Below are 54,589 nucleotides of genomic sequence, written 5' to 3'. Positions count from 1 at the left end.
GTTGGCGAGCACGCCCACCGGGTAGCCGTGCAGCCGCGCCCACCCCGTCACCAGGCTCGGCCCGTAAAGCGGCTTGAACTCGTCGAAGTCCGAGCCGTCGACGACCCGGGCGATCACGTCCCGCGGGTCGAACGGCACCTTGAGGTCGGTGGGCACGACGCCGAGCAGCTCCTCCGCGTCGTACAGCGGCGGGACGGACGGCGCGGACGGGCCGGGGCCCGCCTTGCGGTGGTGGAGCCGTGCGACGGCGCGGCGTGCCTGCCGCAGCGCGTCGTACTCGTCCTCCGCGAGCCCGTCGGCCAGGCCCGAGCCCCCGGCGTGCATCGCGGCGCCGCCCAGCGACTCGTCGTCGCTCTCCTCGCCCGTGGCCATCCGCACCAGCGGCGGCCCGCCGAGGAACACCTTGGCCCGCCCCCGCACCATGATCACGTGGTCGGACATGCCGGGCACGTACGCGCCGCCCGCCGTGGCGTTGCCGAACACCACCGCCACCGTGGGGATGCCGGCCGCCGACAGCCGCGTCAGGTCGCGGAAGAGCGCGCCGCCGGGGACGAACACGTCCTTCTGGCCGGCCAGGTCGGCGCCGCCCGACTCCACGAGGGAGATCAGCGGCAGCCGGTTGGCGAGCGCGATCTCGTGGGCGCGCAGCGCCTTCCGCAGCGTCCACGGGTTGCTGGCGCCGCCGCGCACGGTGGGGTCGTTGGCGACGATCAGGCACTCGACGCCCTCGACGACGCCGATGCCCGTGACGATCGACGCGCCGACGGGATACTCGCTGCCCCAGGCGGCCAGCGGCGACAGCTCCAGGAACGGCGTGTCGGCGTCCACGAGCAGTTCGACGCGTTCGCGCGCCGGCAGCTTGCCGCGCGCCCGGTGCCGGGCGGTGTACTTCTCCCCGCCGCCCGCCACGGCCCGCGCGTGCTCGGCCTCGATCTCGCGGATCTTCTCCAGCATCGAGCGCCGGTTGGCGGCGTGGGCGACGGAACGCACATCGATGGCGGAACCGAGGACCGTCACGGAAGCAGCACCTCCGGTACGTTCACGTGGCGGGCCCGCAGCCACTCCCCCACCGCCTTCGCCTGCGGGTCGAAGCGGGCGTGCGACGCCACACCCTCGCCCAGCAGCCCGTGCACGACGAAGTTCAGCGCCCGCAGGTTCGGCAGCACGTGCCGCTCCACGGGGAACCGAGCCGTCTCCGGCAGCAGCGCACGGAAACGTTCCACCGTGAGCTCGTGCGCCAGCCACCGCCACGCCGTCTCGCTCCGCACCCACACCCCGACGTTGGCGGTCCCGCCCTTGTCGCCGCTGCGCGCCCCCGCGACCAGGCCGAGCGGCACCCGGCGCGTCGGCCCCGGCGGCAGCGGGTCCGGCAGCAGGACGCGCGGCCCGTCGTCCGCCGCCGCCCCTCCCTGCCCTCCGCGCGTACGGACCGGCGACGGCAGCACCGGCACGCGCGTGCCGTCGGGCAGCACCGCCACGTGCCGTACGGCGTCCGCGTCCACGTACACCGCCTCGAACACCCCGTACGGCGTGCCCTTGCCCGGTGGCGCGGTGAGGTGGAAGCCCGGGTAGCTGGCCAGCGCCAGTTCCACGCAGGCCGCGCCCACGGCCCGGCCCGTGCCGGGGTCCCGGTCGCGCACCACCAGCCGCAGCAGCGCGCTGGCCTCCTCCTCCGTCTCCGCGTCGGCCCGGTCCGTACGGGCCAGCGTCCAGCTGACCTCGGCGGGGTGCCGGCCCGCCAGGACGCTGTCGAGCTGGGCGCGCACCAGGGCCGCCTTGGCCTCGATGTCGAGGCCCGTCAGCACGAACACCACCTCGTGCCGCAGCCCGCCCACCCGCGTCAGGCCCGCCTTGAGGGTGGCGGGCGGCGGCTCGCCGCGCACCCCGCAGATCCGCACCCGGTCGGGACCGTCCGGCCGCAGCCGCACCGTGTCCAGGCGCGCGGTGACGTCCGGCCCCGGGTAGCGCGCGCCCGCCGTCTCGTACAGCAGCTGCGCGGTGACGGTCGAAACGGTGACGGCGCCGCCCGTGCCGGGGTGCTTGGTGATGACGGCCGAGCCGTCCGCGTGGATCTCGGCGAGGGGGAACCCGGGGCGGCGCGCGTCGAGCTCGCCGAAGAACGCGTAGTTGCCGCCCGTGGCCTGCGCCCCGCACTCCAGCACGTGCCCGGCGACCACGGCGCCCGCCAGCGCGTCGAGGTCGCCCGGCTCCCAGCCGAAGTGGGCCGCCGCCGGGCCGGTGACCAGCGCGGCGTCGGTGACGCGGCCCGTCACCACCACGTCTGCGCCCGCCCGCAGGCACGCGGCGATGCCGGCGCCGCCCAGGTAGGCGTTGGCCGTCAGCACGCCCTCGGCCCGCTCGCCCAGCAGCTGCGCGGCGGCCTGCGGCCCGTCGGCCAGCAGGTCGTCGCCGGTGACGTGCGCGACGCGGACGGGCACGCCGAGCCGGTCCGCGAGCCGCTCGATCCGCTCGGCGAGCCCGGCGGGGTTCAGTCCGCCGGCGTTGGCGACGATGCGTACGCCGCGGTCGACGGCGAGGCCGAGGCCCTCCTCCAGCTGGGCGAGGAACGTGCGGGCCCAGCCGCCCGAGGGGTCCTTGGCGCGGTCCCGGCCCAGGATGAGCATCGTGAGCTCGGCGAGGTAGTCGCCGGTGACGACGTCGAGCGGCCCGCCCGTGAGCATCTCGCGCAGGGCGTCGAACCGGTCGCCGTAGAAGCCGGAGGCGTTGCCGATCCGCAGCGGCGGGCGCGGGCGCGGGCGGGGCGGGAGCTGCTCGGACGCCGGAACGCGAGGCCCCGGGACGGACGCGGACATGGCACGGGAGGGTGGCAGCGGGATCAAGAACAAGCAAGCGTGCTGGATTTGTTTTCGGTCAGGTTCGGTCGAGTTCAGTCATATCTGATGCGGCGGCGATCCCCTCCGCCAGCAACTCGGCCAGATGCCGCCCCCGCACCCCCGCCAGCTGGGCGAGCTGCGTACGGCAGGAGAAGCCGTCGGCGAGCACGGCCGCCCCGGGCGGTGCCTGCCGGACGGACGGCAGGAGCTGCTCCTCGGCACAGGCGACGGACACCTCGTAGTGACCGCTGACGAAGCCGAAGTCGCCCGCCAGGCCGCAGCATCCGCCGCTCAACTCTCCGAGCAGCCCGGCTCGTTCCCGTAGCCGCCGCTCGGCCGCGTCACCGAGGACGGCGTGCTGGTGGCAGTGCGTCTGGCCGACGACGGGCCGGTCCAGGCGCGGCGGCCGCCACTGCGGCGCGCACTCCTCCAGGACCTCCGCGAAGGTCCGTACGGCGAGGGCCAGCCGGTGCGCCCGCTCGTCGCCGGGCAGCAGCGCGGGCAGTTCGGTGCGAAGGGCGGCGGTGCAGCTGGGTTCGAGGCCGGCGACGGGCAGGCCGGCGTCGAGCGCCGGCGCCATGACGTCGAGCGTGCGCCGCATGACGCGCCGGGCGACGCCCAACTGCCCGGTGGACACCCAGGTCAGGCCGCAGCACACCGGCTTCGGCGGGACGACGACGCGCAGCCCGGCGTCCTCCAGGACGGTGACGGCGGCGCGGGCGGCGGAGGGCGTGAAGTGGTTGGTGAACGTGTCGGGCCAGAGGACGACGGCGGGGGCACCCGGCCGGCCGTACGCCTGCCTTACCCGCCGCCGCGCCCGCGCCCGCCACCACCGCGTGAACGTTTCCGCAGGCAGCTCGGGGAGATCCCGCTCCGGCGCGACGCCCGCCAGCCGCTTGCCCACCGCGGTCAACGGCCCCGCGGCCGCAAGGCGGTTGATCACCGGCGCCACCGGAGCAGCAGCGCGCAGCCACAGCGGCAGCCACCCCATCGTGTAGTGGGCGGCGGGCCGCAGCCGCCCCTCGTAGTGGTGGTGCAGGAACTCCGCCTTGTACGTGGCCATGTCCACCCCCACCGGGCAGTCGCTGCGGCACCCCTTGCAGGCCAGGCACAGGTCCAGCGCCTCCCGCACCTCCGGCGACCGCCAGCCCTCCGTCACCACCTCCCCCGCCAGCATCTCGTGCAGCAGCCGCGCCCGGCCGCGCGTGGAGTGCCGCTCCTCCCCCGTCACACGGAACGAAGGGCACATCACCCCGGTGCCCACCGCCTTCTCCCGGCACCGCGCCACCCCCACGCACCGCCGTACCGCCGCCGAGAAGTCGCCACCGTCCTCCGGATAGGTGAACGTGACGTCGACGGGCCGGCGCGGCAGGACGGCGAACCGCAGGTTCTCGTCGAGACGATAGGGACGGACGAGCATCCCGGGGTTGAGGCCGCCCCACGGGTCCCACACGTCCTTGAACCGCTCGAACAGCCGGACCACGTCCGGCCCGTACAGGCGCGGCAGCAGCTCCGCGCGCGCCTGCCCGTCGCCGTGCTCGCCCGACAGCGAACCGCCGTGCGCCACGACCAGGTCCGCCATGTCGGTGGAGAACGCGCGGTAGCGGCGCACACCCTCCTCGCTCACCAGGTCCACGTCGAGCCGTACGTGCACGCACCCCTCGCCGAAGTGCCCGTACGGCGCGCCGCGCAGCCCGTACGCCGCCAGAAGGGCGCGGAAGTCGCGCAGGTAGGCGCCCAGCCGGGCGGGCGGCACCGCGCAGTCCTCCCAGCCGGGCCACGCCTCGCCGCCGTCGGGCAGCCGGGTCGCGGTGCCGGCGGCGTCCTCTCGTACGCGCCACAGGCGGCGCTGCGCCGCCGGGTCGGTGACGACGGCGTGCCCGGTGGCGCCGTCGGCGACGGCCGCCCGGCACAGGGCCCGGGCCCTGTCGGCGGCCTCGGCGGGCGTGGCGCCGCCGGTCTCCGCGAACAGCCATGCGGCGCCCCGGGGCAGGTCGCGCGCGGCGGCGCCCACGAGGTCGGCGGCCATGCCCTCGACGGTCAGGGGCCCGTACGCGACGACCGCCGGCGCCGCGTCGGCCGCCGCGCCCTCGTCCGCGTACCCGAGCACCGCCAGCGCCCGTGCCGCCGGTGCCTCGACCAGGGCGACGGTCGCCTCGGTGAGCACGCCGAGGGTGCCCTCGCTGCCGGTGAACGCGCGGGCGTGGCCGGTGCCGCGTTCGGGCAGCAGGGCGTCGAGGGCGTAACCGGAGTTGCGGCGCGGCAGCTCGGGGAAGCCGGTGCGCAGGAGCGCGAGTTCGGCGCGTACGAGCGCCCGTACGCCGTCGGCGATGCGCTGCGGCACACCGTCGTCACCCTGCGCCAGACGGCAGCGCTCGCCGCCGTACGTCAGCACGTCCAGCGAGCGGACGTTGTCGGCGGTGGTGCCCCAGGCCACCGAGTGGGCGCCGCACGCGTTGTTGCCGATCATCCCGCCGAGGGTGCAGCGGCCGTGCGTCGACGGGTCGGGGCCGAAGGTCAGCCCGTACGGCGCGGCGGCGGCCCGCAGGACGTCGAGGACGGCGCCGGGCTGCACCCGGGCGGTACGGGCCGCCGGGTCGACGGCCAGGACGGCGTTCATGTGGCGGGTGAAGTCGAGCACCACGCCCTCGCCGGTGGCCTGCCCGCCGACGGACGTACCGCCGCCGCGCGGCACCACCGGCACACCGTGCTCGCGGCAGACGGCGAGGGCGAGGCGCACGTCGTCCGCGTCGCGCGGGGCGACGACGCCGAGGGGGACGCGCCGGTAGTTGGAGGCGTCCATGGTGGTGAGGGCGCGCGCCGAGGCGCCGAAGTCGACGTCCGTGCCGGCGCGCAGGACGGCGCGGAGGGCGTGTGCGAGCTCGCGGCGCCGGTCGTCGGACAGCCGGCCCGGCCGGTCGGGCCGGTCACCCCGTCGATCACCCCGTCGATCACCCCATTGATCACCCATGGGCACACTCATGCCCACTGCCGCCGGCGGTCAAGAACACCGACCCGAAACAGTCGTCTCATCGGGTGGACGTTCACCCGTACGGGGCGGATCCACGGATTAGGCTGCCTCCGTGGCTGATATCCAGAACCCTGCCGACATCCGGATTCCCGCTGACATCAAGCCCGCCGACGGCCGTTTCGGCGCCGGCCCTTCCAAGGTGCGCCCCGAGGCCCTCGACGCCCTCGCCGCCACCGGCACCTCCCTCCTCGGCACGTCCCACCGCCAGGCCCCCGTGAAGAACCTGGTGGGCCGGGTGCGTGACGGCGTGCGCGCGCTGTTCTCCCTGCCCGACGGGTACGAGGTGATCCTCGGCAACGGCGGCTCCACCGCCTTCTGGGACGTCGCCACCCACGGTCTGATCGAGTCGCGGTCGCAGCACCTCAGCTTCGGCGAGTTCTCGTCGAAGTTCGCCACGGCGGCGCGCAAGGCGCCGTGGCTCCAGGACCCGAGCGTGATCTCCGCCGAGCCCGGCGACCACCCCGAGCCGCGCGCCGAGGCCGGCGTCGACGTCTACGCCCTCACCCACAACGAGACCTCGACGGGCGTCGCCGCGCCCGTGCGGCGTGTGACCGGTGCCGACGAGGGCGCGCTGGTCGTCGTGGACGCCACGTCCGGCGCGGGCGGCCTGCCCGTCGACATCGCCGAGACCGACGTCTACTACTTCGCACCGCAGAAGTCCTTCGCCGCGGACGGCGGCCTGTGGATCGCCGTCTTCTCCCCGGCGGCCCTGGAGCGCGCGGCGCGCGTGCACGCTTCCGGCCGGCACGTGCCCGAGTTCTTCTCGCTCCCGACCGCGATCGACAACTCGCTGAAGAACCAGACGTACAACACGCCCTCCCTCGCCACCCTCTTCCTCCTCGACCAGCAGCTGGAGTGGATGAACGGCCAGGGCGGTCTCGACTGGGCCGTGGCCCGCACCGCCGACTCCTCGTCGCGGCTGTACACGTGGGCGGAGAAGTCGGCGCACGCCACGCCGTTCGTCACCGACCCGGCCAAGCGGTCGCAGGTCATCGGCACGATCGACTTCGCCGAGGGCGTCGACGCGGCGGCGGTCGCCAAGGTGCTGCGCGCCAACGGCATCGTGGACACCGAGCCGTACCGCAAGCTGGGCCGCAACCAGCTGCGCGTGGCGATGTTCCCCGCGATCGAGCCGGCGGACGTCGAGGCGCTGACGGCGTGCGTGGACCACGTGATCGAGAAGCTGTAGGCCGGGACGGAGACGAACCGTGCTGCGCCTGGGAATTCTCGCCCACAGCGCGGAAGGCGCGGCCCTGTGCTTCCGCACCTTCTGCCACACCGGCTCCGCTGAGCTGGGGCCGTACGACCACCCCGACGTGACGCTGGACCTGGCCGCGATGGCCCGCAGCATGCCGGCGTGGGAGTCGGGCGACCACGCGGCGGTGCGTGCCGTGCTCTCCGAGAGCGCGGCACGGCTGGCCCGGGCGGGCGCGGACTTCTTCGTGTGCCCGGACAACACCGCCCACATGGCGCTGGAGCTGCCGGGTCCCGCGGGCCCCGGTGCCGATCTGCCGCTGCCGGGGCTGCACATCGCCGAGGTGGTCGCGGACCGGGCCCGGGCCGACGGCCGCCGGCGCGTGGGCGTGCTCGGCACCCGGTTCACGATGGAGGGCCCCGTCTACCCGCGGGCGCTGGCGGCCCGCGGCATCGCGGCCGAGGTGCCGGACGCGGCCGGCCGACGCGTCGTGCACGAGATCATCTTCGACGAGCTGGTGAACGGGGTCGTCAGCGACCGCGCCCGGCAGGAGTACGTGGAGGTCATCGGCCGCCTGGCGGCACGGGGCTGTGACGCCGTGGCGCTGGTGTGCACGGAGATCCCGCTGCTGGTGACGCCGGAGGTGTCCCCGCTGCCGACGCTCGACTCGACACGGCTGCTGGCCCGGGCGGCGTTCGACGTGTGCGTGGGGCGACGGCCGATGCCGCAGTGGCGCGGCGGGCCGGTGGGCTGAGGGGATCGCGCCCGGAACGACGACGGCCCTGTGCGTCACTTGTGGACGACGGTCCCGCCGCCGATGGCCCACAGGCTGGCCGGGACCGGAGTGCACTTGGTGGCCCGGTCGGGCAGGCTCGGGTCCCGCAGGTTGACGCCGGCCCAGCCGACCCGGCGCTCGCCGTGCTCGTCGGCCGGGTAGAAGGTGAGCCCCGTCTCGGGGCGCCAGCCGGCCGGCCCGGTGGTGGGCGGCCCGCCGTCGGCCGGCGTGGCGACGGCCGTGCCGGCCGGCCCGGTGACGGTGACGGCGCCGCTCCCGTCGGTGGTGAGGCAATCGACGTCGAACTCGGTCAGGACGGTGCCCTCCCCGTCGAACACATGCCGGACGACGGCGTGCCCGCGGGTGCGGCCGTCGACGGTCCGGGCGTCCACCCAGGCGGTGAGCCGCTCGCCGGGGTTGGGACCCGGACCGTGCTCGTTGAGCAGGGTCCAGCTGCGCAGGGTGAGGTGCCCGGCCGACGCCGGTGGCGGTGCCGACGCCGGCGCCTGGGCAGGTGCGGGTGCCGGTGAGGGTGCCGGTGCCGCCGCGGCGGTCCCGGATACGCCGGATATGAGGGCCACGGCCGCGGTGGCGAGAGCAACGGCGGTGGTGAGCTTGCGCATGGGGGGTCCTCCGCAGTGGGCAGCGATTCGGGCGTTCACCTGCTGCCTTCACGCTTCCAGCACGCCACCGTCCGCGACGTCCCCCGCACGGAGCGACCGGCTCCGCCGCGCGGGGGAGGCTGCCCTCCTCCGCCCGGCCCACCCGGAACGGCCTTGGACGGCCCAGGTCATCCCAGGACGGCCTAGGACGGGTCCTTGCTGCGCCGGAGGAGTCGCTTGAGCCCGAGTACGACCGCCGTGGCGAGGAGAAACGTACCGGCGCCCAGGACGAACGTACGGTTGCCGTCACCGTCGTCACCGCTCTCGCCGGAGGCCCCGGCCGCGCCCCCGCTCCCACCCCCTTCCTTGCTGTCCTGCTTCGCCACGCTGTCCGGCAGCAGCTCGCCCTCCAGAGCCACCGGTACGACGCTGCTGCGGGCGCCCTCGGACCCGTACATCAGCGTCCGGCCGTCGGGCGTGAACGTCACCGACTCGCCCTGCCGCTGCAACGGCACGACGGGCCGGGTGGTGATCTCGGTGGGCCGGCCGTCGCGCCAGCGGTAGGCGCGGGCCTCGAAGTAGCCGCGGACGACGAGCCGGGTGCCGTCCGGCGAGAACGCCGCGTCGGTGGCCCAGACGTTGATGTCGGCGACGCGCTTGAACGTGTTGACGCCGGACGCGGAGAGCGTGGCCGGCGCCTCGTAGAGCGCGCCCTTGCCGGACTTCTTCTTGCTGACGATGTAGACGCGCCCGGTCCTGGGGTGGACGACCAGCGACTCGGCGTCGCGCGGCCCGTCCTCGTAGCGCACGGTGAAGCGCGTCGCCTCGACGGTGGCGTCCTTGAGCTCCTTCGGCTCCGGGAAGCGGTAGATCCACACCTCGGGCCAGCTGCCGTCCAGGTTGTCGCCGGTGTCGCCGACGTAGAGGTTGCCGTCGGGCCCGAGGGAGATCGCCTCGACGTCCCGTGCCTTGACCCCGTCGAGCGTGATCTTGGCGACCGTCCGGCCGGTGCGGCTGTCGACGGCGAAGACGTACGGGCCGTCGCCGCTGTCGTTGTGCGTCCAGTAGATGCCGGGGTGCGCGCGGCTGGCCGCGAGGCCGCTGGACTCGGTGATGCGCGGGTCCTCGATGGTGAACGCGGGGGGCGTGCCGCGGTCGTCGGCGACGGCGGGCGCGGCCGGCGCGAGGGCGAGGGTGGCGAGGGTCGTGAGGACGGCGGCGGGGAGGGCTGGGCGGAGCGGACGCATGGCCCAAGCGTGCCACCGCGGGGACCGGAACGGGCCGGCGGCACGACGGAATCAGGGGTCGGTCAGGGGCGCATGAGGGTCGGGATTCGGACGCCAGAACGACGGAATCCGTTCTTCACAGTCGCCCTTGAGCCAAACATCCACCATGATCCGGCCAGAGCGGCCGACGGACGCCCCACACAAGTGCGCGTGCGGCGCAGCCTGATACCGGTGTAGCCACCACAACAGGGGGAAATCATGAGAAAGATCGCTTCTGGGTTACCAGGCGCGCTGACCGCGGCGGCCGCAGCCGCCGTCGTGGCGCTCGCCACCGCGGCACCGGCGTCCGCGGCAGCCGCCGCACCGGCGGACTCCGCCCAGCCGCTCGCCGCGACCGACGTCCGCGCCCTCACCACCGTCGCGCAGGGCTACCTGCAGCAGCGGGCGGACTCCGTCACCCTCGCCGGCGCCCGCCGCCTGGCACCGGCCGTGCCCGAGCAGGCCACGCCGACCCTGCGGAAGACCCTCGGCACGGAGTTCGCGCAGCTCGCCGAGCAGGGCCGGGCGTACGAGAAGGCCAGCGGTGGCTACTCCCGCGCCGAGGTGACGGTCACGCCGGGCAAGGCGGAGCGCAAGGGCGACAAGGCCACGCTCCGGCTGAACGAGAAGACGAGCCTGTTCTACCCGGATGTCCGGTCCGCGGACGAGCCGAAGGCCGAGGAGTACGCGCTCGACCACACGCTCACCTTCACGCGCGACGCCGCGAACGGGACGTGGGTGCTCGCGGAGGACCGCCCGGACATCGGCTCCGGCGACGTCACGACGTACAACACGCCGCCGAGGACCGAGGCCCCGGCGCAGGGCCTGGCGAAGGAGGACCGGCGTACGGGGACGTCCGGCACCGACCGCGCCGCGGCCGGGCAGAACACCGCGGGCAGCAAACCGTCCCTGGCCGCCGGGTACAACTACACGGCCATGGTCAACTACGCGAACAGGTACTGGCAGCACCCCAACAGCGCCTACCGCACGTACGGCAACGACTGCACCAACTTCGTGTCGCAGGCGATGAAGGCCGGTGGCTGGCAGCAGAAGGGCAGCGGGTTCTGGGACCGCAAGGACAAGGACAAGTGGTACTACGGCGGCCACACCTGGACCACCAGTTACACCTGGGCCGGTGCGGAGAACTGGTACTGGTTCGCGACGAAGTACTCCCACCGCACCCGCGCGCTGTCCAACGTCTGGCAGATGGGTCTCGGCGACGTGCTCCAGGCGGACTGGAACCGTGACAACACCATCGACCACACGATGATCGTGACGGGCTTCCACGGTACGGACGAGATCTACCTGACGTACCACACCACCAACACGCACAACAGGAAGCTCACCAACCTCCTCGCCAAGTACCCGCACACCTGGTGGTACGCGCACCGTACGTGAGCACCTGACCGCCGGGCCCCGTCAGCCCCTCCCTCCCCTGGAGCGACATGAAGAAGACACCCCTTCGCCTCGCCCGCGCGGCAGCGGCAACGGCAGCGGTCACGACCCTGGCCCTGTCCGTGGCCGCGTGCGACAGCGGGGGAAGCGGTGGCCAGGGGAAGGCGAGGGACGAGCGGGACACCGCCGTCGCGTACGTCGAGGCCCTCAACGACCGCGACGCCAAGGCCCTGGCCGAACTCGGCCCTCCCGGCAACGAGGGGGCCGAGCAGGCGGCCCGGGCCCTGGTCGGCACGCAGGGCGGCCGCGGGCTGCACGTGGACGACGTCAAGGTGAGCCACGAGTTCGGCCCCGACATGGCCCAGGCCGAGATCCGCGCCACGGACGCGAAGGGCCGGGCGGTGCGGGAGAACGTGACGCTGGAGCGGCACGAGAAGAAGTGGTACGTGGCGCTGGGCGCCGACCCGTCGGGGACCCCCAAGTCCCCGGCGGGCACGACGCCCCCGTCCCCGGCGACCGCTTCTTAAGCGAGGCGGTCCAGCACCGCACGCATCGCGCGGTGCACCGCCTCGCGCGACGCCTCGTCGTCCGCGTCGCGCGTCTCGAAACCGTGGTGGCCGTGCGGCACGTCGATCACCTCGACGTCCGCGCCGCACTTCCCGGCCGCGGCCAGGAACTCCTCCACCGTCGCGGCGATCTCCGCCATCTCCAGCCCTACGCGCGTCAGCACGATCGGCAGCCCGCCCGCCCCCGCCACGGCGGCCGTCGGCCGGAAACGACTCCCGGCGTCCCCGTCCCCGCCCCCCATCCCCCAGTTCGGCAGCGGCGCCAGGATCGGGTACGTCGCGGCGAGGCAGCGCAGCCACGCCGGGGGCGCGGCCAGCCAGTCCGCCGTCATGAGGCCGCTGCCGGAGAAGAACCACAGCGCCACGCGGTCCGCGTCGACCCGGGGGTGTTCGCGGACCAGCGCCACCGCCGCGGCGATGTCCTCGGCAGCCCGCCCGTAGTCGGTGACGTCGTGCAGACGGTGGTCGAAGGTGACGCCCACCACGCCCTCCCCGGCCGCGTACCGGGCGTACCCGGTCAGCGACGGCCACTCGCGCGGCGTGGGGCGCGCCGCGGCGGGCACGGGTCCGCCGTGGACGATGACGACGGCGGGGGCCGGATCCTCGTCGTCGGGACCGGCGGGCAGATAGAAGTCGACATTGCCGATCCGCTCCCGGGACACGTCGGACGCATCAGACACGTCGGGCACGTCCAGCAGGAAGGGCCGGAGGTGCTGCGGGCCGTCGTCCTGCGCCGTCTCCAGGCGACGCCCCTCACCCGCCGCCGCCCGCAGCAGGACGTCCGCGAGCTCGTCCGGGGCCGACAGCATCGGCCAGTGTCCGGTGGCGAGTTCGAAGAAGGTCATCTGCGGCCCGGCGAGCACCTGAAGGGCGGGGTCGCCCATGCGCACCATGGCCTCGACGAGTTCGATGCTCCTGCCGTTGCCGGTGCACAGCACCCCCGTGGCCGGGAGGGCAGCCGCCGCGCCGGTCAGCCGGAGCGGCTGGAGGAGCGTACCCAGGGGCTGCGGCACGGCGAGCGCGGTGAGCCGGTCGAGTGCCGCGCCGGGGACGCCGGCGGTGCTGCCCAGCCGCTCCCACTCGTCATGGGCGGGCGGGGCGAGCTCCCCTTCCCCCGATGCATTCTCCACCCGTCGGCGCAGTTCCTGGTCCGGCACGGCCGCGAGGGCCGGCACGCCGTCCTGCGGCAGGCCCGAGTCCAGGTACACGACGCGGGAGACGCGCCCGGCCCTCCGGTCGGCGGCGCCGATCACCGGGTGGATGCCGTAGTCGTGGCCGACGAGCACGACGTCCCGCCGGGCGGCGGTGTCGACGGAGTCGACGGAGTCGACGACTGCGAGGAGGTCCGCGATGTGCATCTCCAGATCGGCGTCAGGGCCGCTCGTCAGCGCCGGCGTGTGCACGACGGCGCCCGCGGCGGCCAGGCACGCCGCCACGCCCTCCCACACGTGCGGGCCGGTGAAAGCCCCTGCCACCAGGACGAATGTGGTCGTGGTCATGGTGATGGTTCCCTCCGTAGGTCGCTGAGCGGCGGCGTTACGGTAGGAACTCCCCTTGGTGGAGGTTCAAGTGTTCAGCATCGGTGAGCTCGCCGAGCGAGCGGGCGTCACGGTGAAGACCGTCCGCTTCTACTCCGACCGCGGCCTGCTCCCGGAGACGGCCCGCAGCGCCGGCGGCCACCGCCGCTACGGCCCGGAGGCGCTCGACCGGCTGCACCTGATCCGTTCCCTCCGCGCTCTGGACCTGCCGCTTCCGCAGGTGCGCCGCATCCTGGCCGAGGAGGAGGACGGGGACGAGGGCGGGGGCGCGACACTGGAGGAGGCCGTCGCGGGCCGGCTGACCGCGCTCGGCTCCGAACTCAGGGCGCTGCGCTGGCGGGAGGCGGGGCTACGGGTGGTGCAGGAGGCCCCACCGGAGGAACGGACCGACCGGCTCCGCCTGCTCGGCACGATGACGGCCCCGCCGAGCACGGAGGCGGTGGCCCGCTTCTGGCGCGCGTGGCTGCCGCCGCGGATGTCGGCCCGGGCCCGGTCGGCGTTCCTGGAACGCGCAGTTCCGCACCCGCCCGACGAGCCGGCGCCCGCCCAGGTCCTGGCGTTCGCGCGCCTGCACGCGTTCGTCACCCGCCCCTGCGGGAGGGACGAACGGGGCCAGCCGGAGGTGCACCGCGCGGCCGGTGCCCGTGGCGCGGCGGTGCTGTACGAGGGCCTGGCCGAGGCGTACGACCTGGCAGCCGCCCGCCTCCGCCACGACCGGCCCCCGGCGCCCGGTGAGGCGCTGGACTGCTTCGTAGCGACCTACGCGAGCGTGTACGGCACGCGCGACACGGCCGGCTTCCGCCGCGCACTGGCCGGGCAGCTGACGAATGACCCACGCATCGACCGCTATTGGGACCTGGTGTCGGAGGTCACCACCGCACCGGGCACCCGCCCGGAACCGACGCCGGGGACGGCACACGCGTGGCTGGTGGGGGCGCTGGCCGTCGGGGTGGCGTGAGGCGGGAGGGTCAGGAGCCGTCCTCCGGGCCCCTCTGCCTGATGAAGATTCCCCTGCTGGGCAGGGTGACCACCAGCCCACGCCGCCGAAGTTCCTTCATTGCTCGCCGGATGGTCAAAACGGCCACGCCGTACTGCTGGGCCATGTCCCGCTCACCGGGCAAGCGGGTTCCCAGCTCGCTGCTTCCTTTCGCGATCTCTCCGGCGATGTGGTCGACGACCTGGAGGTAGAGGTACTCGGGCTTGCCCGGATCGACACGCGCGGCTTTCTGCTCATCTGCCATGGCGGCAACGTAGAGAGCACGACGTCCACACCAACGGATGACTGGCGATTAACTGCTCTATAGAGCAGTTAATCGCGCTCATACCTCGGTGGCGTCGTTCACCGGCGGCTGTTGCGTGACGAAGGTGCCCTTCGCCGGAAGCGTCACCAACAGCCCGCGGTCGCGCAGCTCCTGTACGGCCCTCCGGATCGTGCCGATGGCCACGCGGTACTCCGCGGCCATCTCCCGCTCACCGGTAAGACGAGCACCCTTCGGGATCCGGCCGGTCGCGATCTCCTCGGCGATGTGATCGGCGACTTGCATGTAGACGTACACCGGCTTGCTCGGGTCGACAAGCGCACGCTTCGCCTCGTCCATGCGGTCAACATAGAGCATTCACGGGCTACACGTATGAGTGGAAGGCGTGTTACCGCTCCATACCGCGGCCGGTTTCGGGCATACAGTCGGGCAGCACAAAGCCCCGGCGGCTGCCGCAAACAGCCCCGGGGCGTGGCCAACGCTGCATCGGAGCGTCGACATGCGGAACCTTATCGCGCGTGCTGCCCGCCGGGCCCGCGCTCTCTTCAGCATGCCCGCCTCGCAGTGCGAGAGCGCCTCCACGCCGGCGCCCGCGCCCGCGCCCGTGGTGCGCGCCCCCGCCCCTGCCTACCCGTACCACGTGACGCTCGGCGCGCACGGCATCGACTTCGTGCCGCGCGAGAACGCACCGGCGGTCGGGGACGTCTACGTCGACGCCTTCTCCCAAGGCGTCGGGGCGCTCACCGAGGTCGTCTCCAAGGGGCTCGTACGCCTCCAGTACCCCAACGGCTACAGCTGGAAGGCGTACGCGTTCAACCTTCGTACCCCCACCCCCGCCGAACGGCGCCGTTACGACCTGGCCGCACAAGCCTGGTGGTGCCGACACCAGGCGTGACGCACGCCTTCCTTCCCCTGGGCGCCGCCGCCAGGCTGATCCGCATGAACGACAGCACCAACACCCCCGGCGGCTCCCCCACCGTCCTCGTCACCGGCGCGACGCAGGGCATGGGCCGCGGTCTCGCGCTCGATCTCGCGGCCCGTGGCTGCACTCTGCTGCTCCACGGGCGCGACCAAGGGCGACTCGACGCCGTCGTCGCCGACGTGCGGGCGGTCGCGCCGGACGTGACCGTCCGCACGTACCTCGCCGATCTCGCCGACCTGGACGCCGTGCACGCCATGGCCGCCCGCATCCGCGGCGCCGAGCCGCGGCTCGACGTGCTGATCCACAACGCCGTGGCGGGCGGCGGGGCCGAGCCGCTGAAGCGGGAGGTGAGCCGGCAGGGGCACGAGCTGCGGTTCGCCGTGAACCACCTCGCGCCGTACGCCCTGACCCGCGCCCTCCTCCCGCTGCTCACCGCCTCCGCGCCCGCCCGCGTGGTCAACGTGGCCTCGATCGGGCAGGAGACGATCGACTTCGACGACGTGATGTTCGAGCGCGACTACGAGGGCCTGCACGCCTACTGCCGCAGCAAGCTGGCCCTCATCATGGCCACGTTCGAGCTGGCCGCCGAGCTCGACGGCACCGGCGTCACCGTCAACGCCCTGCACCCGGCGCACCTCATGGACACGGAGGGCCTGCGGGCGTACGGGCTGGCGCCGGCCGTCGGCGTCGAGGAGGGCGTACGGCCGACCGTACGGCTGGCCCTCGATCCCGCCCTCGCGGCGACGACCGGCCGCTACTTCGACCGGTTCACCGACACGCGGGCGCACGAGCAGGCGTACGACCCCGACGCGCGCCGGCGCCTCATGGAGATCACCCGCGCGCTGGCCGGGTAGGCGGGCACAGGCCGGGTCTCACCAGGCGAACGCCTCCGGCGACGGGCCCGGGCCGGGGAAGATGCCGTCGAGAGCGGTCAACAGGTCGTCGTCCAGCGTCAGCTGCGACGCCCGCACGGCGCTCTCCAGCTGCGCGAGCGTGCGCGGGCCGACGATGGGGCCGGTGACGCCGGGGCGGGTGAGGAGCCAGGCCAGGGCCACCTCGCCCGGCTCCAGGCCGTGCTTCTCCAGCAGGTCCTCGTACGCCTGCACCTTCTCGCGCACGGCGGTGTTGGCGAGCGCCGTCGCCGAGCGCCCCTCCGTGCGGCGCGCGCCGTCGCGCTCCTTGCGCAGGACGCCGCCCAGCAGCCCGCCGTGCAGCGGCGACCAGGGGATCACGCCGAGCCCGTACTCGCGCGCGGCCGGGATGACCTCCATCTCGGCGCGCCGTTCGGCGAGGTTGTAGAGGCACTGCTCGCTGACCAGGCCCATCATGCCGCGGCGGGCGGCGGCCTCGTTGGCCTGGGCGATCTTGTAGCCGGGGTAGTTGGACGAGCCGGCGTAGAGGATCTTGCCCTGGGTGATCAGGACGTCGATGGCCTGCCAGATCTCGTCGGCCGGCGTACGGCGGTCGATGTGGTGGAACTGGTAGAGGTCGATGTGGTCGGTGCCCAGCCGCTTCAGCGAACCGTCGACCGCCCTGCGGATGTTGACGGCCGAGAGGCGGTCGTGGTTGGGCCAGGTCGGCGTCTCGTCCGGCGCCATGTCGCCGAAGACCTTGGTCGCGAGCACCACCTTGTCGCGGCGGCCGCCGCCCTTCGCCAGCCAGCTGCCGATGATCGACTCGGTGCGGCCCTTGTTCTCGCCCCAGCCGTAGACGTTGGCGGTGTCGAAGAAGTTCACGCCGGCGTCCAGCGCGGCGTCCATGATGGCGTGGCTGTCCGCCTCGTCCGTCTGCGGACCGAAGTTCATCGTGCCCAGCACGATCCGGCTGACCTTGAGCCCTGTGCGTCCCAGCTGCGTGTACTCCATGACGCCCAAGCCAACGCCTTGGAGTGCACTTGAAGCAAGACCGCGGCCGTACAGGGCGGTTCGGTCAGTCGTTCGTCATCCGTTCTGCGGCTGGGCGGGGGCCGGCGCCACGTGGATCACGGGCTCGTGGTGGACGGGGAAGTTCACCGAACGGGCGATGAAGCACAGCGCCGGTACGTCGGCGTGCAGGGCCCGCGCCTTGCCGGCCGTCGCCGCGTCCGCCACGGTCACCTGGGGCCGCAGCGTGACCTCGGTGATCTGCCCGCCCCCGCCGTGCGCGTCCATCGTCATCACACCGTGCGCCCGGTCCTCGTACGCGACGACGTTCACGCCGCCGGTCGCGCACAGGTGCAGATACCAGAGCATGTGGCACTGGGCCAGCGACGCGACGAGCAGCTCCTCGGGGTTCCAGCGTGCGGGGTCGCCGCGGAAGGCGGGGTCGGAGGAGGCGGCGATGGGCTGCTTGCCGGGGACGCCGGGGGCGTGGACGTCGTGGTCACGGGTGAAGGAACGGTACGTCGCAGTACCGGCGCCCTGGTTGCCGGTCCAGGTCACGGCAACGTCGTACGTATGTGTGGTGTCGTTCGCCATGCGGACAGCGTGTCACGGGCCGGGACGGGGGTCACGGGGCGGGCGGCGGGCCGCCGCCCATCGCGCGCAGCATCGCCGGGCCGCCCGTCCGCACGAACCGCCATACGAGCACAAGCGCCAGAAGGAGGAAGGCGATGTTGAGGAACGTCGTGTAGTTCCAGCTCGGCCCCTCCTCCGGTACGTGCGCCGCCGACTGCCCCGGCACCAGGCCCAGCACGCCGAAGAGGGCCTCGACGACGTACCCGGCCACGACCGTGGCCGCGTAGAACGTCCCCAGCAGGAACGCCGTCGTCCGCAGCCCGTAGTACTTCCGGTAGATGCTCAGGATCGGGACGATCAGCAGGTCGGCGAAGACGAAGGAGATCACGCCGCCGAAACTGATGCCGCCCTTCCACAGGACCACGGCCAGCGGCACGTTGCCGATCGAGCAGACGAACGACACGATCGCGACGAGCGGCCCGACCAGGGGCCCCCACAGCTTCGCGGCGAGCGGGTGCCCCTCGAAGAAGAACGCCTGCCAGAACGCCTCCGGCACCCACGCGCCGATCGCCCCGGCGATCAGCAGCCCGGCGACCAGGTCGCGCAGGATCGCCGCCCACTCCATGACGAAGACGTGCGACGTGGCCGTGAACCCGGCGCGTGAGAGCAGCCGCCGGGCGGCGGGTCCTTCGCCGCCCACCGACATGTCCATCGCGGCGTGCCCCTCCATCGCCCCCGCCACGCCCCGCCGCGCCTGCTCGCGGGCCCGCCGGACCAGGTCCTCGCGCAGGAACAGCCGGAAGAGCAGCGCCAGCACCGCGATCATCAGCGCCCCGCCCGCGTACTCCGCGACCGTGAACTGCCAGCCCAGCAGCAACGCCATGATCACCCCGAGCTCGACGACCAGGTTCGTGGACGCCACCTCGAACGCCATGGCCGCGGTGAAGTGCGCCCCTTTGACGAAGAGCGAGCGCGCGAGCGCCACGGCGGCGTAGGAGCAGGAGGACGAGGCCACGCCGAGGCCGGCCGCGACGGCCAGCGTCCGCGGCCGGTCGTCGCCGAGCAGCGAGACGACCGCCGACCTGCGCACGACGGCCTGGACGACGGCGGACAGCACGAAGCCGAGGACGAGGGCCCAGGTGATCTCCCAGGTCATCGACCAGGTGAGGGCGAGGGCGTGGAGGAGGGCGCGGCCGAGGGCGTGCAGCGGTTCGTCGGGCATCGCCCCCAGGATGGGGCGCGGGCGCGCGGGGGGCGCGGAAGCGGGGCGGCACGGCGCGCCGGGGGGCGGGTGGCCCGGGGCGCGGGTGGCCCGGGGCGCGCGCCGGGGCGCCGGGGGCGTGGGTGACCCGGGGCGCACCGGGGCGACCGGGGGGCGGCCGGGCGGGGCCCCTGGGGGGCTAGCGCACGGCCGACACCACGGCGACGACGACGAGCATCACGGCGAGAGCGCCGGTCATGATCCGGTTCCTGGTCTTCGGGTCCACCCCACGAGCGTAACCGGACGGGGACGGCTCCCTGGTCAGCGCCCCAGCTCCCAGGACCCGACGGTCTCGTACCGGGGCCGCTCCCCCGGCATGCCGGAGGCGGGCAGGTTGCTGCGGACGAGCTCCAGCCGGTCGGCAGGCCAGGTCACGCCGTGGAAGCCGGCGAGCGCCTCCGCGTAGGGGCGCAGGTGGACGCGCCCGGTCGCGCGGGCGAGCGTGAGGTGGGGGTGGAAGGCGCGGGTGGTGTCGAGCTCCGCGCCGGCGCGCCGGCACCCCGCCACCACGGACGCGGCCAGCGCCTGCAACGTCTCCACGTCTCCCCCTGCGCCCACCCACAGCACCCGGTCCCCGAACCGCCCGCCGCCGGCCAGGCACAACTCGTGCGCCGGGTGCCGGTGCGCCGCGCGGCCGAGCCGCTCGCCGAGCCCGGGCAGCAGCGCCTCGTCCGTCTCGCCGAGGAAGGCGAGGGTGAAGTGCCAGCTCGCCGGATCGGCCCAGCGCAGCCGGTCCGCGCCGGGCAGGCGGCGGACGTCCCGTACCGCCGCGGCGAGTTCGGCGACGGCGGCGGCCGTGGGGGTCACGGCGACGAAGAGACGCATACGACGAAAGTAGCTGAGAGTGAACAACTTTCGGTTCTACCGGCGTGCATGGCGGGCAGGTTACTGTGCGTAGCGCAGGCATCGGAGGGGTGTGCGAAGCGACCGCGGAGGGGGGCGGCCATGGGACTGCTGCGGGCGTGGGGGACGTACGAGAGACGTGCGTGGACGTCGCTGGGGCTGTGGCTCGCGCGACGCCGCGACGGAGTGAACACGGGCGCGGGTGCGGGCGCGGGCGCGGGCGTGCGCGAACTGGGGTACGCCAAGGCGCAGGCGTCCACGATGTACGGGCTCCTGTTCGTGTGCGTGGTGGAGACGGTCGGCCTGGCGTTCTTCACGGCCGGCTACCCCGCGGTGCACTGGCCGATGCTGGCCGTCGACGTCTATACGGTGCTGCTGGTCCTGGGCGCGCACGCCTCGGCCGTCACCCGTCCGCACACGGTGGGCCCGGACGGCCTGCGGCTGCGGCAGGGCGCGTCCCTCGACATCCGCATACCGGCCGGGCTGATCAGGACCGTACGCCGTGAGCTGCGCTCCCGCGGCGGCGAGCCGGGCGACGGCGAGCTCGATCTGGCGGTCGCCGCCCAGACCACGGTCACGGTGGAGTTGAGCGAACCGGTCACGGTGGTGCGCCTGACGGGCCGGGAGCAGCGGGTGCATACGCTCCGCTGGCACGCGGACGACCCGGCGGCGGCCGTCGCCGCGGTGAAGGCGCTGACGGAGACGCGCAAGGAGATACCCGGGGCGCCGGCTGCCTGATCGGCCGGGGCTCCCCCGCGGGGAAACCCCGGCCTCACCAGCGCTGTTCAGCAGCCGATCAGGCGGCCGGCGCCGCCACGCGCTCGGCGGACCCGCCCGGGGACCCGCCCGCCGCGTTGCCCGCGGAATCGCCGGCGGATTCGCCCGCGGACTCCTCCGTGGTCCGCCGGCGCGGCACGAAGACCACGTGCTGGTGACCGCGCCGCAGGTCCACGCGGAGGCGGACGCCGACCGCGCGGGTCAGGGCCAGGCCCACGCCGGCCGCGGCCAGCAGCGAGACCGCGCCGCCGGCGAGGAAGCCGACCCGGGGCCCGTACGCGTCGGTGATCCAGCCGACGAGGGGCGCGCCCAGGGGCGTACCTCCCATGAACACCATCATGAACAGGCTCATCACCCGGCCCCGGAGAGCGGGATCGGAGGCCAGCTGGATACCGGAGTTGGCGGTCACGTTGATCGTCAGACCGCACATCCCGATGGGCACGAGCAGCAGCGCGAAGAACCAGAAGGAGGGCGCGAGCGCGGCTGCGATCTCCAGCAGGCCGAACAGCAGCGCGGCGCCCACCAGCAGCCGGAAGCGGGAGCTGCCGCGCCGGGCGGCGAGCAGCGCACCGGCCAGGGAGCCGGCGGCCATCAGGGTGTTGAGCAGCCCGTACGTACTGGCGTCGGCGTGGAAGACGTCGTTGACGAAGGCGGTGAGCCAGATCGGGAAGTTGAAACCGAAGGTGCCGATGAATCCGACCAGCACGATCGGCCAGATCAGCTCGGGCCGTTCGGCCACGTGGCGCAGCCCCTCGCGCAACTGGCCCTTGCCGCGCGGTGCGGTGACGGCCGGGTGCAGCTCGGCGGTGCGCATCAGCAGCAGCGCGGCGATGGGTGCCGCGAAGGAGAGCCCGTTGAGCAGGAACGCCCAGCCGCTGCCCACGGCCGAGATCAGCACGCCGGCGACGGCGGGGCCGACGAGGCGCGCGGACTGGAAGTTGGCGGAGTTGAGGCTGACGGCGTTGCGCAGGTCGGCCTGGCCCACCATCTCCACCACGAACGCCTGGCGCACGGGGTTGTCGACCACGGTGACGAGACCGAGGAGGAGCGCGGTGACGTAGACGTGCCAGACCTGGACGTGCCCGCTCAGGGTGAGCGCGGCCAGCGCCAGGCCGGTGAGGCCCATGGCGGCCTGGGACATGAGCAGCAGCTGCCGCTTGGGGTAGCGGTCGGCTATGACGCCCCCGTAGAGCCCGAGCAGCAGCATCGGCAGGAACTGCAGGGCCGTGGTGATACCGACGGCGGCCGAGGAGCCGGTCAGGCTGAGGACCAGCCAGTCCTGGGCGATGCGCTGCATCCACGTGCCGGTGTTGGAGACCACTTGACCGGCGGCGAAGAGCCGGTAGTTACGGACCCGGAGGGAGCTGAACATGCCTCCCTTACGGCGAGGACGCGGCAGGGAGGTGGTGCGGTTGGTGTCGTCGTCGTGAGGGCGGTTCGGTGCGGGTGCGGAGTCTGCTCCGTGTCCCGAACTCAAGTAGGTTCGCCTCCTTGGTAGCGGTTCCCGCCGGGGTGCCGGCGGGGGCGTGCGGTGTGCGGCGCGCCGCGGGTGCGGCGGCCGCGGGGTGCCGCGGGGTGCTGCGGACGAGACGCGACGGGAGGGCTACGAAGGCGTCGGCACGGCTACACGCGGCTACAGCTGCGCGAGCTTCTCGAGTACGGGCGCGGCGGCGCGGAGCGTCGCCCACTCGTCCTCGTCCAGCTTTCCGGCCAGCTCCGTGAGCCAGGCGTTGCGCTTGCGGCGGCTCTCCTCGAGCATCGTCTCGGCCCGCTCGGTCGGCCGGACCACCTTCTGGCGGCGGTCCTCCGGGTGCGGCTCCAGCCGGACCAGGTCCTTGCCCTCCAGCAGCGCGACGATGCGGGTCATCGACGGCGGCTGCACGTGTTCCTTGCGCGCGAGCTCGCCGGGGGTGGCGGCGCCGCAGCGCGCGAGGGTGCCGAGTACGGACATCTCGGCGGGGCTCAGCGACTCGTCCACACGCTGGTGCTTGAGTCGCCGGGACAGCCGCATGACACCCGATCGCAGGTGGTTGACGGCTTCGTCGTTCTCTGGGGTGCTGGACAGCTCCGGCATGTTTATTAGATTACCTCATTACCTCCCCTAAAGAAAGCGAGCACCCTCACCACGAATGGTCTGGCGCACCGTGCCGGGCGCGGGGCGGGGCGGGGCCCGGGCCCAGTGATGCGCAGCTGCCGGGCGCGGCGGGCGCGCTTGTCCTGCCGGTACCCCAGCAGCTCGGCGGCCGACGCGCGCGGATGCGGCGGCGACGGCGGCAACGACAGCGGCACCGGCACCGGTGTCGGTGCCGGTGCCGGTGCCGGCGGTGAGGACGGCGGGAGTCGCGCTGCTGTGGGGCGAACAGGAGCGGCCCACGCGGGGCCCGAGGCCGAGCCTCGGCCCGGGCCGCATCGCGGAGACGGCTGTGGTGTTCGCCGAGGCCGAGGGCCTGGACGCCGTCTCGATGTCGAAGATCGCGGCGGAGCTCGGGGTCTCGGGGTCTCGGCGATGGCGCTCTAGCGCTCTAGCGCTCTACCGCTACGTGCCCGGCAGGACCGGGATGATCGAGTTGATGACCGAGGCGGTGCTCGCCGAGGGGCCCGGCCTGACGGCGGCGGGCGACGGCCGGCGGCCCCGGCTGGAGGAGTGGGCCCGCCGGTACTGGGCGGTGTACCACGCCCACCCTCTGGCTCCTCGCGGCCACCGCGATGCGCCGCAGAACTCCTCACCCGCCACGCCGCCCGTTTTCCGGCGCTGACGAGGGTGATCGCGGAATGGGCGTTCGACGAGGAGACCCCCGTCCCCCTGGTCTCCGGCCTCGCCCGCGTCCTCGACAGCGTCGGGACGCTCGTCGCCACCACCACACCGAGTGATGGAGTACCGCCGGGGGTCTGCAGCCCCCCGGCAGGACGAGTACGGGGTCGAACCCCCGTGATCAGGCGAGACGGGCGTCGGCGTAGACGTTCATCGCCTCGCGCTGGTACTCGGCCAGCCCCTCAGCGATCTTGTCGAAGTTCGCGCGGTACGCCGGCTCCTCGACGTACGTCCGGCCCAGGCCCTTGTACGCCTCCGCGTTCGGGGTCCAGAAGGCGCAGACGCCCTGGTAGTGCGCCTCCACCTCGGCCTGCACCGCCGGGTCGTCGGCCGGGGTGCCGGCCACCATGAACTCCGCCATGCGGATCATCTGCGCGGTGACCTCGCGCTGCCACTGCTCGGTGGTCTCGGGCGTCATGCCCTCGACCGCCTGCCGCGACTGCTCCCACGCCTCGGGCCAGCGCTCCTGCACCTCGGCGTCCATCTCGCTGCTGTGCTCGAAGCCCTCGAAGAGGTTCTCCGGGCGGTTGATCGTCGTCATTCCGTTGTCGTCCTTTCGGTCGTCGAGTTCGGCGATGGTGCGGCCGATGGTGCGGACGAGCGTGTCCAGCCGGTCCCGCTCCCCCATCAGGCGCCGCTGGTGCTCGCGGAGCACGGTCACCCGGTCGGCCTGGCTGTCCAGGACCGCCTGGATCTCCCGCAGCCCCACCCCCAGCTCCCGCATCAGAAGGATCTGCTGCAACCGCAGCAACTCGGCCTCGCCGTAGTAGCGGTGCCCGTTGCTGCCGATGCCCGCGGGCGGCAGCAGGCCGATGTCGTCGTAGTGCCGCAGCGTCCGGGACGTCACCCCCGACATCCGCACCACGTCCGCAATCGACCAGGCCATGGCCGTGTCCTCCCATCGCCGGGCCGGTGTTTCCCGGCCACACGAAAGACCGTAGAAGTTGACGTTACGTAAAGCGCAAGCCGAGCGCCTCCGAGCCGGGGCACCCGGACCACGCCATTGACTCGGAAAGCTCTGGCCGCCGGTGAACGGGTGCTGGACGCTCTCTGGTGCTGCTTGGACTTCTGAGGCAGCTCTACTGGGCTGGAGGGCTCATGGAGAGACAGCAGGTGTCCAGGCGCACGGTGCTGATGGCTGCGGGCTCGACGGTGCTGGCCGCCGGCGTGGCCGGGCCGGCCGCGCCTACGGCGAGGGCAGCCGGCCGGGCAGGACCGGCGGTGGCGAGCAGTACGTGGCGGGTAGGGGCGGCGTTCGTGGTCGCGGTGGGCAACGACGGCGGGCTGTCCATGAACTATGCGCTGGACAGTCCTCCCCGCGTCCTCCCCTGCACGCAGGCATTGCCGATCGGCGACCCGGGCGTTGCCCCGCCTGGGGCAGGGGTGGCGGGCACCGTCCAGTCCGAGCGTCAGATCGACGCGTTCGTGGTCGACAATGACGGCAGGCTGTGGGTCACCTGGTGGCACTACACGAACCCGAGTTCCGCACAGCGCGCGCCGCTGACATCGGCGGGCTTCGCCCCTCCGGGAGCCGGTCTGGTCACGGGGGCGCAGGCCAATGACCAGCGCGACGTATTCGTCGTGGGTAATGACGGGGTGCTGTACGTGCTCTGGGAAGCCAACAACAGCGCCTGGTCCCAGCCCATACCCCTCACCCCCACACGCTTCGCCCCACCCGGCGCCGCCCTCACCACCGGACGCCAGGCGAACGACCAACTCGACGTATTCGTCGTAGGAAACGACGGAGTGCTCTACGTACTCTGGGAAGCCAACAACGGCCCCTGGTCCCAGCCCGTACCCCTCACCCCACACGCTTCGCCCCACCCGGCGGCGGTGTCACCAGCGCCGCGCAGCCGGCCGATGACGGCTTCCATCAGCTCGATGCATTCGTCGTGGGCAACGATGGTGCGCTGTATGTCACCTGGGAGCAGAACAACAGCCGCTGGGCGGACCCGGCACGGATCTCCGGTGCCGGGTTCGCCGCTCCGGGCGCCCCGGTCTCGGCCGTGACGTACGACAACGGCTATACGCCGGTGATCGTGCCGCGTATGGACAAGAGCCTGTGCGAGTTCCGCGTGACGGAGAAGTTCGGTGCCTGGACCGGCCCGAAGGTGCTTGCCGACCCGGGGACCGTGGCGCCCACGGCACGCAGCACCGTCATCCATTACTCGGTGGAAGTGAAGGAGAACAAGCTCTCCGACGGGTTCATGGCGCTGCTGAACATCGCCGGAACGTTTGCCGCGAAGAAGAAGCCGTATGCAGCCGCCCAGGCGACCGCGGACGCAACCCAGGCACTGCGCTTCCTCGCGGCCGGAACTCCGCGCCAAGGCGACCGACCATGCCGTCAACGGCACGAACAACCTCCGTAGCCTGGCCGCCCGCAACCCCACCTACCGCAAAACACACGCCGAATGGGCCGCCTCACCCACCACCACCTTCCTCGCCAACACCGGCCAATACGACAAAGCACAAACCCTCGGCGAAGAAGCCATCGACCTCTACAAAAAACTCGCAGCCGAGAACCCGGCCGACGACGAACTCGCCTTCCGCATCTCGTGGGCCTCGATGGTTCTCGCCAACAGTCTCTGGGGCAAACCGGAACTCCGCGCCAGAGCGACCGAATACGCCGTCAACGGCGTGAACGACCTCCGCAGCCTGGCCGCCCGGAATGCCTCCTACCGTCCACAACTTGCCGAGTGGATCATGTGGCCCACCATTCCGTTCCTCGTCGAGACCGGCCAGAAGGCACGCGCACTACCGCTCGCCCAGGAAGACGTCGACCTGTACACCCGGCTCAACGCCCAGGACCCCGCCGCCTATGGGGCCAAACTCGCCGCAGCGAAAAAGACCCTGGCGGATCTGTAGGGGTGAGGGATCGTGAGGGTGTCGGGAGCTCCCGTCGTCAGGGCGCCAGCAGCCGGGCCCTGATCGTCTGGAGCACATCCGTGCGGCTGCGCGGGCCGTGGTCGGCGGCGACCAGGTGGTTGCCGATCCACACCGAGAACGTGACCATGCAGCGGGCCTCGACGTCCGCCTCGTCCGCGCAGAACTCGCCGTAGAGCGACCGCAGGTACGCCATCCGGCGGTTGTCCGCGCGCCGCAGTCGTTCCGCGACCGCGGGGTCACGGCGGGCCCAGTCGCGGATGGCGAGGTCGGTCGTGACGTCGGTCAGCAGCCCGGCGCCCGACGAGGCCAGCACCGTCAGCCGCGCCAGCCGTTCCCGCGCGTCGCCGCCCTCCGCCTCGACGCGGCCGATGGTCTCGTCGGTGACCTCGCGTTCCCAGGTCTCCAGCATCTCGGTGAGCAGCGCGTCGCGGTTGGCGAAGTACCCGTAGAACCCGCCCTTGCTGACCCCGAGCGCCTGCGCCAGCGCCTCGACCCGGACCGCGTCCGGCCCGCCGGCCGACAGGGCCCGCAGCCCCGCCTCGATCCACTTGCCGCGCGGCGTGCGGATGGCGCCCATGTGTGTCTCCCCTCACGGCCGCCCCGCAGCTCTATACGGGGCCGTATAGAAGTCCTACGCTTCCTCTATACGGCATCGTATAGATCATAGGGACAGGGGTTCACTCATGAGACTCCCCAGCACCGCCCACACCTCACGCCCCTGGCGCATCCACGAGATCGCGCCCGACTTCCACGTGGAGGACGTCTGGGTCCTGCCGACGCCGGGCGGCCCCGACGAGCTCCCGCTCCTGGCCCGGCAGTTCGCCGAGGGCCCGGTGGTGCGGCCGGGCTCCTCCCCCGTCGTACGGTTCCTCTTCGCCGTCCGCTGGAAGCTCGGCGCCGCCCTCGGCTGGGACCGCCCCGAAACCGGACTCGGCGCGCGCGTCCCCACCCTCCTGGACCGCCTGCCGGCCGACCTTCGCGAGGGCCCGCGGGGCCCCTCGTTCCCCGACGGCCGCTTCACGTCCCTCTACCTCACGCAGGACGAGTGGGCGGCCGAGATGGCCAACAAGACGGTCCACGGAATCCTCCACCTGGGCTGGGTCCCGGACGGCCCGGCCGGCTCCGGCCGCCACCGCGCCCACATGACCGTCCTCGTCAAGCCCAACGGCCTTGGTGGCGCGGCGTACATGGCCGCGATCAAGCCCTTCCGGTACCTGGGCGTGTACCCGGCGCTGCTGCGCTCGGTCGGCCGCGCGTGGGCGACGAACCCGGCCCGTACGTCGCCGGTCAGCTGACCAGCCGGAACCACACCGCCTTGCCGGGCCCCTGCCCCGGGCCCCGGCACACCCCCCAGTCGGCGGCGCACGCCCGCACGAGCAGCAACCCGCGCCCACGCTCCTCCTCGGCGCGGGCGCGCGCGTCGTACGCCTCGGGCACGCCCGGCGCGCCGTCGTACACCAGGACGAGCAGCGCCCCTCCGGACATCCACGAGACGGTCACCGTCACGGGCACGGAACACCGGTGCCGGCGGCAGGCGTTGACGGCGTTCGTCACGACCTCCGAGGTCAGCAGCATCGCCATCGGCACGAGCTCCTCGCGCCGCGCGATGAGGAGCGCCGTCCGCACGGCTTCCCGCGCGCCCCTGACCCACGCGGGTGCGGGCGGGAAGACGAGCGAGAAGTCACTGCGCGGCGGAAACGCGGCACCGCCGGTGCGGGTGGTGGGGACGGTGGTGACAGGGCTCATGATGCGGCTCCTGGAGTCCGGGGGCCCGCGCGGTGGCTGGGCGCATGCGGTGGCGTTGCCGTTGCGCTGCCGCTGCCGGACGGGGCTTTGAGGGCGCGCGCGGGTGCACTTCCGGCTTACGGCGCCGGGTGGGCGGGCGGTTCGTCTTCGACGGTAGGGATAGCGGTTGCGGATCAGCAACCCGCTTGGCGGTTTTGCCTCTAACGAGTGCCTCGACGGCGCGACGAACCGGCAGACTGGGCCCGAGCAAAGGAGGAACGGGAGTGGGTCTCCGCACCAACCCGACGCAGCGGCAGCGGCGTTTGGGCATCGAGCTGCGCAGGCTGCGGCTGGCCGCGGGCATGTCGGTCGGCGCGGCGGCGGCAGCCGCCGACCTCGGTCCGGCACACCTGGGCCACATCGAGGCGGCTCGAACGGCCATTCCAGAGGTGAAGCTGCGGGCGCTTGCGGCCGCCTACGGTTGCCGATCTGAGCCGCTGATTGACGCGCTGGTGGCGATGGCGCAGGCGTCGGGGAAGGGGTGGTGGTCGGAGTACAAGACGCTTCTCCCCGCCCAGGCCCTGGACTTGGCTGAGCTGGAGTACTCGGCGATCGGCTGCCGGTCGTTTCAGTGGCTGTACATGCCGGGGCTGCTCCAGAGCCCTGCCTACATGGAAGCGTTGTTCCGAGGGGGCGAACCGGACGCAGATCCAGCAACGCGTGCGAGATACGTAGAGTTCCGGCTACGCCGACAGCAAGCGTTGCAAGAAGGCACACTGCAGTTCCACACCGTGATCCACGAGACAGCACTGCGCATGCAATTCGTACCGGCCGAGGTCATGCGAGGGCAGATCGAGCACCTGGTGAACATGGCCCGGCTACCGAACGTGCGCGTGCAGGTCCTGCCACTTCGGTCCGGCGTCTACCCCGTGCAGTTCAGCACACCGTTCGTGATCTATGAGGCCACCGCTACAGAGCTGAACACCGTCTATGTGGAGCAGCCGATCTCGTCACCATTCGTCAGCGACCAGGAGCATCTCCGCAACTTCTCCACCGCATTCGACAGCCTCAGCGCCGTGGCGCTGGAGCCGATTGACGCGCCGATCGAACCCGAGTTCCATGCGAGGAGAGATTCGTTCGCCCTGGTCCAGCACTTGCTGTACGAACTTTGAAAGGTACGCCGTGTCCCGCTTCACATGGCAGAAGTCGACTTACAGCGGTAGCGCGGGAGGCGGCGAATGCATAGAAGTCGCTCGCTGGCAGAAGTCGAGCTTCAGCTCTGGTGGAACAGACGACGAATGCATAGAGCTAGCCGACACCCCCGGCACCGTAGGTCGGGTCCACCTCCGCGAGAGCGACGCCCCCCACAACATCCTCACCATCCCACCCGCCGCACTGCGCGCACTCATCCGCCGCACCCCCACGCGCACCGGCTGACGCGCCGCACCGGTGGGGGACCTGTCGTGCGGCAGCCCGCGCGCTGCGGGCACACCCGGCGCCGCCGCACGGCACCACATCGCAGACCACGACCCCACACACACGACAGGCCGGCCCACGCTGCCCGCCGGCCCGCAGCTGCCGCACCACCCCAACCCGGCGCCGCCCTACGCCCTACAAGGCACGCCCGACGCCGTCGCAATCGCCACCCCACCGCCAAGGCGCACCACCACACGCCCGACGGGGCAACCCACACTCTGGGCCGCAGTTGCTGCGCCACCAAACCCCCCACAGGCCGAACCACGCTCTCCGCGCCGCAGCTGCCGAGCCACCCCCGCGCCCCCACCACCCGCGCGGCAGCGCACCGCCCCGCCGGCCGAGTTGTTGCACAACGCGTAGGCCCCCCAAGGGTGGTGACAGGGCCGACCGGGCAGGGATGTCAGTGCGGCCTGGCATAGTCGCGGGCATGTTGCAGGTATGCCTGAACGGGGCGCGGACGCGCGCCGAGTGGCCTTCGCTGCCCGTGGCGCCGGGGGTGCTGGCCGCCGAGGCCGCACGGGCCGTGGAGGCCGGGGCGGAGGACGTCCACCTCCACCCGAAGGACGCCGAGGGGTACGACTCACTGGCGCCCGACGCGGTCGCGCAGGCCGTCACGGCGGTGCGCCGGGCCGTGCCGGCCGGTATACGTGTCGGGGTCACGACCGGGGCGTGGGCGGTGCCGGACCCCGAGCGGCGGGTGGCCCTCGTGCGGTCCTGGACCGTGCTGCCCGACCACGCCTCGGTCAACTGGCACGAGGAGGGTGCCGAGGAGGTGGCCCGGGCGCTGCTCGACCGGGGGGTCGGCGTGGAGGCGGGCGTCTGGTCGGGTACGGGGGCGGCGCGCCGGTTCCTGGCCTCGCCGCTGGCCGGCCGCGTCCTGCGGGTGCTGGCGGAGGTCACCGACACCGAACCGGCGACGGCCGCCGGGACGGCCACCGCCCTGCTGAAGGAGCTGGACCCCGCCGTACAGCGCCTGCCCGTGCTGCTGCACGGCGAGGAGGGCGGGGCCTGGCCGGTGCTGCGCCTGGCGGGGCGGCTGGGGCTGGACGCGCGGACCGGGCTGGAGGACGTGCTCGTCCTGCCCGACGGGTCCACCGCACGGGACAACGCGGCGCTGGTCCAGGCGGCGCGCACGCTCCTGGACGGTGCGAGGCTTGACCTCGCCGACGACGGCGGTGATCGTGGATCTTCGCCGGACGGGCCGGTACGACCCGGCCGGCCAGAACGGAAGGAAGATCCGCCATTCCCGCCAAGACGTTACTGATCCCCACCGCAGACGGCCGGGCCGACGCCTTCGCCGCCTACCCCGAAACCGGCACCGGCGAGCAGCACCCGGCGGTGCTGCTGTACATGGACGCCTTCGGCCTGCGGCCCGAGCTGGAGAAGAAGGCCCTCGAACTGGCCGGGCACGGCTACTACGTGCTCGTACCCAACCTGTACTACCGGCACCGGCCCGCACCGGTCCTCGAACTGCCCGAGCACATCGGGGAGGACGAGCGGCCCGCGGTCATCTCCCAGCTGATGCCCCTGATCCAGGAATTCACCGTCGACGGGATCCTGCGCGACGCCGACGCCTACCTCGGCTTCCTCGCCGCACAGCCCGAGGTCGCCGACGGACCGGTCGGCGTGATCGGCTACTGCATGGGCGCGCCCCTGGCGCTGCGCACGGCCGCGGCCCACCCCGGCAAGGTGGCCGCCATGGCCGGCTTCCACCCGGGTTTCCTGGTGACGGACGCGCCGAACAGCCCGCACCGCGTCCTCGACACGCTCACCGCCGAGGTCCACATCGGCCTCGCCGAGGGCGACATGACGCCCGAGGCACTGGGCGAGCTCGACAAGGCGCTGGACGCCGCCGGCGTCACCTACACCACCGAGACGTACCCCGGCACCGTCCACGGCTTCACCATGTCGGACACCGACGCCTTCAACCCGGACGCACTCCAGCACCACTGGGACCGCCTGCTGCCCCTCCTCGACCGCACCCTGCGCAAGGGCTGAGGCAACAGCGCCACCGCCGGCGCACGCGCCGTGGCCGCTGTCAGCCCTGACAACGCCGACAGCGGGCACGGCAGCCCCTCACCGGCGACGCAGCAACAACCGTCCCTGCCCGAACCGTTCGCCCTCGGCCGGTTGCCGCAGGGTGCGGGCGACCTCCTCCAAGCCGACCGTGGTCGCCATGGCCGCCAGGTCGTCCACCGGCCAGCGGTAGGCCGTCGTGACCTTGTGGTCGAAGGGCGTCACCGGGTGGCCGGTCTCCGGTGCGAAGAAGCCCAGCAGCAGGTGGCCGCCCGGGGCCAGGAGCCGGGCGCACTCCGCTACGTACGACGGGACGTCGTCCGGCGTTGCGTGGATGAACGAGTACCACGCCAGGATGCCGCTCAGCGAACCGTCCGGCAGGGGCAGCGCCGTCATGTCGCCTACGTCGAAGCGGAGGTCCGGGTACGCCTCGCGGGCCAGGTCGATCATTGCCGGGGAGAGGTCGACACCGAAGGCGTCGAGGCCCAGGTCGCGGAGGTGCGCGGTCAGGTGGCCCGGCCCGCACCCCAGATCCGCGACCGGACCGGCACCGGCGGCCCCGGCGGCACCCGCGTCCCGTACCGAGTCGGCGAACGCGGCGATCGTCGCGCGGTCCACGGGGCTGCCGGCGAGGCTGTCGCGGAACAGCGCGGCGTAGCGCGTGGCCACGGCGTCGTACGCGTCCGCCGTCGCCCGCAGCTGCCGGGTCACGGGCCGGGTCACGGCTGCGCCTCCGCCGCCGTGAGGAGCGCGACCACGTCGCGGATGCGGTCCCGTACGGCCGGGTCCGTGACCGTGCCGTCCGCCCCCACCGACTGGGGGTGCACGGGGATCTGCGCGCAGGCGGGCTCGACGATGTGGGCGCCGGTGTAGCCCAGTACGGTCCGCAGCGTGGCCTCGGCGCCCTGGCCGCGGCCGGGGGCGGCCACGTTGAGCCAGGCCACCGGCTTGTCGCAGATCTCGGTGCCGCCGACGGTCCAGTCGAGCAGGTTCTTGAACGAGCCGGGCAGCGTGCCCGCGTACTCCGGCGTGCACACGAGAACGGCCGCCGCCTCGGCGATGGCCGCGCGCAGGGCGGCGACGGGGGCCGGCAGCGGCTCGGTGTCGTGGTCGGGGTTGAAGTGCGGGAGGCCGGCGAGGCCGGCGTAGAGGACCGGGCGTACGTGCGCGGGGGCGACGGCCTGCGCGGTGCGCAGCGCGGCCTCGTTGGACGAGCCGGACCGCAGGCTTCCGGACAGCAGGAGGAGCACGGGGTGCGAGGACATCCGCTCAACCTACTGACCGGCCGCCGCGGTCCGGCGCCGGGGTCAGGTGATGACCAGCGTCGTCGGGCCGTTGATGGTGTCGACGCCCTGCGGCGACGCGCAGTCGAGGGGCCGGAGGGTGAGTTGCGCGCCGGGGGACGCCACCGTGCGGCCCTTGTACTTGCCCTCGACGACCCTGCCGTCGACGGCGGCTACGGTCTCCCCGGACACCGGCTGGACCAGGTTGTGGCGCTCGTAGAGGACCTTGCTGTGTTCACCCGTGTTCCAGGTGATCTCCTCCACGGCGGTGCTCGCGATGCCCAGGCAACTGGTCTCGCCGGCGCCCTTGATGATTGACCGGGCGGAGGTCGGGTGGGAGCGGGGGTCGATGCCGGTGCAGGTGTAGGTGGCGGTGCCGGTGATGCGGGAGTGCTGGGTGTGCAGGGTGAGTCCTGGCGAGAAGTGGACGTCCGCGCCACCCACGCAGCTGATCACCGCGCGGGATGCGTCTCCTCTTCCGTGGTTTCCGTCGGCCTGCGCCGTCGCCGGCAGGACCGGCGTGAGAGGGAGTACGACGCAGGCCGCGATTCCGCGCCAGGAACGCTTCATGTGCACCTCTTCCGAGGGGACGGGGTGGAGCCATGGCCGCGGGAACCTACCCCCGCCGCCACACCCCGTCACACGTCACACGTCACCCGTTGGGGGGACCGTCGCCGCCTCACGGACGGACGTACGGGCGCGTCATGATCTCCATGTTGTGACCGTCCGGGTCGGCGAAGTACGCACCTCGGCCACCGAAGAGGTTGTTGGTGCGGCCGGGGTCGGTGTGGTTGGGGTTGGCGTAGTACGTGACGCCGAGCTCCTCCAGCCGCGCGATCATGCCGTCGAACGCGTCGTCCGGCACGAGGAACGCGTAGTGCTGCGACTGGATCGGCTCGTAACGGCTGTCGTAGAAGTCGAGCGTCACGCCGTTCCCGAGGTCGACGGGGAGGAACGGGCCGAAGGGCGCGCCGACCTCCAGGCCGAGGACGCCGGCGAGGAACTCGGCGGACCGCTGCCGGTTCGTGGCGTGGACCACGGTGTGGTTCAGCTGAACAGTGGGGGAGGAAGTCATGGGTGTGTCTCCTGTGTCGTCGAATCCGCGGAAAGGGATGCGGAAGGGAATGCAGAACGACACGGAAACGGCGGGCCCCGGGCCCGCCCCGGGCTCACGCGGAGGCCGGGTGCCCTACTCGTGAATGGCTTATGGCCGACCCGGCAGTCACGTCCCCGACCTTAGAGCGCAATCGATTGATGATCAAGGCGGTTGGGGCGCGGGCCGACGCACCGAGGCGCCGCCCCCGGAGCCGGGGACGGCGCCTCGCCGCATGAGTGCGTACCGCGCGGGCGCTACTTCACGCCCAGCGCCTGCTCGATCGGGTCGAGCAGGAAGTAGACCAGGAAGCACAGGCCGACCACGTTGAGCAGCCACGGGACCTCGCGGGCCCGCTTGTCGGCGATGCGCAGCAGGATGAAGGCCAGTACGCCGATGCCGATGCCGTTGGTGATCGAGTACGTGAACGGCATGGAGACGACCGTCAGGAACGCGGGGATCGCGATCGTGAAGTCGCTCCAGTCGATCTCCCGGACGTTGGCCGCCATGATGAGGAAGCCGACGACGAGCAGCGCCGGGGTGGCGGCCTGCGAGGGGACCACCGTGGCGAGCGGGGTGAAGACCAGGGCGAGCAGGAAGAGGCCGCCGGTCATGAGGTTGGCGAGGCCCGTGCGGGCGCCCTCGCCGACGCCGGCGGTGGACTCGACGAAGCAGGTGTTGGCGGAGGCCGAGCCGGCGCCGCCGGCGGCGACGGCCACGCCGTCGATCATCAGGATGCGGCCCATGTTGGGCAGCTGGCCCTTCTCGTCGGTCAGGCCCGCCTCCTCGCCGACGCCGATGATCGTGCCCATCGCGTCGAAGAACCCGGACAGCAGCACGGTGAAGACGAACAGGCAGCCGGTGAGCAGGCCCACCTCGCGGAAGCCGCCGAAGAGGCTGATGTGACCGACGAGGCCGAAGTCGGGTGCACCCACGATGTGGTCCGGCATCTTCGGGACGCTCAGGCCCCACTTCGCGTCGGGGATCTTCGCGGTCGCGTTGATGACGACGGCGAGGACCGTCATGGTCACGATGCCGATGAGGATGGCGCCGCGCGTCTTGCGGACGACGAGGACGAAGGTCAGCGCGAGGCCGAGCACGAAGACCAGCACCGGCCAGCCCTGCAGCTGGCCGCCCTGGCCGAGGCCGAGCGGGACGGTGGTGTGGGCGGCGTCCGGGTTGCGGGTGACGAAGCCGGAGTCGACCAGGCCGATCAGGGAGATGAACAGGCCGATGCCGATCGCGATGGCGCGCCGGAGGCCGCCGGGTATCGCGTCCATGACGCGCTGCCGCAGGCCGGAGGCGACCAGGACCATCAGCACGAGGCCGGCCAGGACCACCATGCCCATGGCGTCGGGCCAGCTCATCTTGGGCGCGAGCTGGAGCGAGACGACGGCGTTGATGCCGAGGCCGGCCGCGCAGGCGATGGGGACGTTGCCGATGGCGCCCATGAGGATCGTGGTCAGGCCGGCCATCAGGGCGGTGGCCGTGACCAGCTGGGCGTTGTCCAGCTGGTGACCGTACTTGTCCTGGCCCGCGCCCAGAATGATCGGGTTCAGCACGATGATGTACGCCATCGCAAAGAACGTCGCCAGTCCGCCGCGGAGCTCACGCGCCACGGTCGAGCCGCGCTCCGAGATCCGGAAATAGCGGTCGAGCGCGTTGCGGCTGGGCTCGGGGCTGGAGGGGGTGGGAGTCTTCGCGGCCGCGGGGGCGGGTGTGGCCGAGGTGGTCATCAAGGGACCTCAGTCATTCGGGCCCGGTGGGGCCGGGGACAAACAAAAAGATCAACTTCTGACCGGCTTTGATCACCTTTGGCTAAGCCTTGGATGATCAAACAAAACCAGTCGAGCAAATCCAGTTCGATTCAGTATGAATAAACAACACCCATTTGGCTATCTCCGCGCGTAGACCCCTGTCCCACCAGGGCCCGCACGACCCCGCCGTCCCCCCGACGGACTACGCTTGCGCCATGACGAAGTGGACACCCCGGCATGAAGCCCCCGAGCCCCTCGAGGGGCCGGTCGTCGCCACGGTCACCGGCGGCACGATCGTCTGGTTCGTCCTCTTCCTCGTCCAGCTGCCGTTCTACGGATGGTTCGAGGACCACGGCCACCTGTGGTGGCTGTGGACCTGCCTCGCCGGCGGCGGCCTCGGCCTGATCGGCATCTGGTACGTCCGCAAGCGCGACGCCGCCATCCGCGCCGCCCGCGAGCGCGACGCCGCGGCCGCCGTGGCCGCAAAGCGCCCCTAGGGGGTGTCCGATGGGTCGGCACACCCCCTAGCCGCCGACAGCCGCGGGGCTCCCCCGCCGTTCGACAGGCCCGCCGCCCCGCGGCCCCGTACCGTCGAACCATGAGCAGCGTGACCCGGCCCGTCGCGCACCGCGGGCTGAGCGCCGCCGACGTGGCCGCGCGGATCGCCCGCGGGGAAGTCAACGACGTCCCCGTCCGCTCCTCCCGGTCGACCGCCGACATCGTCCGCGCCAACGTCTTCACCCGCTTCAACGCGATCATCGGCGTGCTCTTCCTGATCGTCCTCGTCGTCGGGCCCCTCCAGGACGGCCTGTTCGGCTTCGTCATCATCGCCAACACCGCCATCGGCATCGTCCAGGAGCTCCGCGCCAAGAAGACCCTCGACTCCCTCGCCGTCATCGGCGAGACCCGCCCCACCGTCCGCCGCGACGGCACCGCCGCGCCCGTCGCCACCCGCGAGATCGTGCTCGGCGACCTCATCGAGCTGGGGCCCGGCGACAAGTGCGTCGTCGACGGCGAGGTGGCGGAGGCCGACGGGCTGGAGATCGACGAGTCGTTGCTGACCGGCGAGGCCGACCCCGTGGCCAAGCAGCCCGGCGACGCTGTGATGTCCGGCTCGTTCGTCGTGGCCGGCGGCGGCGCGTACACCGCCACCAAGGTGGGGCGCGAGGCGTACGCGGCGCAGCTCGCCGAGGAGGCGTCGCGCTTCACGCTCGTCCACTCCGAGCTGCGCACCGGCATCAGCCTGATCCTCAAGTACGTGACGTGGATGATGCTCCCCGCCGCGATCGGGCTGGTCGTCGGGCAGCTGCTGGTGCAGGGCCACGACTGGCGGGAGGCGGTCCGGCGGATGGTGGCCGGGATCGTGCCGATGGTGCCCGAGGGGCTGGTGCTGCTGACGTCCGTGGCCTTCGCGATCGGCGTGGTGCGGCTGGGCCGGCGCAAGTGCCTGGTGCAGGAGCTGCCCGCGATCGAGGGCCTGGCCCGGGTCGACGTGGTGTGCCTGGACAAGACCGGCACGCTCACCGAGGGCGGCATGGACGTCAGCGAGCTGCGCGTACTGCCGGACGCCCGCACCGACGAGACGTACGTACGGCAGGTGCTGGGCGCGCTCGGCGAGGCGGACCCGCGGCCCAACGCCAGCCTGCGGGCGATCATCGACGCGTACCCCGACGGCACGGGCTGGCGGTGCACGCAGGCGCTGCCGTTCTCCTCCGCCCGCAAGTACAGCGGCGCCGCGCTCAACAGCCCCGACACCGGCAGCGCCACATGGCTGCTGGGCGCCCCCGACGTGCTCCTGCCCGCCGGGCACGGCGCGCTGCGCGAGACGGAGCAGCTCAACGCGCAGGGGCTGCGGGTGCTGCTGCTGGCGCGGACGGAACGGGAGCTGGGCGACCCGCGCGTCGCCGAGGACGTGACGCCCGCCGCGCTCGTCGTCCTGGAGCAGCGGCTGCGCGCGGACGCGGCGGAGACGCTGCGCTACTTCGCCGAGCAGGACGTGGCCGCGAAGGTGATCTCGGGCGACAACGCGGTGTCGGTGGGGGCCGTCGCCGGCCAGCTGGGGCTGCCGGGCGCGCAGGCACCGGTGGACGCGCGGCGGCTGCCCGCCGAGCGGCAGGGCATGGCGGAGGAACTGGACCGGGGCACGGTCTTCGGGCGGGTCACGCCGCGGCAGAAGCGCGACATGGTGGGCGCGCTCCAGTCGCGCGGGCACACCGTGGCGATGACGGGCGACGGCGTGAACGACGTGCTGGCGCTGAAGGACGCCGACATCGGCGTCTCCATGGGCTCCGGCTCGGAGGCCACGCGCGCGGTGGCGCAGATCGTGCTGCTGGACAACAGCTTCGCCTCGCTGCCGTCGGTGGTCGCCGAGGGGCGGCGCGTGATCGGCAACATCACGCGCGTGGCCACGCTGTTCCTGACGAAGACGGCCTACTCGGTGCTGCTGGCGATCCTCGTCGTGTGCACACGCGTGCCCTACCCGTTCCTGCCGCGCCACCTGACGCTGCTGTCGACGCTCACCATCGGCGTACCGGCGTTCTTCCTGGCGCTGGCACCGAACAAGGAGCGCGCACGACCGCACTTCGTGCGCCGTGTGATGCGGTACGCCGTCCCCGCTGGCCTGATCGCCGGCGCGGCCACCTTCGTCACGTACCTGCTGGCCCGCGCGCACTACGGCGGGGAGGGCGCGCTCCAGGCGCAGACCAGCGCCGCCACGCTGACGCTGTTCCTGATCTCCCTCTGGGTGCTCGCGATCATCGCCCGGCCCTACACCTGGTGGCGGGTCGGGCTGGTGCTGGCGATGGCGGCGGGGTTCCTGCTGGTGCTGGTCACCCCGTTCCTCCAGCACTTCTGCGCCCTGCGGCTGGTCGGCACGGTGCTGCCGTGGACGGCCGTGGCCGTCGCCGCGGTCGCGGCGACGGCCCTGGAACTCACCTGGCGGTGGGTGGGGCGCCGCTTCCCGGCGTGAGCGGGGGGGCTCCGAGCGGGAAGCTAGCTTCCGGCCTTCTCGTCCTCCAGCATGCCGCGGATCTGGTCGCGCAGCTCCGGCGTGTCCTCGTGCTGGTGCACGGACACGGCGTGCTGCGTGGCCGCGCGCAGCACTTCCTCCTCCTCACCGGCGATGGTGAGGGTGCAGTTGCTCTCGCTGGGGTACTTGCGGCAGTCGGCGACTTTCCTGGTCATGACGGCCTCCCGGGCCGATGATTACCTCTCTCCAGGGTGACACCCCCGGCCCGGCTCAGTCGAACCAGCGCGACCGCGCCAGCTCGTCCGTCCGCGACGGGTCCTCCAGCAGCGCCGCCGCCTCGAACCGCCGCGACCAGGCGCCCGCGGCCCAGGCCAGGCCCGCCGCCACGCCCTCCAGGGTGCTGGCGTGCAGCACGCCGTCGGGGCCCAGGCGCCAGTCCAGCTCGATGCCGCCGACCACCAGCTCCTCGTGCTCGACGTACGTGGCCGGGGCGCCCGGCAGCAGCACGCGCACCCCCTCGGGCACCGCGCGCTCCTCGCCCTCGCCGGCCGGAACGGCCACCGGGAACACCTCGCTCACCCGTCGCACCTGCAACAGCTCGGCGAGGTCGGCGGCCCGGTCGGGGCGGACGGGCAGCAGGGGATGGCCCGCGGCCAGCGGCAGCAGGTCGGGGGCGTCGGCCACCAGCGCGTCGGCGGCGTCCACGACCCGTACGGCGTCGTCGACGACGGCCCGCAGCTCGTCGGGCAGCGTCACCTCGTCCGGGTCCAGCGCGGCCAGCGCCCCGTAGAGGCCGTGCAGCTGGGCCGGGGTCACCGGGCGGTCCGGGTCGGCGAGGCGGGCCAGCAGTTCGGCGGCGCCGCCGGGCTCGTCCAGCAGGGCGGTGACCGACGTCCGTACGCCGAGGGCGCGCAGCACCTGCTCGTCGGCCAGGTCGCCGGCGTCCGCGGCCTCGTACAGGCCCGCCAGCAGCGGGTCCGTGCCGGCGGCCCGCAGGCCGGCGGGGCGGCGCCCGTCGAGGACGGGGTGGCCCCGCAGCCACCACGCCGTGTACGGGCGGACGGACTCGGTGGTGCCGTCGGGCAGCAGCACCCGCACCGGCTGCGTCAGCGCGTCGCGCAGCGGCGGCACGGACAGCATGGCCAGGGCCTCGGGCCAGGCGTCGTCGTCGACGAGGTCGAGGTCGCGGACGGCGACGATCTCGGTGGCGACCGGCGGCACGGTGGTGTCCGGCAGCCCGTCGAGGACGTCCTCGCACCACACGTCGACGGCGTCGAGCAGGCCCACGTCGTCGGGCTCGGCGAAATCGCTGTCGCGCGGCTCCAGTTCGTCCGGGTCGAGGACGACGTCGGTGGCGCGGACCAGCGCGAAGCCGGCGAGCACGCCGACGGCGGTGAGCGGCTGCTCGCCCCAGCGCTCGGCCAGCGCCGCGTCGCACGCGGCGAGTTCGCCGGGCCGGATGACGCGTTCGAAGGCGCTGCCGGGCAGCACGAGCTCGCCGGCGGGCGCCAGTTCGCCGTCCTCGTCGGGCAGGGCGAGCGCGCCGAGCCACGGCTCGTCGCCGGGGGCGAGCCCGGCGTCGCGGACCAGCGTCAGGACGACCTCGGCCAGCGCGTCGGCGTCCAGGCCGCCGTCGTCCCCGTCGTCGTACCAGATCTCGTCCGCGTCGAGCGAGGCGGCGACGGCGGCGCGGATCTGCGGGGTGCGCAGCACGGCGCGCGGCGAGGCGGGCGTGGCGCCCAGCTTCTCCAGGAGCGGGTGGGCGGCCTCCGGGTGGACGACCTTCAGGCCGAGGCGGGACAGCCGCTCGGAACCGGTGAGGTCGGACGGCGGCAGCAGCACCTGGCGCGGGCCGACGGCGGTGCCGCGGTCGGCGAGCGGCACGGGCAGGCCGGTGAGCCGGTCCGGGTCGACGCCGGCCAGGCTGTCGTAGAGCCGCCACCACCACGACGGCGCGCGCTCGACACCGGCGAGACGGTCGACGACCTCGCCGAGCGGCACCCGGGCCACGCCCAGGGCACGCAGCTCCTGCCGCCGCTCCAGGCCGGCCGGCAGCAGGCCGGGGAACAGCTCGGCGAGCACGGCGACGGTGTCGGCACCCGCGCCCTCGACGATCTCGGCGTCGACGGGCCGCAGCGCGACGGTCCCGCCGTCCGGCTCCTCCCACGGGCCGGTGAGGGGCTCCGCGTCCGGGCCCGGCAGGTGGCGCGCCGCGTCGGGGCCCTCCGACCAGGGGATGCCCTCGATGCCGCCGCCGGGCGGCGCCGTGGGCTCCTCGCCCGCCGCACCGGCCGCCGTGGTGGCGGCGCTCGGCAGGAACGGCACGCGCGGCAGCCGCTCCAGCACCAGGCGGCGCAGCTCCGCGTCGAGCGCGCCCCGGCCGAGGGGCGCCGGTACGAGGTCGAGCGTGCCGGTGCTGACGGGGCGCCAGCCGCGCAGCAACGCCGCGTACGTGTCGGCGGCGCGCGCGGTGAGGAAGTCGGTGAGCGGGCCCGGCGCGGCGTGCCGGCGGGTGGGGTCGAGCGGGAAGCTCGCGATGAGCAGCGCGGGCAGGCCCAGCGGCTCGTCGGTGGGCGTGGGCGCGTGCACGACGGGGGCGGTTCCGGGGAAGGCGGGCGTGCCGTCGGGACCGACGGGAACGGCCCAGGTCACCGACCAGTGCGGGCGCAGCCGTTCCTCCACGGGCCGGTCGGCGAGCAGCGCCGCGTCGAGCCGGCCGCCGGCGCTCTCCACGCGCCAGCGCGTCGTGCGGCCGCCGCCGGCGGTGTCCTCGACGACGATGTACGCGCCTTCCTGGCGGCGCGTCAGCACGCGCGGGGCGGCGGCGCCGACCGTCTCGACGACGATCTCGGCGAGGCCGGGCAGGGCGAGCAGCAGGGCGTCGTCGACGGCGGCGAGCAGCCGCTCCGTCAGATCGGCGGCGGCGCCGTCGCGCAGCGGCAGGACGACGACGGTGTCGTAGCCCTCGGGCGCGCCGCCCTCGGCGGGCAGCGGCAGCCGCAGCAGGGGGACGTGGCCCTCACGGCGGCGGATCTCGTCGGCGAGGCCGGGGCTGCCGGCGGCCCGCTCGGCGGCCAGGTTCCGGGCCTCGGCGAGCGACCAGCGGACGCCGCCGGTGCGGCTGAGCACGGCGGGTTCGTCGCTGACGGCGAGGACGGCGGCGAAACCCACGCCGAAACGGCCGACCGCCGCTTCGGCGTCCTCCCGCTTGGCCGAGGCCCGCAACGTCGCGAGGGACTCGACACCCGCCGCGTCCAGGGGCGCCCCGGTGTTCGCGGCGGCGAGGGTGGCCGGGGTGCCGTTCTTCTCGTCCGCGGCGTGCAGGGTGAGGCGGAGCCGGCCGGGGACGCCGGCGCGGCGGGCCGCGTCGGCGGCGTTCTGCGCGAGCTCGACGACGAGCCGGTCGCGGTAGCCGCCGAGGGCGAGGTCCTCCTCGGCGTTGGCGTCCTCGCGGAAGCGGGCGGGCGACGCCGCCCAGGCGTCGAGGACGCCGTGGCGCAGTCGCGCGGTTCCGAACGGATCGAGTTCCGGGGCGGTCACGTCTGGGTCTCCTGTCCGCGGCGGTGCGAGGGCGCTGCGCTTGTGAACGTACAGCGCGGGCGGTGCCGCTGCGCGGAGGGGTGCCCCGGTCCCTCCCCCAGCTACCGCTGGGAGGTGCCCCCAACGGGCTGGATGTGGCCGAGGCCCCAGCCCTACGAGTGCCCCAGGTCCTCGTCCTCGGCCTCGCCCGCGCCCTCGCCCTCGCGCAGCGGGAGCTCGTCGACGAGCGTCTCGTCGATCACCGGCGGCGCCGGACGCGGCGGCTTCGGCATGACCGCCGCCTCCGAGTGCCCCCCGCAGCCGTACGCGAGCGACACGACGTGGCCGTCCGCGGGGCCGAACTCGTTGGCGCAGATGCCGAACGCCTGGCCGAGCGAGCCCCCGATCGGCACCAGGAAGCCGCAGGTCACGCAGGACGCCGGCGCGGCCTGGGCCATGGCCGTCTTCGGGCCGTGGCTCTCGTCCCAGCGGTCGGCGGCCGTGTGCAGGCCGTAGCGGGAGAGCACGCGCGCGCGGCGCATGCCCAGCTCCTGGGCGACCTGGGCGATGGAGCCGCGGGCCGGCGCGGCCGGCTGGGCGGCGGGCGGGCCGGCGGTGACGTCGGCGTCCTCGGCCTCCACCAGGTCGGCCATCTCCTGCGACACGGCCGAGTTCGGCGGCGGCTCGTCCGCGCCGGTGTAGCCGGGCTCCAGGCGCAGGTCGTCGGCCTCGGTGGGCAGGAGGTCGCCGGGGCCCATGTCACCGGGGCGGAGCCGCTCGCTCCACGGCACCCACTCGGGCGCGAGGAGCGCGTCGGGGCCGGGCAGCAGCACCGTCTCGTCGAGGGTGACGGCCTTGGCGCGGGAGGCGCGGGCGACGGTGACGGCCCAGCGCCAGCCGCGGTAGCCGGGGTCCTCGCAGAGGAAGTAGTGCGTGACGACACGGTCCCCGTCGGCGACGACCTCGACGTGGTCGCCGACCCTGCCGGGGTGCGCGGCCTCCTCGGCCGCCGCCCGGGCCAGATCGACCGCCTCGGCGCACAGGCGGTCCGGGGTACGGCTTCGCATCGCAGCACTCACAAGAATCGATTCTCTCTTCCACGCCGTCTCACGAGTGCGCCAGCCGAACGGTCAGGGCTGCGGACGGAGCGGACCGGGGGACCGCGTCGACGTCCGCGCCCGGACGGCCCCGGGCACACCTGTCATCACCCATTCTGCGGGATCGGGAGCCGGTGCGCGGCCAAGAGCGACGGCCGGTGGCGCGCTACGCACGCTACCCCGCGCGGCGCCCCGGGGTATACCCGGCCTTCCGGTGCGGCCGTCCGGGCCCACCGGTGCGGCCGTCCGGGGCCGCCGTCCGTGCCATGGCCCGATGTCATGCCCGGCTCCGGTTGGGGCAGTATGAGCGGCGTGGGAGGCTTCCGGTCAGGCGAGGGCGGCCGGCTCCGCCGTGCGGCCCGGAGCGCGGGCCGTGCGCTGCGCGCCCCCGTGGCCGGTGCGGTGCGCGGCGTACGCCGGGCGACCCACGCGCACGGCGCCGGCGAGTCGGGCCTGGCCAAGCTGATCGAGCTGCACGCGGTCAATTCGGCGGGCGACATGCTCGTGACGGTCGCGCTGGCCTCCACCGTGTTCTTCGCCGTCCCCACCGACCAGGCGCGCGGGCGCGTCGCGCTGTACCTGGCGGTGACGATGGCGCCGTTCACCCTCCTGGCCCCCGTCATCGGCCCGCTGCTGGACCGGCTGCCGCACGGCCGGCGCGCGGCCATGGCGGCCGCGATGCTGTCCCGCGCGGTGCTGGCGCTGACGATGTCGGGCGCGGTGGCCACGGGCGGCCTGGAGCTCTATCCGGCGGCGCTGGCGGTGCTGGTGGCCTCCAAGGCGTACGGGGTGGTGCGCTCGGCGGTCGTGCCGCGGCTGCTGCCGCCACGCATCTCCCTGGTGAAGGCCAATTCCCGGGTCACCCTCGGGGGGCTGCTGGCCACGGGCCTGGCGGCCCCGCTCGGCGCGGGGCTGCACCAGATGGGCCCGGCCTGGCCGCTGTACGGCGCGTGCGTGGTGTTCGCCTGCGGCACGTACCTGTCGTTGTCGTTGCCGCACAAGGTGGACTCCGCCAAGGGCGAGGCGCGGGCCCGCCTCACGTCCCCCGACCACCACCGCTCCCGTATCCGCACCCACCCCCGTACGGCCCGGAGGCGCAGGCGCCCCGCCCGTCCCAAACCCGGGCTGCGCACGGTCGGCGCGTCCGTGCTGCACGGCCTCCAGGCCAACACCGCGCTGCGCATGCTGTCCGGCTTCCTCACCTTCTTCCTGGCCTTCCTCCTCCGCGTCCACCCCATCGGCGGGCTGGGCCCGGTGGTCTCCCTCGGCCTCGTCGCGGTCGCGGCGGGCGGCGGCAACGCGCTCGGCACGGCCATCGGGGCGCTGCTGCGCTCGCGCGGCCCGGAGAAGACGATCGCGCTGGCCCTGACGGCGACCCTGGCGACGACGGTCGTCACGGCGGTGCTGTTCGGCCCGTTCTTCGTGGTGGTCGTGGCGGCCGTGGCCGGCATCGCGCAGGCGCTGGGCAAGCAGTCGCTGGACTCCCTCATCCAGCGGGACGTGCCCGAGGAGGTGCGCACCTCGGCGTTCGCCCGGTCGGAGACGCTGCTGCAGATGGCGTGGGTGGTGGGCGGCGCCATCGGCATCGTGCTGCCGCTCAACGGCGTCCTGGGCATGTCGGTGGCCTCGGCGGTCCTCGCGCTGGGCGTGCTCACTGCCGTACGGGGGCTGCTGGCGGCCGCCCGACGCGGCTCGCCGCACCCGCGCGTGGCCTGAGCGGGGACGCCCGATAGCCTGCCCGCATGACCGTTGCGATTTTCCGGGGCAAGCGCCGCCGTGCCGCTGCCGCCGTCGGTGCCGTGGCCTTCGGGCTTGTCGCCCTGTCCGCCTGCGACAAGCCGACGCCGCTGGCGACCGTGACCGTCGGCTCGACCACCAAGACCGCCGAGGCCACCTGCTACAACGACGGCGACGCCCTCCCGGGCAAGAAGGTCGAGTCGTGCCTGAAGGACGGCGAGGGCACCAACGTCATCAAGGTCTCGCCCGACGAGAAGATCCGCTTCGGCGTGGACCCGAAGATCGCCGACAACGGCTGGACCTTCCTGCTCAACGGCCAGATCGTCGACCAGGAGCCGTACAAGAAGACGTACCGTTCCTTCCCGGCCGGGGCCCTGTTCCGCAACCAGATGGGCGCCGACTCCCCGAAGGCGCAGATCAGCTTCGTCGAGACGGGCAGCGGCAAGGCCCTCGGCGTCTGGAACTTCACGCTCGAGCGCGACTGACGCCCCGCCGCCCCGCCATGACTGCCACCCCGCGCGTCCTCGTCGTCACCGCCGTACCGGCCGAGGCGGACGCCGTGACCGCCTGCGCCGGTGGTGCAGGGGTCCAGGGGCCCGCCGGGGAGCTCGTGCTGCCCGCCGGGCTCCGGGTGCGCCGTGTGCTGCCCGGGGGAGCGTCCGGGCCCGTCCTCGACGTGCTGGCCGCGGGCGTGGGCCCGGCGGCCGCCGGGGCCGGCACGGCGACCGCGCTGACGGCCGCCGCGCTCGCCGGCGACCCGTACGGCCTGGTGGTCTCCGCGGGCATAGCGGGCGGCTTCCCCGGCCGCGCGCCGCTGGGCGCCGTGGTCGTGTCGGAGGCGCTCGTCGCCGCCGACCTGGGCGCGCAGGCCCTGGACGGCGGCTTCCTGTCCGTCACCGACCTGGGCTTCGGCCATACGGTCCACCGGGCGCCCGAGGGCCTCGTACGGGCCGTCGCCGCCGCCACCGGGGCGCTGACCGGCGACGTGCTGACGGTGGCCACGGCCACCGGCACCGCCGCCCGCGCCGCCGAGCTGGCGGGCCGCCACCCGCGCGCCCTGGCCGAGGCCATGGAGGGCTTCGGCGTCGCCGAGGCCGCCGCCGCGCACGGCGTGCCGGTGCTGGAGCTGCGGGCCGTCTCCAACGCGGTGGGCCCCCGCGACCGGGCGGCCTGGCGCATCGGGGACGCCCTGGCGGCGCTGACGGAGGCGTTCCGGGCGCTGGGTCCCGCTCTCGTCCCCGAACCGAATCAGCCGGCTCAGCCGACTCAGCCGACTCAATCGACTCGACCGACGGAGGTCACCCGGTGAGCGAGCCGGTCCGCATCGCGTACTCGCCCTGCCCCAACGACACGTTCGTCTTCCACGCCTGGGCGCACGGCCTCGTGCCCGGCGCGCCGGAGCTCGACGTCACGTTCGCGGACATCGACGTCACCAACGGCATGGCCGAGCGCGGCGAGCTCGACGTCCTCAAGGTGTCGTACGCGGTGCTGCCGTGGATCCTCGACGAGTACGCGCTGCTGCCCTGCGGCGGCGCGCTGGGCCGCGGCTGCGGGCCCCTGGTGCTCAGCCGCGGGGCCATGACGCCGGCGGACCTGGCGGGCCGCACGGTGGCCGTGCCCAGCGAGCGCTCGACGGCGTACCTGCTGTTCCGGCTGTGGGCCGCGAGCGAGGTGCCGGGCGGCGTGGGCAAGGTGGTCGTGCTGCCCTTCCACGAGATCATGCCCGCCGTGCGGGACGGCCGGGTGGACGCCGGCCTGGTGATCCACGAGGCCCGCTTCACCTACCCCGGCTACGGGCTGACCTGCCTGGCCGACATGGGCGCGCACTGGGAGGACACCACCGGGCTGCCGATCCCGCTGGGCGCCATCGTGGCGAAGCGGTCGCTGGGCGCGGAGAAGCTGCGGGCCCTGGCGGAGGCCGCCCGCACGTCGGTACGGATGGCCTGGGACGACCCGGAGGTGTCCCGGGCGTACGTGCTGGAGCACGCGCAGGAGATGGACCCGGCGGTGGCGGACCAGCACATCGGGCTGTACGTCAACGAGTTCACCGCCGGCCTGGGCGAGGACGGCTACGCCGCGGTGCGCGGCCTGCTGACACGTGCGGCGGCCGAGGGGCTCGTACCGCCCCTCGGCCCGGACGCGCTCGCTTTCGTCTGACGGTTTTGTCTGACGATATGGGGAGCTGACCGGAGGTCAGACGTCCAGCTGGTCGGCGACCGCGCGCAGCATGTTGGCGATCTTCGCGCCGTGGGCCTTGTCGGGGTAGCGGCCGCGCTCCAGCTGCTGCGTGACGTTCTCCAGGAGCGTGGTGAGGTCCTGGACGATGGACGCCAGCTCGTCGGGCTTGCGGCGCTGCGCGGCCGCGACCGACGGGGTGGGCTCCAGAACGGTCACCGAGAGGGCCTGGTCGCCGCGCTGGCCGGCGACGACGCCGAACTCCACGCGCTGGCCGGGCTTGAGCGTGTCGACCCCGTCCGGGAGTACCGAGGAGTGCACGAAGACGTCTCCGCCGTCGTCGCGGGAGAGAAAGCCGAAGCCCTTCTCGCTGTTGAACCACTTGACCTTGCCGGTAGGCACGTCTGTCCTCGTCCTCGTGTCTCGTCGGATACCAAAACAGCGGGTCGCAAGACCCGCTGACCCAAGGCTAATGGTCCCGGGCCCGGTGACAAGACGTCCTCGGGCCGTAGCTTCACCGGCCCTTTCCCGTCACGCGGGCGCCATACCGGCGCCCTACCGCCGTCGCACCGCCGACCAGGGATCTACCCTGGTCGGGTGAGCAACGAAACGCCCCGGGCCGGGGATCTGCTGGTACGGACGGGTGCCGTCGTCTTCCTCGTCGGCGCGGTGGCCACACTGGCGACGGTCGCCCCTCTGTTCCTGGGGGCGGAACCGCTGCCCCCGGTGGCGTACTTCGTGTGCATGCTGATGGGCGCCGGCTTCCTCATCTCCGCGGCGGGCGTGCTGCGCTCGGTCGCCGAGCAGCGCCGCCGGGCGCGGGCGAGCAGCTCGCCCTCCGCGTCCTAGGCGGGTACCCCCGCCGTCGTACGGTGGCCGCGCAGCCAGGCCGGGAAGTCCGGCAGCCCGCCGGCCAGCACGACGTCCGCGCCGGCCGCGCGCAGGGCGTCCGCGCCGTACGGGCCGGTGGGTACCGCCACGGACAGCGCGCCGGCCGCCTCCGCGCCGCGCACGTCGCCGATGTGGTCGCCCACGTAGACCGACGCGCCGTGCTCGCGCAGCGCGAGCGCCTTGGCCTCCGCCCACAGGTCGCCGACCAGCGCATCGGGCTCGATGCCCAGGTGGTCCAGGTGGAGCCGCGCGTTCCGGGGGTTCTTGGCGGTGACCACGACGGCCCGGCCGCCCAGCGCCCGCACCGCGGCCACGGCCTCCCGGGCGCCCGGCATGGCCGGGGACGGGGCGATGCCGTGCTCGGGGTAGGCGGCCAGGTAGACCGCGGCGGCCTCGGCGACCCGCGCCTCGGGGAACCAGTGGCGCAGCTCCTGGGTGAGCGGCGGCCCGATGCGGGTGAGGACCAGGTCGACGTCGATGTACGTGCCGGTGGTGGCGGCCAGTGCCTCGTAGGCGGCCCTGATGCCGGGCCGCGAGTCGACCAGGGTCAGGTCCAGGTCGAAGCCGACCGTGAAGAGCGCACTCATGCCCCGCATTGTGCCGGGTGCGCCTGCCGGGCCGGACGGGGGTGCGTGCGCGGGGCCCCCGCCTACCCCGGCCGCCGGGCCCGCCACAGCACGAACGCCGCCGACGCCACCGCCGCCGCACGGACCACCACCGGCCACGTCTCCGACAGCGCCGCCCCCAGGCCGCCCTGCGGTATGGGGTCGCCCCAGCGGCCCTCCGTGCGGCCCCACAGCCAGGTGATGCCGGCCAGCGCCGTCAGGCCGGGCACACCCATCACCGCCCACTGCGACTCGCGCTCGGTCAGCCGGCGCGTGATGTAGGCGAGGCCCCAGCCGGCGAGCAGCACCAGCCAGTTGCCGATGACCGCGCCGGCCACCAGCAGCGCCGCCACCAGCAGGAGCAGCGGGCTCATCGGCACGCCGGCGCGCGAGCGCCAGAAGCTGAAGCGGGGCGCGCCGGGCTCCTTGCCGTCCTTGTCCTCCCGCGCCCCCTTGCCGACCGGGGTCCCCGTGCCGCCGGCCGCCGGGACGGCCCCCGTGGCCGGCGGGGGCGCCGCGCCGTCCGCCACCACCGTCTCCGGACGCGGCGGCCGCAGCATGTCGGCCACCTCGATGCCGCCGGTGAAGCCGTGCACCCGGTCCCCGCCCGACAGCGGCCCCGGCTCGATGCGCCACCACTCAGGGTCACCGCCACCCGGCGGGCGCAGTTCCTCCTCCGGCGCCAGGTGCGGCGGCAGCGCCCCGCCGTCCGCGGGCGCCCGGCGCTGGGCCGGCACCCGGCCCCCCGCCTCACTGCTGCCGCTGCCGCCGCCGGCCAGCACCGCGTCCGCGCCGGCCACCGCCTCCGCGGGCGTACCGAAGCCGTCGAGGATGCGCCGCACCGCCGCCGGGTCGTCGGCCCCCTCCGCGGCGCGCCGCCGCTCGATCTCCGTCCGCAGCCGCGTCACCAGCCGCATCCGGTCCCCGGACGTGAGCGACTGTCTCTGGGCGATGTCCCCGACCCTGCTCAAATAGTCGTAGATCAGTTGATCGCTCTCGATCCCCACCAAAGCCCCCTGGGCCGCCCGAGCCGTCGAACCGTCGAACCGTCGCCAACCCCACCGAAGGTACCGGCTCCGCCCCGCGCCGGTCCCGGGCGCGCCCGGAAGCGCCCGGCGCGGCCGCGCACCCCGGACCGGCCCGCGCCGACCCGGTACCGTTAGCAGAATGACCACGTCGCGGGAGACATCTCGGGAGACAGGCAGCACCACCGGCACCACGGCCGGCGGCGGGCCCCGCACGCTCGCCGAGGAACTGCGCGGGCGCCCCGACGAGGCCCTCGCCGCCCTGCTGCGGGCGCGCCCCGACCTGCTCACGCCCGTACCGGGCGACCTCACGCAGCTCGCCACGCGCGCCGCGACCCGTGCCTCCGTGGTCCGTGCACTGGACCGGCTGGACCGGTTCGCCCTCCAGACCGCCGAGGCCCTGGCCGTGGCCCCCGACCCCTGCACGTACGGCACGCTGGCCCGCCTCATGTGCGGCGACCGCGCCGACTGCACCGAGGACGGGCCGCGCGTGGCCGCCGAGCTGCCGCGCGCCGTCGCCACCCTCCGCGAGCAGGCCCTCGTCTGGGGCGGCGAGGACCGGCTCCGCCTCGTCCGCACCGTCCGCGACCTGCTGGCCCCCACCCCCGGCCGGCCCTCCCCCACCGGGCTCGGGCCGAGCGTCGCCGAGGCCGGCGCCGGCATGTCGCCCGGCCGCATCCAGGAGATCATCACCACGGCGGGGCTGCCCGGCACCCACGACCCGGTGACGGCCGTCGCCGCCCTGACGGCGCTGTTCGAGGACCGTACGCGCATGGCGGCGCTCCTCGACCAGGCACCGGCCGAGGCCATGGACGTCCTGGACCGGCTGGTGTGGGGCCCGCCGCACGGCACCGTCACCGCCACGCCCGCCCCGCACCTGCGCTGGCTCCTCGACCGCGGCCTGCTGCTGCCCACCGCCCCCGGCACCGTCGTCCTGCCGCGCGAGGCCGCACTGCATCTGCGCGCCGGGCGCGCGCACCGCACGCCCGAGCCGGCCGCCCCCGAGCTCGCGCCCCTGACCCCGCACACGCCGCAGACCGTCGACGCCACCGCCGCCGCCCAGGCGTTCACCGCCCTGGCCACCGTCGAGGAACTCCTCACCGCCTGGGAGACCGACGGGCCCCTGGTACTGCGCGCCGGCGGCCTCAGCGTCCGCGACCTCAAGCGCACCGCGACCACCCTGGACGTCCCCGAGACCACCGCCGCCTTCTGGGCCGAGCTCGCCTACGCGGCCGGACTGCTCGCCTCCGACGGCGACGTCGACGAGCGCTACGCCCCCACCCCCGCGTACGACGACTGGCTGCGCCTGCCCACCGAACAACGCTGGGCCCGCCTGGCCACGGCCTGGCTCGCCACCACCCGCACCCCGGGACTGGCCGGCGAGAAGGACGCCAAGGGCCGCACCCTCTCCGCGCTCGGCCCCGACCTCGACCGCTCCCCCGCCCCCGAGGTCCGCCACCGCGTCCTCACCCTCCTGGGTGAGGTCCCGGCCGGAGCCGCCGTGCCCGCCGACACGCTCCTGGCACGGCTGCGCTGGGAGCGCCCGCCGCGCACCACCGGCGGCGGCGAGGACCTGCGCGCCCGCCTCGCCCGCTGGGCGCTCGCCGAGGCCGAACTGCTCGGCGTCACCGGCCGCGGCGCCCTCGCCGCCCACGGCCGGGCCCTGCTCACCGGCACCGAGGACGCCGCGGCCGCCACCCTCGCCCCGCTCCTGCCGCAGCCCCTCGACCACGTCCTGCTCCAGGCCGACCTCACCGCCGTCGCCCCCGGCCCGCTGCGCCGCCCCCTGGCGCAGACCCTCGGCGTACTCGCCGACGTCGAGTCCAAGGGCGGCGCCACCGTCTACCGCTTCACGCCCGCCTCGGTACGGCGCGCCCTGGACGCCGGACAGACCGCTGCCGACCTGCACGCCTTCCTCGCCGCGCACTCCACCACGCCCGTGCCGCAGCCGCTGGCGTACCTCATCGACGACGTGGCCCGCCGCCACGGCCACCTCCGCGTCGGCGCCGCCTCCTCGTACGTCCGCTGCGACGACGAGGCGATCCTCGGCGAGATCCTCGCCGACCGCCGCTCGGCCCCGCTGCGGCTGCGCCGCCTCGCCGGCACGGTCCTGGCGGCGCAGGCCGCCCCCGACGCGCTGCTCCAGGGCCTGCGCGCCATGGGCTACGCCCCCGCCGCCGAGTCCCCCGAGGGCGACGTCCTCATCACCCGCGCCGAGGCCCGCCGCACCCCGCCCCGCACGGCACCCGCGCCGGTCCCCGAGGGCCCGCCCGCCCCCGACGCGCCCCTCCTGACCGCCGCCGTCCGCGCCGTCCGCGCCGGCGACCTGGCCGCCACCGCCGAACGCAAACCCCCCGCCCACACCCCCGACGACCGCACCCCGGGCGCCCTCCCCCGCACCACCAACGCCGAGACCCTGGCCACCCTCCAGGCCGCCGTCCTCACCGGCACGGCCGTCTGGATCGGCTACGTCAACGCCGAGGGCGCCGCCAGCCAGCGCGTCATCGCCCCGATCCGCGTCGAGGGCGGCTTCGTCACGGCCTACGACCACACCGCCGACGAGGTCCGCACCTACCCCCTGCACCGCGTCACGGGGGTCGCGGAACTGGCGGACGACGTGGTCTGACCAGGTCGTACGACGGACGTGTGACACACGCCCCACGCCCAGGGCCCGCGATGCGCGACACTGGTGGTTTGACCCCGGCACACTGCGGAGGACCGAACAGGTGAACGGCGGACCCCTCATCGTCCAGAGCGACAAGACCCTGCTCCTGGAAGTGGACCACGAGCAGGCCGACGCCTGCCGTCGTGCCATCGCGCCCTTCGCCGAGCTGGAGCGGGCGCCCGAGCACATCCACACCTACCGGGTGACACCGCTGGGGCTGTGGAACGCGCGGGCCGCCGGGCACGACGCCGAGCAGGTCGTCGACGCCCTCGTCACGTACTCCCGGTACCCCGTGCCGCACGCCCTGCTCGTCGACGTCGCCGAGACCATGGCGCGCTACGGGCGGCTGCGGCTGCTCAAGCACCCCACGCACGGGCTGGTGCTGGAGAGCACCGACCGGCCGGTGCTGGAGGAGATCCTCCGCTCCAAGCGGATCAAGCCGCTGGTCGGGGCGCGGCTCGACGACGACACCGTGGCGGTGCACCCCTCCGAGCGCGGCCAGATCAAGCAGACGCTGCTCAAGCTGGGCTGGCCCGCCGAGGACCTGGCCGGGTACGTGGACGGCGAGTCGCACCCCATCGAGCTCGCCGAGGACGGCTGGGCGCTGCGGCCCTACCAGCGGCAGGCCGTGGAGGGCTTCTGGCACGGCGGGTCCGGCGTGGTCGTGCTGCCGTGCGGCGCCGGCAAGACGCTGGTGGGCGCCGGGGCCATGGCCAAGGCCAAGGCGACCACGCTGATCCTGGTCACCAACACCGTCTCGGCCCGCCAGTGGAAGCACGAGCTGGTGCGCCGCACCACGCTCACCGAGGACGAGATCGGCGAGTACAGCGGGACGCGGAAGGAGATCCGCCCCGTCACCATCGCCACGTACCAGGTGCTCACCACGAAGCGGAAGGGCATCTACCCCCACCTGGAGCTCTTCGACTCCCGCGACTGGGGCCTCGTCGTCTACGACGAGGTGCACCTGCTGCCGGCGCCCGTCTTCAAGTTCACCGCCGACCTCCAGGCCCGGCGGCGGCTCGGCCTGACCGCCACGCTCGTGCGCGAGGACGGCCGCGAGTCGGACGTCTTCTCGCTCATCGGGCCCAAGCGGTTCGACGCGCCGTGGAAGGAGATCGAGGCGCAGGGCTACATCGCGCCCGCCGACTGCGTCGAGGTCCGCGTCAACCTCACCGACTCGGAACGCCTGGCCTACGCCACCGCCGAGGCCGAGGAGAAGTACCGTTTCTGCTCGACCACCGACAGCAAGCGCCGCGTCACCGAGGCACTGGTCCGCCGCCACCAGGGCGAGCAGACGCTGGTCATCGGCCAGTACATCGACCAGCTGGACGAGCTGGGCGAGCACCTGGGCGCGCCCGTCATCAAGGGCGAGACCAGCAACGCGCAGCGGGAGAAGCTCTTCGACGCCTTCCGGGCCGGCGACCTGTCCGTGCTGGTCGTGTCGAAGGTGGCGAACTTCTCCATCGACCTGCCGGAAGCGACGGTCGCCATCCAGGTGTCGGGCACGTTCGGCTCCCGCCAGGAGGAGGCCCAGCGGCTGGGCCGCGTCCTGCGCCCCAAGGCGGACGGCCACGAGGCGCGCTTCTACTCGGTCGTGGCCCGCGACACCATCGACCAGGACTTCGCCGCCCACCGGCAGCGCTTCCTCGCCGAGCAGGGCTACGCGTACCGCATCGTCGACGCCGACGAGCTGATGGCGGGCGACGAGACCGGGTGAAGTCCGGTACGCCCGGGGCGCACTGGGTACCCTGACGGGTGAATCGACGGACGCATTCACGCCAGGGCGCGCGAGCACGCGCGCGCCGGGCAGCAGCACGGTCAGGAGAGCGGCGTGCCTCACCACGAGATCTACGAGGTGCTGTACACCGAACCGGCGGCCCGCGACCGCGACCGCCTCGACCCGGTGCGCCGGGCGTCCTTCGACAAGGCGGTCGAACTCCTCGCCCGCGACCCGTACACCGAGCTCTCCCGCCCCATCGGCCTGGGCGAACACGACCGCGAGATCCGGCTGACGTCCCAGATCGTGGCCGAGTACATGGTCTCGCGGGGCCGGCTGCTGCTGGTGGTGCTGCGCATCTTCGACGACGCGGATGTGCTGTTGCCGGAGGGGTGAGTCCGGGGCGGCTCAGCCCACGGGGTTGTTGAAGGCGGCCGGGCACAG

General features: G+C 73.7%; 57 protein-coding genes (2 of these 57 running past the window's edge). 27 read left to right on the top strand and 30 right to left on the bottom strand.

All coding sequences use genetic code 11. The features are described from left to right. From IE305_RS15220 to IE305_RS15210, 3 genes are all read right to left on the bottom strand, one after another. Positions 1-1,017: the 5' portion of an acyl-CoA carboxylase subunit beta gene (locus IE305_RS15220; protein ID WP_190130096.1), read on the bottom strand. The gene continues 585 nt to the left of window position 1, outside the view; 1,017 of the gene's 1,602 nt are visible here — the first part of the coding sequence; the start codon lies at positions 1,015-1,017; the stop codon falls past the left edge of the window. Continuing rightward, positions 1,014-2,681 (bottom strand): acyclic terpene utilization AtuA family protein, encoded by a 1,668-nt coding sequence (locus IE305_RS15215; RefSeq protein WP_229891046.1) that lies wholly within the window; start codon positions 2,679-2,681, stop codon positions 1,014-1,016. The genes IE305_RS15220 and IE305_RS15215 overlap by 4 nt, the downstream gene beginning before the upstream one ends. Before the next feature lie 190 nt (positions 2,682-2,871). Next, complete coding sequence (locus IE305_RS15210) at positions 2,872-5,805, bottom strand: FAD-binding and (Fe-S)-binding domain-containing protein (RefSeq protein ID WP_190130094.1); 2,934 nt, start codon at positions 5,803-5,805, stop codon at positions 2,872-2,874. A 121-nt stretch (positions 5,806-5,926) separates the two neighbouring features. Here IE305_RS15210 and serC point away from each other — a divergent pair, with 121 nt between their 5' ends. Continuing rightward, the gene (serC, locus tag IE305_RS15205; RefSeq protein ID WP_190130331.1) at positions 5,927-7,054 is read left to right on the top strand and encodes a phosphoserine transaminase; all 1,128 of its coding nucleotides are present in this window, start codon (positions 5,927-5,929) and stop codon (positions 7,052-7,054) included. A 19-nt stretch (positions 7,055-7,073) separates the two neighbouring features. Continuing rightward, positions 7,074-7,814: an aspartate/glutamate racemase family protein gene (locus IE305_RS15200; RefSeq protein ID WP_190130093.1), complete on the top strand. Its 741-nt coding sequence runs from the start codon at positions 7,074-7,076 to the stop codon at positions 7,812-7,814. 35 nt (positions 7,815-7,849) lie between these two features. On the opposite strand, the gene IE305_RS15195 is transcribed toward IE305_RS15200, so the two are convergent. Next, positions 7,850-8,458, bottom strand: a complete 609-nt coding sequence (locus IE305_RS15195; RefSeq protein ID WP_190130092.1) for a hypothetical protein — start codon at positions 8,456-8,458, stop codon at positions 7,850-7,852. A gap of 182 nt (positions 8,459-8,640) precedes the next feature. Then, positions 8,641-9,684 carry a hypothetical protein gene (locus IE305_RS15190; RefSeq protein WP_190130091.1) on the bottom strand — a complete coding sequence of 348 codons (1,044 nt, stop codon included), beginning with the start codon at positions 9,682-9,684 and terminating at the stop codon, positions 8,641-8,643. A gap of 237 nt (positions 9,685-9,921) precedes the next feature. On the opposite strand from IE305_RS15190, the gene IE305_RS15185 reads away from it, so the two are divergent. Both IE305_RS15185 and IE305_RS15180 read left to right on the top strand, forming a co-directional pair. Beyond that, positions 9,922-11,100, top strand: coding sequence for an amidase domain-containing protein (locus IE305_RS15185; RefSeq protein WP_190130090.1), 1,179 nt, complete (start codon positions 9,922-9,924; stop codon positions 11,098-11,100). Positions 11,101-11,147: 47 nt separating this feature from the next. Next, a complete protein-coding gene (locus tag IE305_RS15180; protein WP_190130089.1) occupies positions 11,148-11,624 on the top strand; it encodes a hypothetical protein in 477 nt (158 codons plus the stop codon). Here the strand turns inward: IE305_RS15180 and IE305_RS15175 are convergent. Continuing rightward, a complete protein-coding gene (locus tag IE305_RS15175) occupies positions 11,621-13,162 on the bottom strand; it encodes an alpha/beta hydrolase (protein WP_190130088.1) in 1,542 nt (513 codons plus the stop codon). The genes IE305_RS15180 and IE305_RS15175 overlap by 4 nt on opposite strands. Positions 13,163-13,232: 70 nt before the next feature. On the opposite strand from IE305_RS15175, the gene IE305_RS15170 reads away from it, so the two are divergent. After that, entirely contained in the window at positions 13,233-14,159 is a 927-nt protein-coding gene (locus IE305_RS15170) for a MerR family transcriptional regulator (protein WP_229890988.1), read from the top strand. A gap of 10 nt (positions 14,160-14,169) precedes the next feature. Here the strand turns inward: IE305_RS15170 and IE305_RS15165 are convergent, their stop codons facing one another. Together IE305_RS15165 and IE305_RS15160 are read right to left on the bottom strand one after the other, a co-directional pair. Next, on the bottom strand, positions 14,170-14,442 hold the full coding sequence (locus IE305_RS15165) for a winged helix-turn-helix domain-containing protein (RefSeq protein ID WP_190130087.1): 273 nt from the start codon (positions 14,440-14,442) through the stop codon (positions 14,170-14,172). Between the two features lie 78 nt (positions 14,443-14,520). Further along, complete coding sequence (locus IE305_RS15160; protein ID WP_190130086.1) at positions 14,521-14,799, bottom strand: GntR family transcriptional regulator; 279 nt, start codon at positions 14,797-14,799, stop codon at positions 14,521-14,523. Positions 14,800-14,959: 160 nt separating this feature from the next. On the opposite strand from IE305_RS15160, the gene IE305_RS15155 reads away from it, so the two are divergent. Beyond that, positions 14,960-15,355, top strand: coding sequence for a hypothetical protein (locus IE305_RS15155; RefSeq protein ID WP_190130085.1), 396 nt, complete (start codon positions 14,960-14,962; stop codon positions 15,353-15,355). A gap of 44 nt (positions 15,356-15,399) precedes the next feature. Further along, a complete protein-coding gene (locus tag IE305_RS15150) occupies positions 15,400-16,236 on the top strand; it encodes an SDR family NAD(P)-dependent oxidoreductase (protein ID WP_190130084.1) in 837 nt (278 codons plus the stop codon). Between the two features lie 18 nt (positions 16,237-16,254). Here IE305_RS15150 and IE305_RS15145 read toward each other — a convergent pair whose 3' ends face one another. The 4 genes from IE305_RS15145 to thpR form a co-directional block, all read right to left on the bottom strand. Further along, positions 16,255-17,247: an aldo/keto reductase gene (locus IE305_RS15145; protein ID WP_190130083.1), complete on the bottom strand. Its 993-nt coding sequence runs from the start codon at positions 17,245-17,247 to the stop codon at positions 16,255-16,257. A 75-nt stretch (positions 17,248-17,322) separates the two neighbouring features. Continuing rightward, on the bottom strand, positions 17,323-17,838 hold the full coding sequence (locus IE305_RS15140; protein WP_190130082.1) for an OsmC family protein: 516 nt from the start codon (positions 17,836-17,838) through the stop codon (positions 17,323-17,325). Between the two features lie 31 nt (positions 17,839-17,869). Beyond that, positions 17,870-19,039, bottom strand: a complete 1,170-nt coding sequence (locus IE305_RS15135) for a permease (RefSeq protein WP_190130081.1) — start codon at positions 19,037-19,039, stop codon at positions 17,870-17,872. 300 nt (positions 19,040-19,339) lie between these two features. Continuing rightward, complete coding sequence (thpR, locus tag IE305_RS15130) at positions 19,340-19,903, bottom strand: RNA 2',3'-cyclic phosphodiesterase (RefSeq protein WP_190130080.1); 564 nt, start codon at positions 19,901-19,903, stop codon at positions 19,340-19,342. Between the two features lie 120 nt (positions 19,904-20,023). Here thpR and IE305_RS15125 point away from each other — a divergent pair, with 120 nt between their 5' ends. Further along, positions 20,024-20,659 carry a hypothetical protein gene (locus IE305_RS15125; RefSeq protein WP_190130079.1) on the top strand — a complete coding sequence of 212 codons (636 nt, stop codon included), beginning with the start codon at positions 20,024-20,026 and terminating at the stop codon, positions 20,657-20,659. Between the two features lie 58 nt (positions 20,660-20,717). Here the strand turns inward: IE305_RS15125 and IE305_RS15120 are convergent, their stop codons facing one another. Beyond that, positions 20,718-22,175, bottom strand: coding sequence for an MFS transporter (locus tag IE305_RS15120; protein ID WP_190130078.1), 1,458 nt, complete (start codon positions 22,173-22,175; stop codon positions 20,718-20,720). 156 nt (positions 22,176-22,331) lie between these two features. Next, positions 22,332-22,772 carry a MarR family winged helix-turn-helix transcriptional regulator gene (locus IE305_RS15115; protein WP_190130077.1) on the bottom strand — a complete coding sequence of 147 codons (441 nt, stop codon included), beginning with the start codon at positions 22,770-22,772 and terminating at the stop codon, positions 22,332-22,334. A 250-nt stretch (positions 22,773-23,022) separates the two neighbouring features. On the opposite strand from IE305_RS15115, the gene IE305_RS15110 reads away from it, so the two are divergent. Then, the gene (locus IE305_RS15110) at positions 23,023-23,454 is read left to right on the top strand and encodes a TetR/AcrR family transcriptional regulator (RefSeq protein ID WP_190130076.1); all 432 of its coding nucleotides are present in this window, start codon (positions 23,023-23,025) and stop codon (positions 23,452-23,454) included. 177 nt (positions 23,455-23,631) lie between these two features. Here the strand turns inward: IE305_RS15110 and IE305_RS15105 are convergent, their stop codons facing one another. Both IE305_RS15105 and IE305_RS15100 read right to left on the bottom strand, forming a co-directional pair. After that, positions 23,632-24,396, bottom strand: a complete 765-nt coding sequence (locus IE305_RS15105; RefSeq protein WP_190130075.1) for a MerR family transcriptional regulator — start codon at positions 24,394-24,396, stop codon at positions 23,632-23,634. Between the two features lie 193 nt (positions 24,397-24,589). After that, positions 24,590-24,802, bottom strand: a complete 213-nt coding sequence (locus IE305_RS15100) for a hypothetical protein (RefSeq protein ID WP_190130074.1) — start codon at positions 24,800-24,802, stop codon at positions 24,590-24,592. Here IE305_RS15100 and IE305_RS33925 point away from each other — a divergent pair. The 3 genes from IE305_RS33925 to IE305_RS15090 are packed head-to-tail and all read left to right on the top strand — an operon-like array spanning position 24,801 to position 26,375. After that, entirely contained in the window at positions 24,801-25,520 is a 720-nt protein-coding gene (locus IE305_RS33925; protein WP_506005204.1) for a DUF8189 domain-containing protein, read from the top strand. The two genes, IE305_RS15100 and IE305_RS33925, sit on opposite strands and share 2 nt — an antisense overlap. Then, positions 25,403-25,879: a hypothetical protein gene (locus tag IE305_RS15095; RefSeq protein WP_190130073.1), complete on the top strand. Its 477-nt coding sequence runs from the start codon at positions 25,403-25,405 to the stop codon at positions 25,877-25,879. Before IE305_RS33925 ends, IE305_RS15095 begins: the two co-directional genes overlap by 118 nt. Further along, positions 25,767-26,375: a hypothetical protein gene (locus IE305_RS15090; protein ID WP_190130072.1), complete on the top strand. Its 609-nt coding sequence runs from the start codon at positions 25,767-25,769 to the stop codon at positions 26,373-26,375. Before IE305_RS15095 ends, IE305_RS15090 begins: the two co-directional genes overlap by 113 nt. Before the next feature lie 37 nt (positions 26,376-26,412). Here IE305_RS15090 and IE305_RS15085 read toward each other — a convergent pair whose 3' ends face one another. Continuing rightward, complete coding sequence (locus IE305_RS15085) at positions 26,413-26,973, bottom strand: TetR/AcrR family transcriptional regulator (protein WP_190130071.1); 561 nt, start codon at positions 26,971-26,973, stop codon at positions 26,413-26,415. Between the two features lie 106 nt (positions 26,974-27,079). On the opposite strand from IE305_RS15085, the gene IE305_RS15080 reads away from it, so the two are divergent. After that, positions 27,080-27,691, top strand: a complete 612-nt coding sequence (locus IE305_RS15080) for a DUF2867 domain-containing protein (protein WP_190130070.1) — start codon at positions 27,080-27,082, stop codon at positions 27,689-27,691. Here the strand turns inward: IE305_RS15080 and IE305_RS15075 are convergent. Beyond that, positions 27,684-28,142, bottom strand: coding sequence for an ATP-binding protein (locus tag IE305_RS15075; protein ID WP_190130069.1), 459 nt, complete (start codon positions 28,140-28,142; stop codon positions 27,684-27,686). The genes IE305_RS15080 and IE305_RS15075 overlap by 8 nt on opposite strands. A 263-nt stretch (positions 28,143-28,405) precedes the next feature. Here IE305_RS15075 and IE305_RS15070 point away from each other — a divergent pair, with 263 nt between their 5' ends. The 4 genes from IE305_RS15070 (at position 28,406) to IE305_RS15055 (ending at position 31,595) form a co-directional block, all read left to right on the top strand. Next, a complete protein-coding gene (locus IE305_RS15070) occupies positions 28,406-29,293 on the top strand; it encodes a DUF5753 domain-containing protein (RefSeq protein ID WP_190130068.1) in 888 nt (295 codons plus the stop codon). Next, the gene (locus IE305_RS15065; RefSeq protein ID WP_190130067.1) at positions 29,241-29,558 is read left to right on the top strand and encodes a DUF397 domain-containing protein; all 318 of its coding nucleotides are present in this window, start codon (positions 29,241-29,243) and stop codon (positions 29,556-29,558) included. The genes IE305_RS15070 and IE305_RS15065 overlap by 53 nt, the downstream gene beginning before the upstream one ends. Before the next feature lie 466 nt (positions 29,559-30,024). Then, positions 30,025-30,861 (top strand): 3-keto-5-aminohexanoate cleavage protein, encoded by an 837-nt coding sequence (locus IE305_RS15060; protein ID WP_190130066.1) that lies wholly within the window; start codon positions 30,025-30,027, stop codon positions 30,859-30,861. Further along, complete coding sequence (locus IE305_RS15055) at positions 30,840-31,595, top strand: dienelactone hydrolase family protein (protein ID WP_190130329.1); 756 nt, start codon at positions 30,840-30,842, stop codon at positions 31,593-31,595. The genes IE305_RS15060 and IE305_RS15055 overlap by 22 nt, the downstream gene beginning before the upstream one ends. 78 nt (positions 31,596-31,673) lie before the next feature. Here the strand turns inward: IE305_RS15055 and IE305_RS15050 are convergent, their stop codons facing one another. The 5 genes from IE305_RS15050 to IE305_RS15030 form a co-directional block, all read right to left on the bottom strand. Continuing rightward, on the bottom strand, positions 31,674-32,336 hold the full coding sequence (locus IE305_RS15050) for a class I SAM-dependent methyltransferase (RefSeq protein ID WP_190130065.1): 663 nt from the start codon (positions 32,334-32,336) through the stop codon (positions 31,674-31,676). After that, a complete protein-coding gene (locus IE305_RS15045) occupies positions 32,333-32,878 on the bottom strand; it encodes an NADPH-dependent FMN reductase (RefSeq protein ID WP_190130064.1) in 546 nt (181 codons plus the stop codon). Before IE305_RS15045 ends, IE305_RS15050 begins: the two co-directional genes overlap by 4 nt. A gap of 42 nt (positions 32,879-32,920) precedes the next feature. Then, on the bottom strand, positions 32,921-33,352 hold the full coding sequence (locus tag IE305_RS15040) for a hypothetical protein (RefSeq protein ID WP_190130063.1): 432 nt from the start codon (positions 33,350-33,352) through the stop codon (positions 32,921-32,923). Positions 33,353-33,575: 223 nt separating this feature from the next. Beyond that, positions 33,576-33,971 (bottom strand): VOC family protein, encoded by a 396-nt coding sequence (locus IE305_RS15035; RefSeq protein WP_190130062.1) that lies wholly within the window; start codon positions 33,969-33,971, stop codon positions 33,576-33,578. A 275-nt stretch (positions 33,972-34,246) separates the two neighbouring features. Beyond that, a complete protein-coding gene (locus tag IE305_RS15030; RefSeq protein WP_190130061.1) occupies positions 34,247-35,725 on the bottom strand; it encodes an NCS2 family permease in 1,479 nt (492 codons plus the stop codon). 236 nt (positions 35,726-35,961) lie between these two features. Between IE305_RS15030 and IE305_RS15025 the strand changes: the two genes are divergently transcribed. Both IE305_RS15025 and IE305_RS15020 read left to right on the top strand, forming a co-directional pair. Next, the gene (locus IE305_RS15025) at positions 35,962-36,243 is read left to right on the top strand and encodes a DUF2530 domain-containing protein (protein WP_190130060.1); all 282 of its coding nucleotides are present in this window, start codon (positions 35,962-35,964) and stop codon (positions 36,241-36,243) included. Positions 36,244-36,344: 101 nt separating this feature from the next. Further along, positions 36,345-38,714, top strand: a complete 2,370-nt coding sequence (locus IE305_RS15020; protein WP_190130059.1) for an HAD-IC family P-type ATPase — start codon at positions 36,345-36,347, stop codon at positions 38,712-38,714. A gap of 23 nt (positions 38,715-38,737) precedes the next feature. Here IE305_RS15020 and IE305_RS15015 read toward each other — a convergent pair whose 3' ends face one another. The 3 genes from IE305_RS15015 to IE305_RS15005 all read right to left on the bottom strand — a co-directional run bounded on the left by IE305_RS15015 (position 38,738) and on the right by IE305_RS15005 (position 43,300). Then, entirely contained in the window at positions 38,738-38,929 is a 192-nt protein-coding gene (locus IE305_RS15015; protein WP_190130058.1) for a DUF1059 domain-containing protein, read from the bottom strand. 55 nt (positions 38,930-38,984) lie between these two features. Further along, entirely contained in the window at positions 38,985-42,254 is a 3,270-nt protein-coding gene (locus IE305_RS15010; RefSeq protein WP_190130057.1) for a sacsin N-terminal ATP-binding-like domain-containing protein, read from the bottom strand. A gap of 152 nt (positions 42,255-42,406) precedes the next feature. Further along, positions 42,407-43,300: a DUF3027 domain-containing protein gene (locus IE305_RS15005; protein WP_190130056.1), complete on the bottom strand. Its 894-nt coding sequence runs from the start codon at positions 43,298-43,300 to the stop codon at positions 42,407-42,409. Positions 43,301-43,642: 342 nt separating this feature from the next. Here IE305_RS15005 and IE305_RS15000 point away from each other — a divergent pair, with 342 nt between their 5' ends. Genes IE305_RS15000 through IE305_RS14985 form a run of 4 tightly spaced genes read left to right on the top strand, consistent with a single transcriptional unit; the run spans position 43,643 to position 47,224 of the window. Further along, positions 43,643-45,046 (top strand): MFS transporter, encoded by a 1,404-nt coding sequence (locus IE305_RS15000; RefSeq protein WP_373311632.1) that lies wholly within the window; start codon positions 43,643-43,645, stop codon positions 45,044-45,046. Between the two features lie 26 nt (positions 45,047-45,072). Continuing rightward, complete coding sequence (locus IE305_RS14995; protein ID WP_190130054.1) at positions 45,073-45,552, top strand: DUF2771 domain-containing protein; 480 nt, start codon at positions 45,073-45,075, stop codon at positions 45,550-45,552. Positions 45,553-45,569: 17 nt separating this feature from the next. Beyond that, a complete protein-coding gene (locus tag IE305_RS14990) occupies positions 45,570-46,376 on the top strand; it encodes a futalosine hydrolase (RefSeq protein ID WP_190130053.1) in 807 nt (268 codons plus the stop codon). Beyond that, the gene (locus IE305_RS14985; RefSeq protein WP_190130052.1) at positions 46,373-47,224 is read left to right on the top strand and encodes a 1,4-dihydroxy-6-naphtoate synthase; all 852 of its coding nucleotides are present in this window, start codon (positions 46,373-46,375) and stop codon (positions 47,222-47,224) included. The genes IE305_RS14990 and IE305_RS14985 overlap by 4 nt, the downstream gene beginning before the upstream one ends. A 36-nt stretch (positions 47,225-47,260) precedes the next feature. Here the strand turns inward: IE305_RS14985 and IE305_RS33680 are convergent, their stop codons facing one another. Further along, the gene (locus tag IE305_RS33680) at positions 47,261-47,644 is read right to left on the bottom strand and encodes a cold-shock protein (RefSeq protein WP_190130051.1); all 384 of its coding nucleotides are present in this window, start codon (positions 47,642-47,644) and stop codon (positions 47,261-47,263) included. A gap of 195 nt (positions 47,645-47,839) precedes the next feature. Between IE305_RS33680 and IE305_RS14975 the strand changes: the two genes are divergently transcribed. Then, positions 47,840-48,091 (top strand): hypothetical protein, encoded by a 252-nt coding sequence (locus IE305_RS14975; protein ID WP_190130050.1) that lies wholly within the window; start codon positions 47,840-47,842, stop codon positions 48,089-48,091. Here IE305_RS14975 and IE305_RS14970 read toward each other — a convergent pair. Together IE305_RS14970 and IE305_RS14965 are read right to left on the bottom strand one after the other, a co-directional pair. Continuing rightward, entirely contained in the window at positions 48,088-48,720 is a 633-nt protein-coding gene (locus IE305_RS14970; RefSeq protein ID WP_373311630.1) for an HAD family hydrolase, read from the bottom strand. The genes IE305_RS14975 and IE305_RS14970 overlap by 4 nt on opposite strands. Positions 48,721-48,782: 62 nt before the next feature. Beyond that, entirely contained in the window at positions 48,783-49,745 is a 963-nt protein-coding gene (locus IE305_RS14965; protein ID WP_190130048.1) for a hypothetical protein, read from the bottom strand. Positions 49,746-49,905: 160 nt separating this feature from the next. Here IE305_RS14965 and IE305_RS14960 point away from each other — a divergent pair, with 160 nt between their 5' ends. From IE305_RS14960 to IE305_RS14950, 3 genes are all read left to right on the top strand, one after another. Beyond that, on the top strand, positions 49,906-52,389 hold the full coding sequence (locus IE305_RS14960) for a helicase-associated domain-containing protein (RefSeq protein ID WP_190130047.1): 2,484 nt from the start codon (positions 49,906-49,908) through the stop codon (positions 52,387-52,389). Between the two features lie 100 nt (positions 52,390-52,489). Next, positions 52,490-54,145, top strand: a complete 1,656-nt coding sequence (locus IE305_RS14955; RefSeq protein WP_190130046.1) for a DNA repair helicase XPB — start codon at positions 52,490-52,492, stop codon at positions 54,143-54,145. 114 nt (positions 54,146-54,259) lie between these two features. Next, a complete protein-coding gene (locus IE305_RS14950; protein ID WP_190130045.1) occupies positions 54,260-54,541 on the top strand; it encodes a type II toxin-antitoxin system RelE family toxin in 282 nt (93 codons plus the stop codon). Between the two features lie 12 nt (positions 54,542-54,553). On the opposite strand, the gene IE305_RS14945 is transcribed toward IE305_RS14950, so the two are convergent. Then, on the bottom strand, positions 54,554-54,589 hold the 3' end of the coding sequence (locus IE305_RS14945; RefSeq protein ID WP_190130044.1) for a hypothetical protein. The gene runs 351 nt beyond the window's last position; only the last 36 of its 387 coding nucleotides appear in the window; its start codon lies beyond the right edge, outside the window; the stop codon is at positions 54,554-54,556.

The organism is Streptomyces mashuensis, assembly GCF_014654785.1.
In the GTDB taxonomy this organism is placed as follows: Bacteria; Actinomycetota; Actinomycetes; order Streptomycetales; family Streptomycetaceae; genus Streptomyces; species Streptomyces mashuensis.
Note: the sequence above shows the minus strand (reverse complement) of the source record. Positions and strands in the feature narration are given on the sequence as shown.

Excerpts from the sequence above, each read along its gene's own strand:
- IE305_RS15215 (WP_229891046.1), bottom strand. The coding sequence starts at position 2,681 with ATGCTCACGGGCGGGCCGCTCGACGTCGTCACCGGCGACTACCTCGCC.
- IE305_RS15210 (WP_190130094.1), bottom strand. The coding sequence starts at position 5,805 with ATGGGTGATCAATGGGGTGATCGACGGGGTGATCGACGGGGTGACCGG.
- IE305_RS15195 (WP_190130092.1), bottom strand. The coding sequence starts at position 8,458 with ATGCGCAAGCTCACCACCGCCGTTGCTCTCGCCACCGCGGCCGTGGCC.
- IE305_RS15190 (WP_190130091.1), bottom strand. The coding sequence starts at position 9,684 with ATGCGTCCGCTCCGCCCAGCCCTCCCCGCCGCCGTCCTCACGACCCTC.
- IE305_RS15185 (WP_190130090.1), top strand. The coding sequence starts at position 9,922 with ATGAGAAAGATCGCTTCTGGGTTACCAGGCGCGCTGACCGCGGCGGCC.
- IE305_RS15180 (WP_190130089.1), top strand. The coding sequence starts at position 11,148 with ATGAAGAAGACACCCCTTCGCCTCGCCCGCGCGGCAGCGGCAACGGCA.
- IE305_RS15175 (WP_190130088.1), bottom strand. The coding sequence starts at position 13,162 with ATGACCACGACCACATTCGTCCTGGTGGCAGGGGCTTTCACCGGCCCG.
- IE305_RS15165 (WP_190130087.1), bottom strand. The coding sequence starts at position 14,442 with ATGGCAGATGAGCAGAAAGCCGCGCGTGTCGATCCGGGCAAGCCCGAG.
- IE305_RS15160 (WP_190130086.1), bottom strand. The coding sequence starts at position 14,799 with ATGGACGAGGCGAAGCGTGCGCTTGTCGACCCGAGCAAGCCGGTGTAC.
- IE305_RS15155 (WP_190130085.1), top strand. The coding sequence starts at position 14,960 with ATGCGGAACCTTATCGCGCGTGCTGCCCGCCGGGCCCGCGCTCTCTTC.
- IE305_RS15150 (WP_190130084.1), top strand. The coding sequence starts at position 15,400 with ATGAACGACAGCACCAACACCCCCGGCGGCTCCCCCACCGTCCTCGTC.
- IE305_RS15145 (WP_190130083.1), bottom strand. The coding sequence starts at position 17,247 with ATGGAGTACACGCAGCTGGGACGCACAGGGCTCAAGGTCAGCCGGATC.
- IE305_RS15140 (WP_190130082.1), bottom strand. The coding sequence starts at position 17,838 with ATGGCGAACGACACCACACATACGTACGACGTTGCCGTGACCTGGACC.
- IE305_RS15135 (WP_190130081.1), bottom strand. The coding sequence starts at position 19,039 with ATGCCCGACGAACCGCTGCACGCCCTCGGCCGCGCCCTCCTCCACGCC.
- thpR (WP_190130080.1), bottom strand. The coding sequence starts at position 19,903 with ATGCGTCTCTTCGTCGCCGTGACCCCCACGGCCGCCGCCGTCGCCGAA.
- IE305_RS15125 (WP_190130079.1), top strand. The coding sequence starts at position 20,024 with ATGGGACTGCTGCGGGCGTGGGGGACGTACGAGAGACGTGCGTGGACG.
- IE305_RS15115 (WP_190130077.1), bottom strand. The coding sequence starts at position 22,772 with ATGCCGGAGCTGTCCAGCACCCCAGAGAACGACGAAGCCGTCAACCAC.
- IE305_RS15105 (WP_190130075.1), bottom strand. The coding sequence starts at position 24,396 with ATGGCCTGGTCGATTGCGGACGTGGTGCGGATGTCGGGGGTGACGTCC.
- IE305_RS33925 (WP_506005204.1), top strand. The coding sequence starts at position 24,801 with ATGAACTATGCGCTGGACAGTCCTCCCCGCGTCCTCCCCTGCACGCAG.
- IE305_RS15100 (WP_190130074.1), bottom strand. The coding sequence starts at position 24,802 with ATGGACAGCCCGCCGTCGTTGCCCACCGCGACCACGAACGCCGCCCCT.
- IE305_RS15090 (WP_190130072.1), top strand. The coding sequence starts at position 25,767 with ATGCAGCCGCCCAGGCGACCGCGGACGCAACCCAGGCACTGCGCTTCC.
- IE305_RS15085 (WP_190130071.1), bottom strand. The coding sequence starts at position 26,973 with ATGGGCGCCATCCGCACGCCGCGCGGCAAGTGGATCGAGGCGGGGCTG.
- IE305_RS15080 (WP_190130070.1), top strand. The coding sequence starts at position 27,080 with ATGAGACTCCCCAGCACCGCCCACACCTCACGCCCCTGGCGCATCCAC.
- IE305_RS15075 (WP_190130069.1), bottom strand. The coding sequence starts at position 28,142 with ATGAGCCCTGTCACCACCGTCCCCACCACCCGCACCGGCGGTGCCGCG.
- IE305_RS15065 (WP_190130067.1), top strand. The coding sequence starts at position 29,241 with ATGCGAGGAGAGATTCGTTCGCCCTGGTCCAGCACTTGCTGTACGAAC.
- IE305_RS15060 (WP_190130066.1), top strand. The coding sequence starts at position 30,025 with ATGTTGCAGGTATGCCTGAACGGGGCGCGGACGCGCGCCGAGTGGCCT.
- IE305_RS15045 (WP_190130064.1), bottom strand. The coding sequence starts at position 32,878 with ATGTCCTCGCACCCCGTGCTCCTCCTGCTGTCCGGAAGCCTGCGGTCC.
- IE305_RS15035 (WP_190130062.1), bottom strand. The coding sequence starts at position 33,971 with ATGACTTCCTCCCCCACTGTTCAGCTGAACCACACCGTGGTCCACGCC.
- IE305_RS15030 (WP_190130061.1), bottom strand. The coding sequence starts at position 35,725 with ATGACCACCTCGGCCACACCCGCCCCCGCGGCCGCGAAGACTCCCACC.
- IE305_RS15025 (WP_190130060.1), top strand. The coding sequence starts at position 35,962 with ATGACGAAGTGGACACCCCGGCATGAAGCCCCCGAGCCCCTCGAGGGG.
- IE305_RS15020 (WP_190130059.1), top strand. The coding sequence starts at position 36,345 with ATGAGCAGCGTGACCCGGCCCGTCGCGCACCGCGGGCTGAGCGCCGCC.
- IE305_RS15015 (WP_190130058.1), bottom strand. The coding sequence starts at position 38,929 with ATGACCAGGAAAGTCGCCGACTGCCGCAAGTACCCCAGCGAGAGCAAC.
- IE305_RS15005 (WP_190130056.1), bottom strand. The coding sequence starts at position 43,300 with ATGCGAAGCCGTACCCCGGACCGCCTGTGCGCCGAGGCGGTCGATCTG.
- IE305_RS14995 (WP_190130054.1), top strand. The coding sequence starts at position 45,073 with ATGACCGTTGCGATTTTCCGGGGCAAGCGCCGCCGTGCCGCTGCCGCC.
- IE305_RS14990 (WP_190130053.1), top strand. The coding sequence starts at position 45,570 with ATGACTGCCACCCCGCGCGTCCTCGTCGTCACCGCCGTACCGGCCGAG.
- IE305_RS14970 (WP_373311630.1), bottom strand. The coding sequence starts at position 48,720 with ATGAGTGCGCTCTTCACGGTCGGCTTCGACCTGGACCTGACCCTGGTC.
- IE305_RS14960 (WP_190130047.1), top strand. The coding sequence starts at position 49,906 with ATGACCACGTCGCGGGAGACATCTCGGGAGACAGGCAGCACCACCGGC.